A 56,803-nucleotide genomic window follows, 5' to 3' on the forward strand; every position below is an offset into this window, starting at 1 on the left:
ATGCGACCGACGACGAGGTGATCGCCGCGGCCAGGGCCGCCAACGCGCATGACTTCATCGTCGCGCAGGCGAAAGGCTACGAGACGGATGTCGGTGAGAATGGCGGCCTCTTGTCGGGCGGCCAGCGCCAGCGCATCTCGATCGCGCGCGCCATGCTGCGCAATGCCGAAATCCTGCTGCTGGACGAGGCAACCAGTGCGCTCGACGCCGAGTCGGAAGCGCTGTTCCGCGACGCGCTGCAACAGCTGACGGAAGGGCGCACCACAATCGTCATCGCACACCGCCTCTCGACCGTGCACCAGGCCGACACGATCGTGGTGCTGGAAGCCGGCAAGGTGGTGGAAAGCGGGCCGCACAAGATGCTGCTCGGGCAAGGCGGGCTTTACCAGAAGCTGTATGAATATCAGCTGATGCCTTAATGTGGAGCGGCGCAAGTCGAGGACAGGTAGTCCTGCGGAGTTTGTGCCGCAGCGCCTGCCTGACGAGATTCGAACTTTACTCCGGCACGTGCCTCACCGCCCCCTTGTCGGCGCTGGTGGCGAAGGCGGCGTAGGCGCGCAGCGCCGTCGTCACCTTGCGCTTGCGCTTTTCCTGCGGCTTCCAGGCGTCCGCGCCCCTGGCCTCCATCGCCGCCCGGCGCGCATCGAGTTCCGCGTCGTCGACGGCAAGGCGAATGGTGCGGTTCGGGATATCGATCTCGATCGTATCGCCCTCCTGCACCAGTCCGATCAGCCCGCCTTCCGCCGCTTCCGGCGAAGCATGACCGATGGACAGGCCCGAGGTGCCGCCGGAGAAGCGCCCATCGGTGACCAGCGCGCAGGCCTTGCCGAGGCCTTTCGACTTCAGATAACTGGTGGGATAGAGCATCTCCTGCATGCCGGGGCCGCCGCGCGGACCCTCATAGCGGATGACGACGACGTCACCAGCCTTGATCTCATTGGCAAGGATCGCCTTGACCGAAGCGTCCTGGCTTTCGAAGACACGAGCCGGTCCGGTGAATTTCAGGATCGACTCGTCGACGCCGGCTGTCTTCACGATACAGCCATCGAGCGCCAGATTGCCTTTCAGGACGGCAAGGCCGCCGTCTTTCGAGAAAGGCGTATTGGCCGAGCGGATGACGCCTGTCTCGCGGTTCATGTCGAGCTCGTCCCAGCGGCGGTCCTGGCTGAAGGCGACCTGCGTGGGCACGCCGCCGGGCGCGGCGAGGAAGAAGTCGCGCACATTCTGGCTCGAGGTGCGCGAAATATCCCAATGGTCGAGCGCTTCGCCGAGGCTCGCCGTATGCACGGTCGGCAGGTCGCGGTTGAGCAACCCGGCATTGTCGAGCTGGCCAAGGATGGCCATGATGCCGCCAGCGCGGTGGACGTCTTCCATGTGGACGTCGGACTTGGCCGGCGCCACCTTGCATAGCACCGGCACCCGCCGCGACAGCCGGTCGATGTCTTCCATGGTGAAATCGACCTCGCCCTCGTGCGCGGCGGCCAGAATGTGCAGCACGGTGTTGGTGGAACCGCCCATGGCGATATCGAGCGTCATGGCATTCTCGAAGGCGCCCTTCGAGGCAATGCTGCGCGGCAATGCACTCTCGTCATCCTGCTCGTAGTAGCGCTGGGCGAGATCGACGATGAGATGGCCGGCCTCGACGAACAGGCGCTTGCGGTCGGCATGCGTGGCCAGCGTCGAACCGTTGCCGGGCAGCGACAGGCCCAGCGCCTCGGTCAGGCAGTTCATGGAATTGGCGGTGAACATGCCCGAACAGGAACCGCAGGTCGGGCAGGCCGAGCGCTCGATGACCTTGACGTCCTCGTCGGAGATCTTGTCGTCGGCGGCCGCAACCATGGCATCGACGAGGTCGAGCGCCTGCGTCTTGCCGGCCAGCACAACCTTGCCGGCTTCCATCGGGCCGCCGGAGACGAAGACGGTCGGGATGTTGAGGCGCAATGAGGCCATCAGCATGCCGGGCGTGATCTTGTCGCAATTGGAAATGCAGACCATGGCGTCGGCACAGTGCGCATTGACCATGTATTCAACGGAATCGGCGATCAGCTCGCGCGACGGCAGCGAATAGAGCATGCCGTCATGGCCCATGGCGATGCCGTCGTCGACGGCGATGGTGTTGAATTCCTTGGCGACACCGCCGGCCTTCTCGATCTCGCGCGCGACGAGCTGGCCTAGGTCCTTCAGATGGACATGGCCCGGCACGAACTGGGTGAAGGAGTTAACCACCGCAATGATCGGCTTGCCGAAATCGCTGTCCTTCATGCCAGTAGCGCGCCACAGGCCGCGGGCGCCGGCCATGTTGCGGCCATGGGTGGTGGTGCGGGAGCGATAGGCGGGCATGAATTTTCCTTGGCTGTCTGGCTGCGCTCGATGCGGAGCGTGGCGGCGCTGAATTTTGATCGCAGGGTTTATAGACCGCCAAGTATGGTCTGGCCACATTTTTGCAATGCGCCAGGTTCTCCTGAAAAAACGAGCGTCTCAGAAAAATTCGATGTCTATGTCGGGTCGGGCGTATCAGGGCCGTCCTTGGGCAGACGGCAAGAAATGGCACCATTCTCGGAGTCAGCCGTTTCATTGTATCAGCAGGAAGCAACCTAGGAGCACGACATGCAAAAGATCACCACCTGCCTGTGGTTCGACGGCCGGGCAGAAGAGGCGATGAATTTCTACGTCTCCATCTTCAAGAATTCGAAGGTTACGAGCGTTCTGCGTTGGCCCGAGGGTCACGCCGATGCGGGCAAAGTGCTGATGACCACGTTCGAGCTCGACGGCGTGCCGTTCCAGGCGCTCAACGGCGGACCGCAATTCAAGTTTAACGAGGCGATGTCACAGTCGATCGACTGCAAGACGCAGGAAGAGGTCGATTACTTCTGGGAGAAGCTTATCGAAGGTGGCGGCGAACCTTCGCAATGCAGCTGGCTGAAGGACAAATTCGGTGTGTCTTGGCAGGTCGTGCCGGAGCAGCTGCCGCGCCTGCTTCTGGATCCGGACAGGGCCAAGGCCGGCCGGGTGATGTCGGCAATGATGCAGATGAGCAAGATCGATATCGCTGAGATCGAAGCGGCGGCCAAGGGGTGATCATAAGAGTAGAGTAGTGAGTAGTTGCTAGTGAGTAGTGCGATGGGAGAACGAGGCGTACCTACTCACTACTCACTACTCACTACTCACTAGAATCACGCCGCCTTGTCTCGCACCTGATAATCCTTGATCGTGGCGAAGCGGATCGCCTTCCAGCGTTCGGCTTCGTAGTTCAGCGAGAAGGCGTGCTGGGCCAGGAAGACCGGGTCGTTGTCGAGGTCGCGGGCGATGTCGCCGCGATGCGCCTCGATGAAGCGAAGCACCTCGGCCTTGTCGTCGGCCGATATCCAGCGGCAGATGGAAAAGCGCGACATCTCAAATTCGACCGGCAGCGTGTATTCGAAGTTCAGCCGCTCTTTCAGCACATCGAGCTGCAGCGCGCCGACGACACCGACGATGGCCGGCGAGCCGTCTTCCGGCGAGAACAGCTGGACGACGCCCTCCTCTGCCATCTGGTGCAGCGCTTCCTTGAGCTTTTTCGCCTTCATCGCGTCGCCGAGACGGACGCGACGCAGGATTTCCGGGGCGAAGTTGGGCACGCCGCGAAACAGAATTTCCTCGCCTTCGGTCAACGTGTCGCCGATGCGCAGCGTGCCGTGGTTCGGGATCCCAACGACATCGCCGGCAAACGCCTCGTCGGCGGTGACGCGGGTGCGGGCAAAGAAGAATTGCGGCGCCGAGAGTGACATCGGCTTGCCGGTGCGCACCAGCTTGGCCTTCATGCCGCGCTCGAGCTTGCCCGAGCAGACGCGCACGAAGGCGATGCGGTCGCGGTGATTGGGATCCATGTTGGCCTGGATCTTGAAGACGAAGGAGGTCATCTTTTCCTCCGTCGCCTCGATAGTGCGGGTGTCGGCCTCCTGGGCGCGCGGCGGCGGGCCAAAGGCGCCAAGCGCCTCGATCAGATCGCGCACGCCATAATTGCGCAGCGCCGAGCCGAAATAGACCGGCGTCAGATGGCCCTCGCGAAAGGCCTCGATGTCGAGCGGACGGCAGGCTTCTCGCGCGAGCTCGAGTTCCTCGATGAAGGCCTCGCGCTCGTTTTCCGGCAGAAGGCCGGCAACGCGGTTGGAATCGGGACCGTTGACGGGGGTGCGTTCCTTCTCGTCATCGCCCTTGCGCACGGCGTTCAGCGCCAGGTGATAGGTACCGGAGAAGGTCTTGCCACGGCCGATCGGCCAGGTGATGGGCGCGGTGTCCAGCGCCAGCTTCTGCTCGATTTCGTCCAAAATCTCGAACGGATCGCGGCTTTCACGGTCCATCTTGTTGACGAAGGTGATGATGGGGATGTCGCGCAGCCGGCAGACCTCGAACAATTTCAGCGTGCGCGGCTCGATGCCCTTGGCGGCGTCGATGACCATGACGGCCGAGTCGACCGCCGACAGCGTGCGATAGGTATCGTCGGCGAAATCCTCGTGGCCCGGCGTGTCGAGCAGGTTGAAGACGTTGTCCTCATATTCGAAGGTCATCACCGAGGTGACGACCGAAATGCCGCGCTCGCGCTCGATCTTCATCCAGTCGGACCGGGTCTGGATACGGTCCTTCTTGGCCTTCACCTCGCCGGCAAGCTGGATGGCGCCGCCGAACAAAAGCAGCTTTTCGGTCAGCGTCGTCTTGCCGGCGTCCGGGTGGGCAATGATCGCGAAGGTGCGGCGGCGCGATACCGCCTGTTCGATGTCTTCAGCCAATTTTTCGGATCCTGTCTGTGGCGCGGGCTTCTAGCAGCGCTTTCCCGGCCTGTCGACGGTTTTAGCCTGACCGGCCCTGTCCGCACTTGAGCTCCGGCAGCGGCAATGGCATCAGGGATGCCAGTCCGACGGAGATCAAGCATGAGCGAAACCAAGCAAATCATCGTCATCGGCGCCGGCATCATCGGTGCCTCCATCGCATGGCATCTGACCAAGGCCGAGGCGCGGGTGACGGTGATTGCCGACAGCAAAATCGGTGGTGTCGCAACGCCGAACTCGTTTGCCTGGATCAATGCAAGCTGGGGTAACCCGGAGCCGTATTTCCGGCTGCGCACCCGCGCCATGGCTGAGTGGGCTCGCCTAGCGCGGGACCTGCCCGGCCTGCCGCTCAATTGGTGCGGCGGCCTGTGCTGGGATCTGCCGGCGGCCGACATGGAGACCTATGCAGCGGAGCATTCTGAGTGGGGCTACGGAATCGAGCGCGTCGACCGCGGCGAGGTGGCGCTCATCGAACCCAATCTCACCGAGCTTCCCGATTTCGCCCTGCATGTCGCAGAAGAGGGTGTCGCCGAGCCTGTCGCGGCCACCAAGGCACTGCTGGCCGATGCCGAACGGCGCGGCGCGCGAATCCTCTTCAGCACGGTGACGGCGCTTGTCCAAAGCGTCGGCAAGGTCACCGGCGTGGACACATCGCATGGACTGTTTGCCGCCGACGAGGTGGTGATCGCGGCCGGCGTGGGTTCGCCAGACATTGCCGCGACCGCTGGCATCAACCTGCCGATCGAGACACCGCCCGGGTTGATCGTCCACTCGCGGCCTTACAAGAAACTGCTCAACGGGCTGGTGCTGGCCGAGCGCCTGCACATGCGTCAGACCGCCGAGGGTCGAATCATCGCCGGCTCGGATTTCGGCGGCGCCGATCCCGGCATGGACGCCGAAGCCACGGCGCGTGAATTGTTCGCGGCCATGAAGGCCATGCTGCGCGACAGCGACGGGCTGGAGCTGGATTTCCACACCGTTGGCTACCGGCCGACACCGATCGACGGCTTTCCGATCATCGGCCGCGCCAAAGGCAAGGAGGGTGTCTATATCGCGGTCATGCATTCCGGCATCACTCTGGCGCCAGCCATCGGTTTGTTCGCCACGCGCGAAATTCTTGATGGCAAGCGCGACACGCTGCTGGCGCCCTATGGATTGGATCGCTTCGCTCAATAGCCGGGCGGACGGCGAAAGCCGCTGGTCAAGGGCATCATCGCCCTGGCGATGCCGAGCAGCCGCGCCTCCGACCAGCGTTTGCCGACCATTGCAAGCCGATCATCACGCTGCACGCCATGATTGAGGTCGTCACTCTACGGCGCCCCCTTTGTCCTGCCGGACATCTCCCCCACGGGTGGGGAGATTGGCAGTTTTCGGCGCTTCGCTCTGTCCTGCAACGCTGGGGATTGGCGAAAGCCATTGAGGCATCCGATCTCCCCCCTTGTGGGGGAGATGTCCGGCAGGACAGAGGGGGGCGCTGTCCCGCGACGTTACTCAATGCGACGAAAGCCTATCCAACCAGCGCCAGTTTCGCCGCGACCGGAGCGAATGGATGTATGTCGATGCCATCCCTGGTCATGGTGACGAAGCTCGATGCCGGAATCGCCTGCCAGTCGCCGCCCTCGCGATCGAAGGGTTCGGAGACGATGCAGCGGCCGGCCCCTTTGCGGAAAATGGACGTGTAAAGCGTCGGAGCCAGGGCATCGGTGGCATAGCGCACCGCATACAATGCCTGTCCGTCGGAAAAGGCGGCGGTCAGTTTCAGCGCCGGCTCGAAACCGGCACGACGCGAGGCTTCCAGCACCCGGCGGGTGGCGCGCGAGACGGCGCCTTGCGGGTCGGCCGAAAGGCCCTCGTCGATCATGAGCAGAAAAAAGAGTTCGGAATCGGTGGTGCCTTCGCGCTGATCGAAAACGGCGTCGGACAGCGAGTTCTCCAGCGCGCGGCGGATTTTTTCGAAACCACCGATCTGGCCGTTATGCATGAACGACCAGCGTTCTGAGATGAACGGATGGCAGTTCATGCGGCTGGTCGCGCTGCCGGTCGAGGCCCTGACATGGGCGAGGAACAGGCTGGACTTGATCTGCCGGCACAGGCTTTTCAGATTGGGATCGGACCAGGCCGGCAGGATATCGCGGTAGAGGCCGGGTTCTGGCCTCTCGCCATACCAGGCAAGGCCGAAGCCGTCGCCATTGGTGGGCGACTTCGCTTCCTGGGCGCAATGGCTCTGGGCGATCAGCGAGTGACAGGGCGCCGTGAGGATGTCTTCGAGAAAGACCGCTTCACCGAGATAGGCCGCCCACCGGCACATCGCTTCTGTCTTCCTCTAGGCGCGATCCGGAAGAGCAGCGGGCTCGTTGATCGCGTGCGTGCCTCTGTTGTGCGTCCGCTCGTAGAGCTCGCGAATGATTCGGCTGGCGGTAGTCTCGAAGAGAAATGGCAAGAAAGCGTGAACAAAAGCTGCTCCCGCCGCCATCAGCAGGCGCGAGGAAAACCAGGCGGCGAAGGCCATATGGCTGAAATAGGTTTCGCCGACCTTGGCCGGATGAGAGGTGAAAATCCTTGCGACCGACATGCTGTTTCCCCTTCAGCGCTTTTCGTTTCGATATGAGTATCCTGGCACGCCTCACCGGTTCATTGGTCCCAAAATATCCTTGTATTTTGCTATTCCATGGGACAAATATCCCAATATGAGCTTTGACATCGACGAAATTGATCGAAAACTGCTCGCCGAATTGCAACGTGACGGCACGCTGTCGGTCGACCAGCTGTCGGAGCGCGTGGCCTTGTCGCGCAATGCCTGCTGGCGTCGCGTCAAGCGGCTGGAGGAAGATGGCGTCATCACCGGCCGCGTGGCGCTGGTCGATGCCGAGAAGCTCGGGCTGGGCCTTTCGGTGTTCATCCTGATCCGCACATCCAATCACGACCCCGACTGGCTGCAGAAATTCCGGGCGGCGGTGACCGGTCTTTCCGAGATCATCGGGGTCTACCGGATGTCCGGTGATCTCGACTATGTGCTGCGCGCCCGCGTCGCCGACGTGAAAGCCTATGACCGGCTCTACCAGCGGCTCATCGCCAAGGTGGCTTTATCCGATGTCTCCGCCTCCTTCGTGATGGAGGAGATCAAGGAGACGACGGTGGTTCCTGTGGAACTCCGCTAGGCCACAGTGATGCCTGAAAGAAAGCCGTTGATAGCGCCGCGGTCGAGTTGACCGAATCGACATTCGCGCCGATAGGATCGATTTTATGCGCGCAGCCCTTCAAACACCTTCCGTCATCGGTCCCACCGTCGGCTTCGTCAGGTTGCCGCATGGCGAGGGACTTCCGCTTCCCGCCTATGAAAGCGCCGGCGCCGCCGGCATGGATTTGCGCGCGGCGGTGCCTGAAGACCGGCCGCTTCTGATCCTGCCGGGCAAGCGCGCCTTGGTAGCGACGGGGCTGATCCTGGAAATTCCCGAAGGCATGGAAGGCCAGGTGCGGCCCCGCTCGGGCCTTGCCTTCAAACACGGCCTTACCGTCCTCAATTCACCGGGCACGGTCGACAGCGATTATCGCGGCGAGGTGAAGGTGCTGCTGGTCAATCTCGGCGACGAGGATTTCGCGGTGACGCGCGGGATGCGCATTGCCCAGATCGTTTTCGCCGCGGTGACGCAGGTGGCGGTTGAAGAGCGTTCGCTGGCCGGCGGCACGGCGCGTGGCTCGGGCGGATTCGGATCGACCGGCACCGCCTGATGCCTGGCTGTGTTTCGGCACAGTGAACCGTTTTGCCGGGTAGACTGATCCAACATGACTGGAACACGCCCCCTGCCAAAGCTCGTCATCTTCGACTGCGACGGGATCCTGGTCGATACCGAGAACCTCGCCAACCGGCGCCTGGCCGAATGGCTGAGCGACGCCGGTTTTCCAACGACCTTCGAATATTGCCGCAAGAACTTCTCCGGCCGCAGCATGGTCTCGGTGCAGAAGGAGATCGAAGAGACGACCAGCGTCAGGCTCGGCGCCGATTTCGTCGAGCGCTGGAATGCCGGCCTGCCGGATCTGTTCGCTCACGGTGTCGAGGCGATCCCTTATGTCCGGGAGTTCATCGAGGCGGTCCGCGCGGCCGGCATCGCTTATTGCGTCGCCACCTCGGCCAGGATCTCCAAGATGCACATAACGCTTGGCCAGACCGGTCTGTTGCCGCTGTTCGAACATGCCATGTTCAGCGCCACCATGGTGTCGCGCGGCAAGCCGTTCCCCGACCTGTTCCTGCATGCGGCCAAAACGATGGGCTTCCCGCCCGCCGACTGCATCGTCATCGAAGACAGCGTCGCCGGCACGCAGGCTGGCATCGCCGCCGGCATGCGTGTGTTCTCCTATCATGGCGACCCCTATTCCGACCGCGACGGCTTGATCCAGGCCGGCGGCATCCTGTTCGACGACATGCGCGAACTCGCCGGGCTGGTGCCGATCCACTGATCCGCTGCACTGGACGCCACGAAGCGCTGTGCTACCTTCCGCGCGCCCGACAATGGGGCGCCGCCATGCCAACGTACCTGCTTCGCTTCATCCTCACCTGGGGTGCTGCTGCGGCTTTGGATGGCGGCCTCTGCACAAGCCGTCAGTTTCCCTGACCTCGGCAGCGCGCTGCCCGTCACAAGGATGCCACCTCCGTGCCTGTCGAGATGCGCCACATCGACGCTTTCGAGAAATTGGCAGCAGAGAACGAGAAACGCTTCTGAACCAACCGCATTCGTTTGCCCGGCCGCAAACAGCGCGGTAGCATCCGCCCCAACACTCGTTATGGGGGAGCATTCATGGACAAGGGCAAGATTTTTCGCGACCTGCATGCCTCGACCTTCGTCATGCCCAATCCCTGGGATCCGGGCACGACGAAGCTGCTCGGATCCTTCGGCTTCAAGGCACTGGCCACCACCAGCGCCGGCTTTGCCTTTTCGCGCGGCCTGCCGGATGGGGCCGTGACCTTCGACCAGATGATCCATCATTGCCGCGAGGTGACGGGCGCGACCGACCTGCCGGTCTCGGCCGATCTCGAGAAGGGCAAGGGGGACAGCGCCGAGCAGGCCGCCGAAACCATTTTCGCGGCGGAAGCGGCCGGGCTTGCCGGCTGCTCGATCGAGGATCACACCGGCGATCCTGAAAAGCCCATCTACGAGTTTTCGCACGCGGTGGAGCGCGTCGCCGCAGCGGTGGAGGCGGCGCGGGCGCTGAAGCGCGACTTTGTCTTCACGGCGCGGGCCGAGAATTTCCTCTGGGGCAAGTCCGATCTCGACGACACGATCAAGCGGCTGCAGGCGTTCGAAAAAGCCGGCGCCGACGTGCTCTATGCACCTGGTATCGGCGATGTCGAGATGGTGCGGACCTTGTGTTCGTCGGTCGGCAAGCCGGTCAATGTCATGGCGAGGCCCGGCTTCACCATCGCCGACCTCGCCATGGCCGGTGCCAAGCGGATTTCGCTTGGGCCATGGCTGACCAATTTCGCCTACGGCATGCTGGAGACGGCGGCGCGCGAGATCCAGCAGGACGGCACGTTCGGCTTCACCCGCGCCGCCATGCCGTTCGGCAAGCTGCAGGCGCTGTTCGGCAAATCCCAGGGCTAGGATGGGTTCGGCCGCATGAACCTTACCGTTGTCGACATGCATACGGGTGGCGAGCCGCTACGGATCGTCACGGGCGGTTATCCCGCTATCCCCAAGGCCACCATTCTTGAGAAGCGCGCCTATGTGCGGGACAATCTCGACCATTTGCGCAAGTTGCTGATCTTCGAGCCGCGCGGCCACTATGACATGTATGGCGCTTTGCTGGTCGAGCCCGATTTGCCCGGCGCCGACCTCGCGGTGCTGTTCATGCACAATGAGGGCTATTCGACCATGTGCGGCCACGCCATCGTCGCGCTCGGCCGCTACGCCGTCGATCAAGGGCTGGTGGCGAAGCAGGAGCCGTTCACCACCGTGAACATCGAGGCGCCGTGCGGCCTGGTCGTCGCCTCGGTCGCGGTCAACGATGGCAAGGCCGGCGCGGTGTCGTTCGAGAGCGTGCCGGCGTTCCTGTTCGCCGGCGATCGACAGATCGAGCTGACAGGCTATGGCAAGGTCGGTTTCGATATCGCCTATGGCGGCGCCTTTTACGCGCTGGCCGACTGTCATCAATTCGGCTTGGAGTTCGGCCGCGACCGCGTGCGCGATTTCGTCGACGCGGCAACCACGCTGACGAACCGGCTGAAGGCCGAGTTTCCGCTGTCGCATCCCGATCATGATGACCTCGCCTTCCTCTATGGCACCATCCTGACCGATGGAAAGGACGCCTTTTCCGGAGAGGCCACCAGGAATGTCTGCGTCTTCGCCGAGGCGGAGGTCGACCGCTCGCCGACCGGTTCCGGCGTCACCGCCCGGCTGGCGGCCATGCATGCCAAGGGCGAGATCGCCGTGGGGCAGACGCGAACGTTCGAGAGCATCGCCGGCTCGCGCTTTTCCGGGGCGGTGGCGCGAGCAGCGCAGGCCGGCCCGCATGAAGCGATCGTCGCCCGCGTCGGCGGCCGTGCCTATTATTCCGGACGAGCCGAATTCATTGTCGAGCCGGACGACGAGTTGGGGCGGGGATTTCTGCTACGCTGAAGAGATTTAGCGCCGCGACGCGCGTGCGACTTCCCGCGCCGAGATCGCCTTGTGCAGATGCACCATCATGGCGGCGGCGAAGAGCGGCGTCAGCAGGTTGAGCAGCGGCACGGCGAGGAAGGCCGCGACAACCAGCCCGGAGAGAAACACCGTACCGGCATACCGCCTGCGCAGGGCCCGGGCCTCTTCTTCCCCGCGAAAGCGCATGGCGGCGAATTCGAAGAATTCGCGCCCGAGCAAATAGCCGTTGACGATGAAAAAGGCGGCGATGTTGATGCCCGGCACCAGCAGAAGCAGCAAGGCGACGACGTTGCCCAGGATGACGATGCCGAAGAATTTTATCGCCAGCACCAGCGAGCGCAGTGCCGGCATGGCGCGTCCGGCTGGGTCGCCGGGATAATCGGTGCGCTCGACCACTTCGGCCACATCGTCGAGGAACAGGCCGGCGATCACCGCCGTGACTGGCGCGATCAGAAGCGCCATGCCGAAGGCCAGTGCGATGGCCGCGACGATGCCGCCCAACCAGCCGGCCCAGGACGGCATGCCGGGCAACAGCGTCTGTAGCCACGGCAAGGCCAGCCATTCGACAAGGCTGGTCAGGCCGAACCACAGGGCGACCAGCGCCAGCAGGGTCAGCCCGAGCGTCTTGATGAACACGGCGCGAAACGGAGGCGAGAGCAGCTCAAGGGCCGCGATGCGGGCAGCGTCGAAAATCACCGTGCTTCACCCCCAGGTCAGCGGACACAGCCACAAGGCAGGACGCTTCCGAGATAGGCGGTGCGGCCCGAGAGCACAAGCGCCGGCCGTTGCTTGCCTTCGTATGCTCCCCAGATCTGCCTATCGGGCCAAGGCCGGCTTGCGAACCGGTATGGTCATGGCCGCCACCCCGGCGACGACAAACCCCATGCCGAGCCAGGCCGTGGGGCCCAGGCTTTCACCGAGGAAGACGGCGCCGATGCCGACGCCGATCGGCACCCGCAGATAGGCCTGAGACGTGGTGCCGACCGAACCCAGCGTGTGGATCAGGCGGAAATAGATGACGAAAGCCAGTGCCGTCGAAAACACGGACAGGCCGAGCAGGGCAAGGATGGAAGCCGCCGAGGGCTCCAGCGTCCATGGCTGGTCGACCGCCAGGCTGAGCGGTACCAGCATGACAGCGCCGCACAGCATCGAACCGGCGGCGGGAAGCATCGGATCGAGGCCCTTGAAGCCTCGGCCGAAAATGGCGGCGCCCGCATAGCACACGGTTGCCGCGACGATGGCGATCTGTGCCCAGAGCTGGTGGCCGATGCCGCCAAGCGCCTGCGTGCCGACGATGAGGCAGATGCCGGCGATGCCAGCGCCGACGCCGACCAGCTTGCGCGCGGTCACCGGCTCATGACGGGTGATGAGCGCCGTCAGCAGGAAGGTGAAGATCGGCGAGGTGGCGTTGAGGATGGTGGCAAGGCCGGCGTCGACCGAACGCTCGGCCGCGGCGATCAGCGTGAACGGGACGACGCTGTTGAGGCAGGCCTGGAAGGCGAAGCGGCGCCAGCTTGCCGCATCGCCCGGCATGGCAAGCCCGCGCCAGCGGATGATGGCGAACAGGATGGCGCCGGCGATCAGGGTGCGGGCCGCGATGAAGGTGATGGGCGGGATGGTCTCTACGCCGATCTTGATGAAGGTGTAGGAGGCTCCCCAAAGCACCGCCAGCACGCCGAGCAATGCCAGGTCGATGGTCGTGTCGTTTTTGGCAGGCATGGGCTCGCGCCTTCGGACCGTGATCGAACAGGCGCAGATGTAGGCGACATCGCGACGAAATGTTTCGGCCACGGTCGAATTGTCGTAGCGCCTGGCTGGCGCGGCAAGGACAGAAAATCGGTTGCCAGTTTTCAGGGTCATGCTGTAGACCCGCGCGGGCATGGCAAGAAGCCGGCCCGGGTTTTTGGCGGAGACATTGATGCCGGATTATGACGTGCTTTGCATCGGCAATGCGATTGTCGACATCATCGCCCAGTGCGAGGAGGAATTCCTCGAGACCAACGGCATCATCAAGGGCGCGATGAATCTCATCGACACGCAGCGCGCCGAATTGCTGTACAGCCGCATGGGCCCGGCTATCGAGGCCTCCGGCGGCAGCGCCGGCAACACGGCGGCCGGTGTTGCCTCGTTTGGCGGACGCGCCGCCTTCTTCGGCAAGGTCTCCAGCGATGCGCTGGGCGAAATCTACGCGCACGACATCCACGCGCAGGGTGTCGCCTTCGACACCAAGCCGCTCCAGGGCGAGCCGCCGACGGCGCGTTCGATGATCTTCGTCACCCCCGATGGCGAGCGCTCGATGAACACCTATCTCGGCGCCTGCGTCGAACTCGGCCCGGAAGATGTCGAAGCCGACAAGGCGTCCGGCGCCAAGGTGACCTATTTCGAGGGTTATCTGTGGGACCCCCCGCGCGCCAAGGAAGCGATCCGGCAGACGGCGAAACTGGCGCACGCTGCCGGTCGCGAAGTATCTATGACCTTATCGGATTCGTTCTGCGTCGACCGTTACCGCGACGAGTTCCTCGACCTGATGCGTTCGGGCACGGTCGATATCGTTTTTGCCAACAGCCACGAGATCAAGTCGCTTTACCAGACGTCATCGTTCGAGGAAGCGCTGGCGCGGATCCGCAAGGATTGCAAGATCGCGGCGGTTACCCGCTCCGAAAAGGGCTCGGTTATCGTGCGTGGCGACGAGACCGTGGTCATCCAGGCGACCGCCATCAAGGAACTGATCGACACGACGGGCGCCGGCGATCTCTACGCCGCCGGTTTCCTGCATGGCTACACACAGGGACGCGACCTCCAGACTTGCGGCGATCTTGGCTCACTGGCAGCCGGATTGGTGATCCAGCAAATCGGCCCCAGGCCAAGGCAGAACCTGCGCAAAGAGGCCGAGCAGGCGGGGCTGTTGTAACAACGCCTTTCTCCTCGCCCGCTGTGGGGAAAGGAGGCAAGCGCGGACCGCTTCTCATCGTCGCGCGGTTGTCACATGCCGCTCCTACACGGAAATGCGAGCGTGCCGTGACTGACGTTTCGACATGCTAATCGGGTGTGAAGCAATGCAGGACAGCAACCTGTCGGATCGCTGCATCTGTTGCCGTCGCACTTTCCACTTTCCGCCGTAACCGTTCAACAACCGGCCGCGGCCCAGGGAGGAGAGCGCGCGGCCCAGAAAACAGATGCATGACAAGATTTCAGACCAAGACGACATTTCAGACCAAGACGACCGGCCTCACGCAGGACGATTTCGCCGACATGGTGGCGGAAAAGGTCGAGCGTGCGCTTGCCCACTATGACGAGGCCATCAACGGCTCAACAATGGTCTCGGTCGGCAAGATCGCCGGCTCGATAGCGTCCGCCGTCACCTTGCTGTCGCCCAAGCACCAGCGCGCCATCGACGCCATCCATGCCGACCTTCCGGGCCTGGCTCAGAAATTCGTGCGCGCGCTGGCGGCGGAAGCCGCGCGCCGCGGCGAAGCCGGCACCCCTGGCGCGAAGAACCTGCCCTCGGCCCTTTTGGGCGGCGCCGAGACCCCGCTCCCGGCTCCCCATTCCGACGACCTCGAATCGATGCTGATCGAGGACTGGGCCGGCCGCGTCGCCGGCTCGACCTATCTGGAAGAGAATCTGCGCATCGCCCGCTCCACCTTGCACCGTTGGCAGAGACGCGGCGACGTCATCGCTCTGCGCAAGGGTGGCCGCAAGCACGTCTTCCCGCTGGCGCAGTTCGTCGATGGCAGGCCGGTCGCGGGCATAAGCGACGTGCTGGAGCTGATCGGCAATCCGAGACTCGCATGGCTGTGGCTGACCCGCCCAGCGGCACAGCTCGACGGCCGCATTCCGATCGACCTGCTGCGGCAGGACCAGGCGGAGGAAGTCGTGGAGGCGGCGCGGGCGTTCGCGCCGGGGTGAAGTCGGCGCTGTCAGCCCTTTCGTTCCGCGAGCAGGCCGAGATAGTGCTGCAGCACCGCCGCCCCGGCAAGCGACGTGACATCGGCGTGGTCATAGGCGGGCGCCACCTCGACAACGTCGGCGCCGACAATGTCGAGCGAACCGAGCCGGCGCAGGATCATCAGAGCCTCGCGAGAGGACAAGCCGCCCGCGACCGGAGTGCCCGTGCCAGGAGCATAGGCCGGGTCGAGGCAATCGATGTCGAAGGTCAGATAGGTCCTGGCATCGCCAACGCGGGCCTTGATGCGCTCGACGACACCCATGACACCAAGCTCGGCGACATCCTCACCGTAAAGGATCTCCAGACCGCAGGTTTCGGGAGCATGCGTGCGGATGCCGACCTGGATGGACCGGTCCGGCCTGACGATGCCTTCACGAACGGCTCTTGCGACAAACGAGCCGTGGTCGATGCGCCTGTCCTCGTCGAACCAGGTGTCCTGATGGGCATCGAACTGGACCAGCGCCATGGGGCCGTATCTCTTCGCGTGGGCCCGAAGCAGCGGCCACGTCACGTAATGGTCGCCGCCAATGGAAAGCAGCGTCACGCCGGCATCGACGACCTCGCTCGCTTGCGCCTCGATCTGCTGCGGCGTGTCGTCATGCCTGCCGAAATCGAGCCCGCAATCGCCGTAGTCGACGACCGCCAGCCTTTCGAACGGATCGGCCCGGAAGGGATATTGCGGATCGCCCTCGAGGATGGCTGAAGCACGCCGCACGCCTTGCGGTCCGAAACGGGCGCCCGGACGGTTGGACACGGCGGCATCAAAGGGAATTCCCCAGATGGCGACGTCGACGCCGGCGAGATCGCGGCTCAGCCGGCGGCGCATGAAGGAGAGCACGCCGCTGTAGACCGGCTCGTGCGAGCCACCATGGATATGCTTGCCGAAGACGGCGTCGTCCGTTTCGCGGGCACGAGGAAGGGGCTGCAACATTTGCCGAGGTCCATTTCTGGGAAATAAGGGGGGTGACAGGTACGGCTCAGTTCGTGCCGCTGACGAAACTCGTCCAGAGGCGGGTGACCAGACGCAGCGATTTCGGGTCGCGCGGCTGGGCGGCGAACAGCCGCTTCAGGATGTCTTTCGAGAAATAGATGTTCGGGTTGTCGCGCACGGTTTCATTGACCAAGGGCGTCGCTGCCTGCACGGCATTGGGGTAGAGCGTCGCGTTGGTGAAGCGAGCGCTGACTTGGGGTGCCATCAGGAAATTCATCAGGGCATGCGCATTTTCGGGATGCGGCGCATCGACCGGGACGGTCATCACGTCGAAGAATATCTCGGTGCCTTCCCTGGGCACGGAATAACGCACTTCGACGCCGTTCTTGGAGTCCGCCGCCCTGGCGTTGGCGCCGATCGCGTCGCCGCTCCAGCCGAGCGCCAGGCAGAGGTCGCCCGCTGCCAGTTCGCTCATGATCGAGCCGGATTTGAAATGCCTGATGTAAGGCTTGATGGCAGCCAGCAATGCGCCGGCTTTGCGCAGCTCGGCCTCGTCGGTGGAGAACGGATCGAAGCCGAGATAGTTCAGCGCCACCGACATCACGCCTTCCGGCGAATCGACCATGGCGATGCCGCAATCCTGGAATTTGGCCGCGATCTCCGGCTTGAAGATCATGTCGAGGCTGTCAACCGGCGCGTTCTTCATCCGCGCAGCAACCTTGGCCGGGTTATACATGATGCCCGTGGAGCCATAGGCGTAGGGGAGCGCGTAGACATTGCCTGGATCCTGCCTGGCGAGGAATGCCATGATGTCAGGGTTGAGGCCGCCGGCATTAGGGATTTTGGCCTTGTCGAGTTTCTGAATGGCGCCGGCCTTGGCATATTGTCCGACCAGCGCCGCGCCCGGCATGATGATGTCGTAGCCCGAGCCTCCGGTCAGCGCCTTGGTCGTCAGCATGTCGACGGAATCGAAAGTGTCGTAGACCACCTTGATACCGGTCTGTTTTTCGAATTCCGCGATCGTGTCGGCCGGCACGTAGTCGTACCAGAAGAAGATGTTGACGGTCTTGTCCTCGGTGGCGGCTGCACCGCAAAGCGAGGCGGCGGAGAGGCAAAGCATCGAAGCGGCAAGCAGGGCGAGGCGTCGCATGGCGGCTTTCCAGCAGAAGGGCTATGGCCACAAACTGAAGGATGCGGCATTTTCAAACAAACGGCTTTTCGGCCCGAGTCAGTTGACAAAAATTCACCTGATGCTGTCTCATCACCCCATGAAGCTCCCCTCACTGAATGCCATCAGGGCTTTCGAAGCGGCGGCACGGCTGCGCAGCTTCAAGGAAGCGGCGGACGAACTGCGGCTCACCCCTTCGGCGGTAAGCCGCCACATCCGGCTGCTGGAACAGGCGCTGGGCCTCGACCTGTTCGAGCGCGGCTTCCGGCAAGTGGCGCTGACGCCGAAGGCGACGCACTACGCCCGCCGGCTGTCGGCGGCTTTCCGCGAGATCGAGAATGCGACCGAGGAAACCGGCGAACAGGCAATAAGCCGCAAGGCCAGGCGCGCTTCGTTGTCGATCAACGCCACCTTCATGAACCTGTGGCTCGCCGATCGCTTGCCGCGCTTTCGCGACCGGCATCCCGACTGCGAACTCGACATCTCGATTCATGACGACGAGAACCGGGGCGGCAACCCGAGCGCCGACCTGCGGGTGCTGTTCACCGTCGAGACCGGCGATCCCTCGCTCCTTCCGCTCGTCTCGCTCGTCATCTTTCCGGTGTGCTCGCCCGCTTTCCTCGACAAAAAGAATGCGCCGAGAGAACCCGCCGATCTCGCAAGCTGCCGGCTGCTGCACGAAAACACCACGGTGTGGTGGGAGGAATGGTTCGAGAAGGAGGGGCTCGCCGGATTGGACGCGAAGCCTGGCCCGATCTTCCACGACCCGGCGCTTGCCGTCCGTGAGGCCGTGAATGGCGGCGGCGTGGCGCTGGCTGACAACATCATGGTCGAGGACCTGTTGGCCAGCGGCCAGCTGGTCGCGCCCTTCACGATCCGCCACGCAATCCCACAGAGCTACTGCCTGCGGCAGAAGCCGGGCAACCGCAATTCAACCAGCGTCAGGCTGTTCCGGGATTGGCTGCTGTTGGAGATCGCTAGCCACAAGCAGGTGATGCGGCTGGCATGAGGCGTCCAACACGGGGGAAGCCCCTCAAGCCCCCGCCGTATAGGCGGCGATCGCCGCCATGTTGACGATATCGCTGTCCTTGGCATTCAGCGACACGATCTGCACCGGCTTGTTCAGGCCGACCAGCAGCGGGCCGATGACGGTTGAGCCGCCCAGTTCCTGCAGCATCTTGGTCGAGATCGAGGCCGAGTGGAAAGCCGGCATGATCAGGACGTTGGCCGGACCGGTCAGCCTTATGAACGGGTATTGCGCCATGGCGCGGGCGTTGAGCGCAACGTCGGCGGCCATTTCGCCATCGTATTCGAAATCGACGCGGCGCTTGTCGAGGATGCGCACGGCTTCCTGGACGCGCTCGGAACGTTCGCCCTGTGGATGGCCGAAAGTGGAATAGGCAAGCATGGCGAGCCTTGGCTCGTAGCCCATGCGGCGCGCGAAGCCCGCCGCTTCCTCGGCGATGTCGGCGATCTGCTCGGCGTTGGGCATGTCGTGCACGGCGGTGTCGGCGACGAGCACCGTCTTGCCGCGCGCGAGCACGATCGAGACGCCGATGACGCGGTGGCCGGGCTTGGCGTCGATGACGCGCCTGATGTCGTCGAGCGCGGTCGAATAGTTGCGGGTCACGCCGGTGACGATGCCGTCGGCGTCACCCAGCGCCACCATGCAGGCGGCGAAATGGTTGCGGTCATTGTTGATCAGCCGCTGGCAGTCGCGGAACAGGAAGCCTTTGCGCTGCATGCGCTCGTAGAGATAGTCGGCGTAGATCGAATTGCGGCGCGACAGGCGCGCATTGATGATCTCGATGCCTTGCTTGTTCAAGTCGATGCCGGCGTGCCTGGCGTTCTCCTTGATGACGTCGTCGCGACCGAGCAGGATGGCGGTGCCGAGCCGCTGGTTCACGTAGGAGACGGCGGCGCGCATCACCTGCTCCTCCTCGCCCTCGGCGAAGACGATGCGCTTGGGCTGACGGCGCACGCGGTCGTAGATGCGCTGCAGGGTCGAGGCGATAGGGTCGCGGCGGGCGGAAAGCTCCTGCGCGTAACGGTCGAGATCGAGGATCGGCTTGCGGGCGACGCCCGAATCCATTGCCGCCTTGGCCACGGCGATCGGGATGGCCGAGATCAGGCGCGGGTCGAACGGCACCGGAATGATGTAGTTGGGGCCGAATTTCGGCCGGTTGCCCTGATAGGCCGCGGCGACGTCGTCGGGCACGTCCTGGCGCGCCAGTTCGGCCAGCGCGCGGGCGGCGGCGATCTTCATGTCGTCATTGATGGTGGTGGCCCTGACATCCAGCGCGCCGCGGAAGATGTAGGGAAAGCCGAGCACGTTGTTGACCTGATTGGCGTAATCCGACCGCCCGGTGGCCATGATGGCGTCGGTGCGGATCTCGGCAACTTCCTCCGGGGTGATCTCGGGATCGGGGTTGGCCATGGCGAAGATGATCGGGTTCTTGGCCATCGACTGCACCATGGCGGTGGTCAGCGCCCCCTTGGCCGAAAGGCCGAGGAAGACGTCGGCGCCGTCCAGCGCTTCGGCCAGGGAACGCGCCTCCGTCTTGACCGCATGCGCGGATTTCCACTGGTTCATGCCCTCGGTGCGGCCCTGGAAGACCACCCCCTTTGTGTCGCACAGGACGATGTTTTCGGGCGAAAAACCCATCGCCTTCATCAGCTCGATACAGGCGATGCCGGCCGCGCCCGCACCGTTGCAGACCAGCTTCGTGGTCTTCATGTCGCGGCCGGTTATTTCCAGCGCGTTGATCAGGCCGGCGGCCGAGATGATGGCGGTGCCATGCTGGTCGTCATGGAAGACCGGAATGTCCATCAGTTCGCGCAGGCGCTGTTCGATGATGAAGCACTCCGGCGCCTTGATGTCCTCCAGGTTGATGCCGCCGAAGGACGGACCGAGGAAGCGCACGCAGTTGATGAACTCGTCGGCATCCTCGGTGTCGACCTCGAGGTCGATGGAATCGACATCGGCGAAGCGCTTGAACAGCACCGCCTTGCCTTCCATCACCGGCTTGGAGGCCAGCGCGCCGAGATTGCCGAGGCCAAGAATGGCGGTGCCGTTTGAGATGACGGCGACCATGTTGCCGCGCGTCGTGTAATCGAAGGCCCTGGATGGGTCCTCGGCGATGGCGCGCACGGGCACTGCCACGCCTGGCGAATAGGCGAGGCTGAGATCGCGCTGCGTCGTCATCGGCTTGGTGGCGACGATCTCCAGCTTGCCGGGCCGGCCCATGGCGTGGAATTCGAGCGCTTCCTGCGCGCTGACGGACGGACCGTTGTTCTCGGTTTTCCTGGCCATGGTGCTTTTGATTTCCTCGCCGGTGCGGCACCTCCTTGAAGCGGGTACCTGTGTGCTTGCGAATTAAGACCACGGGCCGCCGCGTGTAAACCACGAAGCTGGGCAAAGCTGCTTCAAAGCGGATACGGCCGGTCAGAAGCCTTTCCGCGCCGTTGTCGTGATTTCATCCGCATGCTGGCGGGCCGTTGCCCAGCGCCGCAGCGTCCTGGTTCCGGGAAACGGCCATTGCGTCAGCGGCGGTTGGCTGCTTCCCATCCTCTTCAACAGGTCGGACAGGAACACTGTGAGTTCCTCCCGTTGAGCCCGCACCTTGGCCAGCGTGCGGTTGCGAATCTCATCGCGGGGAATGGCGCGGTCGCGCAACGTCTCGACCGCGCGCCGGATCGCCGCCGGATCGGGCTCGGCGATGATGCAATAGTCCGGATCGAAAAAGACGTCCCGGCCGCCAAGACTGGGCGTGCTCACCACCGGCAACCCCGCCATCAGATATTCCATGCTGGAGCACATCGCCCCTTCCGCCGCCGACAGACAGAGCCCAACCGCGGCCTGGTTGTAGACGCGGTTGACCTCCTGCGGCGCCAGCCAGCCAGTTAGGCCATTGACGATCGGGTTGGCGATACGATGCAGCGGCGATTGCGCCTGCAAGCGACGGATGAAGGCACGGTCGCCGGCCCGCGGCAGCTCGCCGATCGAAAAGGTAATGTGGGCGAGCCTTTCGATATCGAAGGCGAGGTGGTGGCGCTTGGTGTGCGAAATGCGGCCGTTATAGACCGCATCAAACTCGACAGAAATGTCCGGCAGTGGTCGAAATATGTCCTCGCTGACCATCAGATTGTGGTTGGAGAAGATCGCGGTTCCTCCGGCAGCAGTGACCAGACGACGCTCCTCTTGCGTGTTGCAAAGAAAGATCAGTTCGTGAAGCGAGAAGCTCTCACGGTACCAGGCGAGATCCCTGCCAAGCTTCGCGACGACATGGGGCCGCTCAAGCGTCCAACTCGGCATCAGCAGGAACACGGCGCGGCGCGAGGCCAGGCGACGGCCGATTGCCACCACTGAGTTGAGGGGGCGCTCGCCGCCGATCGGCGTGTAGATCAGCAGCGGATCGTGGCTGAGCACGTAAGCTGCAAGCCGAATGCCGCTATCCAGGTGGGACAACGGACCGCTGAGCGGCAGCGCGAAAGGAAGGCGCTTGGCTGCTACAAACTTAAGCCTGCCCAACCGTTGGCTGGCGTGCCGAGCTGTCATGAGCCAGAAGCGCTCGAGCGCCGAGTCGATCGGTCCCACCATCTCCTCGAACGTTTCGTGCCCGTCTTTGTCCATGACATCCCCGCCATTATTGCCCAAGATGACAGATATTCGCGATCGCCGCGTCGGGCAATGCAGCTGAACAGCCGTTCCATGAAGACGGCTCGCGGTCTTCCCCTGCTTTTCGATGGCCTGGCATTAAACCCCGCCATCACATCTGCTAGCGTGCCGCGCCATGAACATGCACAGCCCGAACGAGCCCGACGCCGCCCCCGAGGCGATGACGCCGCCGCAGCCCGGCGTTGCCGCCGTCACACCGATGATGGAGCAGTTCATCGAGATCAAGGCGGCTAACCCGGATTCGTTGCTGTTCTACCGCATGGGCGATTTCTACGAGCTGTTCTTCGACGATGCCGAGAAGGCGAGCCGGGCGCTGGGCATCGTGCTCACCAAACGCGGCAAGCATCAGGGCCACGACATTCCAATGTGCGGCGTGCCGGTGCATGCGGCCGACGACTATTTGCAGAAGCTGATCAGCCAGGGCTTCCGCGTTGCCGTCTGCGAGCAGATCGAGGATCCGGCCGAGGCCAAGAAGCGCGGCTCCAAATCGGTCGTGCGCCGCGACGTGGTGCGGCTGGTGACGCCGGGAACCATCACCGAGGACAAACTGCTGGCGCCGTCGGAATCGAGTTATCTGATGGCGTTGGGTCGGGTGAAGGGCGGCAGCGAGCACAGCTTTGCAATTGCCTGGATCGACATCTCGACTGGTGCTTTCCGCGTCGCCGAGACCACCGCCGACCGGCTGCTGGCCGACATCTTCCGTGTCGATCCGCGCGAACTCATCGTCGCCGAGCCGGTGTTCCATGATCCCGACCTGAAGCCGGTGTTCGACGTGCTCGGCCGTGTCGCCAGCCCACAGCCGCCGAGCCTGTTCGATTCGGCCTCGGCCACGGGGCGGATTGCGCGTTTCTTCGAGGTGGCGACACCGGACAGTTTCGGCACGTTTTCGCGCGCCGAATTATCGGCGATCTCGGGCGCCATCGCCTACGTCGAGAAAACGCAAAAGGCCGAGCGGCCGCCGCTGTCGCGGCCCGAGCGCGAGGAGCAGGGTTCGACCCTGTTCATCGATCCGGCGACGCGCGGCAATCTCGAACTGTTGCGTACGCTGTCCGGCAGCCGCGAGGGTTCGCTGTTCAAGGCGATCGACCGCACGGTGACCGGTGGCGGCGCAAGGTTGCTCGCCGACCGGCTGATGGCGCCGCTGACCGACCCGGCGGCCATCGGCGCGCGGCTGGACTCCGTCTCGTTCTTCCGCTCCGAGGTCAGGCTTTGCCAGGCGGTGCGGATGAGCCTGAAGAGCGTCGCCGACATGCCGCGCGCCCTGTCCAGGCTGGCGCTCAACCGGGGCGGGCCACGCGATCTCGGCGCGCTTCGCGCTGGTTTCGAGGCGGCCGGTGCCATCGCCGAAACCTTTGCCGCGATCGCCCTGCCCCAGGAGTTGGCCGGCGCGATGGCCGCGATCAAGGCGCTGCCCAAGGCGCTTGCCCAACATCTCACCCAGGCGCTCGGCGACGAGCTGCCGCTGCTCAAACGCGACGGCGGCTTCGTTCGCGGCGGCTACCACCCGGACCTCGACGAGATGCGGGCGTTGCGCGACGAGTCGCGAAAAGTGATTGCCGGACTGGAGCGCTCGCTGATCGAGGAAACCGGCATCCGCTCCCTGAAGATCCGGCACAACAATGTGCTGGGTTACTACATCGAGGTGACGGCCAATCATCACGCCGTCATGACTGGCAGCGATGGCGCCAAGGCGCGCTTCATCCACCGCCAGACCATGGCCAACGCCATGCGTTTCACCACGACCGAACTCGCCGAACTCGAGACCAAGATCGCCAATGCCGCCGACCGGGCACTGAGCATCGAACTGGCCGCCTTCGATGCGCTGACGGCGGAGGCGGTCGGCGCGGCCGAGGCGATCCGCGCCGGCGCCGACGCGCTCGCCGTGCTCGACGTGTCGGCAGCGCTTGCGCTTCTGTCGGAAAGCGAGGCCTGGTGCCGGCCGGTGGTGGATTCCAGCCTCGCCTTCGAGATTTCAGGCGGGCGGCATCCGGTGGTCGAACAGGCGCTGCGCCGTTCGGGCGAAGGCCCATTCGTCGCCAACGATTGCGACCTCTCGCCGGAGGGCAATGCCAAGAACGGCGCGATCTGGCTGCTGACCGGCCCCAACATGGGTGGCAAATCGACGTTCCTGCGGCAGAACGCGCTGATCGCCATCCTGGCCCAGACCGGCTCCTTCGTGCCGGCGACATCGGCCCATATCGGCGTCGTCGACCGGCTGTTCTCACGCGTCGGCGCCTCGGACGACCTGGCGCGCGGCCGCTCGACCTTCATGGTCGAGATGGTGGAGACGGCGGCGATCCTCAACCAGGCCGGCGAACGGGCGCTGGTGATCCTCGACGAGATCGGCCGCGGCACCGCCACCTTCGACGGGCTGTCGATTGCCTGGGCGGCGGTGGAGTATCTGCACGAGAAGAACCGCTGCCGGGCGATCTTCGCCACCCACTTCCACGAAATGACGTCGCTCGCCGGCAAGCTGGCGCGGCTTTCCAACGTCACCATGCGGGTCAAGGAGTGGGAAGGCGACGTCGTTTTCCTGCACGAGGTCGGCAAGGGTGCCGCCGACCGCTCCTACGGCGTCCAGGTAGCCCGCCTTGCGGGCCTGCCGGAAGCGGTGGTCGACCGCGCCAAGGCGGTGCTGCACCAATTGGAGCAAGGCGAGGTCTCCGGCAAGACCAACCGGCTGGTCGATGACCTGCCGCTGTTTTCGGTGGCGATGAAGCGGGAAGCGCCAAAGCTGGTGAAGAGCGACGCTGTGGGCGCGGCACTCGATGAGATCAATCCCGACGAGATGACCCCCAAGGAAGCGCTGGAGGCGCTTTACCGGCTGAAGGGGCTGGCGGAGAAATAGTCAGATCATTTCCAGTCCGCGCTTGCGCGTCGGTGGGGGGAATGCACGGTCGAGATCGGCGAGGTCATCGGCCGTAAGCTTTATGTCCAGCGCGGCAAAATTCTGGCGGACGTGCTCCTGGCTGCTGGCCTTGGGAATGGCGATAACGCCGTCCTGATGCATCACCCAGGCCAAGGCGATTTGCGCAGGGGTCGCATTGTGACGGGCGGCGATGGCGTCAAGCCTGCTGTTGCGCGCCAAAGCACCCTGCTCCACCGGCGAATAGGCCATCAGCGGAATGCCGCGCTGGCGGCCCCATGGTGCAAGGTCGAATTCGGGGCCGCGCCGGATCAGATTGTAGAGCACCTGATTGGTCTGGACATTGCCGCCCGAGCGCAAACCGGTGAGCTCTTCCATTTCATCGGTATCGAAATTGCTGACGCCCCAGTGGCGGATCTTGCCGGCCTTCTTCAACGCCTCGAAGGCCTCGACCGTCTCGCCCAAAGGCACGCTGCCCGGCCAGTGCAGGAGATAGAGATCGATGCGGTCGGTGCGCAGCCGCTTCAGGCTTTTCTCGCAAGCCGCCGGCACGCCGGTGCGCGAAGCATTGGACGGCAGCACCTTGGAGACGAGAAAGAGTTCTTCGCGCCGGCCGGCGATGGCTTCGGCCACCACCTCCTCGGCGCCGCCGCTGGCATACATTTCGGCGGTGTCGATCAGCGTCATGCCGAGGTCCAGCCCAAGCTTCAAGGCATTGACCTCCCCGGCTCGACGGCGGGCATCCTCGCCCATTTTCCAGGTGCCCTGTCCCAGCACCTGGACGGCTTCGCCCGAAGGCAGCTTGGTGGTTCTTGTCGTCGTGGGCATGGGGGCTCCTGGGTAAGCGATCGAGGCGCATGGCATCACAAGCATACGGAGAAATCCAGGATGGAGCTCGGGTTCTCCGGTCGCCGCCGTTGATGCCTTACTTCACCGGATGGGCGGCGAGCCAGTCCTGCATCTGCTTGATTTCGGCTTCCTGCGCGGCGATGACGTTTTCGGCGAGTTTGCGGATTTCCGGATCCTTGCCGTTGGCCAGTTCGACCTTGGCCATGTCGATCGCCCCCTGATGATGCGGGATCATGCCGCGGACGAAATCGACATCGGCGTTGCCGGTATATTGGGAGGCCATCATGTCGGTATGCATCTTGTCCATCGCCGCCTTGTAGCCCGCCGTGGAAGGGCTTTCCGCCCCCATGGCCATGGCACCCATGTCGTGCTTCATCTCCTCGCTCTGCGCCGGCACGCTTTCGAGGAAAACGGCAAGCAGCATTCCGGCGGCCATCAGCAGCAGCACGAGTTTTTTAGCCAAGGTCATTCATGGTCTCCTGTCGGTTGGGTTTCGTATCTGGGGGTTAATCTCAGAGTTTCAACGTTCTCAGGCGCAATGCGTTTGCGATCACCGAGACCGAGGACAGGCTCATCGCCGCCGCCGCCAGCATCGGCGACAGTAGCGTGCCGGTGAGCGGATAAAGCACGCCGGCCGCGACCGGCACACCAAGCACATTGTAGAGGAAGGCGAAGAACAGGTTCTGCCGGATATTACCGATGGTCGCCTGGGCCAGGGTTCGGGCGCGGACGATGCCGTTGAGGTCGCCCTTGACCAAGGTGATGCCGGCGCTTTCGACCGCGACATCGGCGCCCGTTCCCATGGCGATGCCGACATCGGCGGCGGCAAGCGCGGGCGCATCGTTGACGCCGTCGCCGGCCATGGCGACGGCGGCACCCTTGCCGCGCAGTTCCTCGACCAGCGCTGCCTTCTGTTCCGGCAACAGACCTGCCCGAACCTCGTCTATGCCGAGATGTCCAGCGATCGCCCTGGCCGTGCGCTCATTGTCGCCGGTCGCCATGATGATCCGCAGCCCGCTGCCATGCAGCGCCTTGATCGCCTCGGCCGTGGTCGCCTTGACCGGATCGGCGACGGCGACGATGCCGGCCAGCTTGCCGTCGACAGCGACGAACATCACCGTCTTGCCATCGCCCTGCAAGGCTTCCACGCTGGCCAGGACCCCGGAAACGTCGATGGCGAGATCGGCCATCATCGCGGTATTGCCGAGCGCGACCTTCTTGTCCGACACCGTGCCGGAAACGCCTTTGCCGGTAACCGCCTCGAAGCTGCCGGCCTCGGCGATCTTCACGCCGCGCTGGCCGGCTCCGTCGACGATGGCCTCGGCCAGCGGATGCTCCGACCCTTTTTCCAGGGTCGCGGCGCATCTCAGCAATTCGTCCTCGGAAAAGCCGCTGACAGCCACGACATCGGTCAATTTCGGCCGGCCCTCGGTCAGCGTGCCGGTCTTGTCGACGATCAGCGTGTCGACGGAGGCGAAGCGCTCGAGCGCGGCGGCTTCCTTGATCAGCACGCCGGCATGCGCGCCGCGCCCGGTGGCGGTCATGATGGACATCGGTGTGGCGAGACCCAGCGCACAGGGACAGGCGATGATCAGCACCGAAACCGCCGAGACGATGGCGAAGATCAGGCTGGGCTCGGGGCCGAAGATCGCCCAGGCGACGAATGCGGCGATCGCGACCAGGACGACGGTCGGGACAAAGTAGAAGGAAACGCGGTCGGCCAGGCCTTGGATCGGGGCGCGCGAGCGCTGTGCCTTGGCGACGAGTTCGACGATGCGCGACAGCGTCGTCTCGGCGCCAATCCGTTCGGCGCGCATGATCAGCGAGCCATTCTTGTTGAGCGTGCCGCCGGTCAAGGCGTCGCCTTCGGCCTTCTCGACCGGCAAGGGCTCGCCCGTGATCATCGATTCATCGATGGAGGAGCGGCCTTCGAGCACCGTGCCGTCGACCGGGACGGCATCGCCGGGACGGATGCGCAGGCGATCGCCGGTCTTGACCTCGTCCAGCCCGACATCGATCTCGGCGCCGTCCTCGGCGACCCGCCGCGCGGTCTTCGGCGCGAGGTCGAGCAAAGCTCGGATCGCCGATCCGGTCTTCTCGCGGGCGCGCAGTTCCAGCACCTGGCCGAGGAAGACCAGCGCGACGATGACGGCGGCCGCCTCGAAATAAACCGGCACCGCACCGCCATGGCCGCGAAACTGATGCGGAAAGATGTCCGGGAAGAGCGTGGCGACGACGCTGTAGAGATAGGCGGCGCCGACACCCAGCGAAATCAGCGTCCACATGTTGGGGCTGCGGTTGAGCATCGAGTCCCAGCCGCGATGGAAAAACGGGAAAGCGGCCCACAGCACCACCGGGCTCGCCAGCACCAGTTCGATCCAGACCTTCGCGCGATCCTCGACCAGGCCCTCAAGCGGCAGGCCTACCATCGGCGCCATGGCTACGATCAGCAGCGGGACCGACAGCACCGCGCTCACCCAGAGGCGTCTGGTGAAGTCGACCAGTTCGGGATTTGGCCCTTCATCGCCCGTCGGCACGCCCATGGGCTCGAGCGCCATGCCGCAGATCGGGCAGGAGCCGGGCTTGTCGCGGAGAATCTGCGGATGCATGGGGCAAGTGTATTGCGTGCCCTTGGGCATCGGCGCCGGCGCCGGCCTGTCGCCGAGATAAGTTTGCGGCGCCGCCTCGAACTTCGCCTTGCAGCCGGCCGAACAGAAATAGAAGCCCTGGCCTTCATGGCGGACAAAATACCTGGCGTCGGCGCGGTCGACGATCATGCCGCAGACAGGGTCGACGGCGGTCAGATAGCTTTCCGGCTCGGCCTGGAACCTCGAACGGCATCGCTCGCTGCAAAAATGATAGAGGCGGCCGCCATGCTCGGATGTCGGCTTGCCGGCGGCCGACTCCACCGTCATGCCGCAGACCGGATCGCGCAGAACCGCATCCGAATCTCCGCCCGTGCCCTTTGCCGCGCAGCAGCCGCCATGAGCGCCATGCGTGTGATGATCGTGATCTGAATGCGTCATTTCTAATGCCTCGATGCACTGCTTCGAAGCAGAGGTAGTGCTTCCAGTAACTGGAAGGTCAAGGGCTGTTTTGAATTCGGTTCTCCGAACCCAGCGGATTGACCAAATGGCGAAAACTGTACACAACCGCGCGCCCACACTAAAAAGCGCGCCGCTTCTACTATATCGTTCGCCGCCCATCCCGCTGGACCTTTGTCGACAATGAAGTGCCTGGTCATAAACCTAGATCGGTCCCCGGACCGACTTGCACACATAAGTGCAGAGTTCGCCCGGATCGGCGTCGCGTTCCAACGCGTTGCGGCGGTCGATGCACGTAGCCACCCTGAATTCGGGCAGCAACCGCAACATCCGATTTATGCGTCCCGGCGTTTGTTGGGCAGCGAAGTCGCCTGCCTGCACAGCCACCGCGTCTGCTGGACGATGCTGGCGCAGGACGAGGCTCGCTACGGCGCCATCTTCGAGGACGACGTGGTTTTTTCAGCAAAGGCCGGTCCGTTGCTTGCTGACGACGGCTGGATTCCGCCAGATGCCGACATTGTCAAATTGGAAACGTACTTCAAGAAGACCCTCATTCACCGACGAAGGATCGCCACCGGTCATGGTTTTTCCGCGTTCAGGCTCTACAAGAACCATCCGGGGACCGGGGGTTACATCATCTCCAGACAGGCCGCGCGCGATCTCCTCGAAGCGACCGAAACGATCAATATCACCGCCGACGATCTACTTTTCACCCCGGCGTTCGGAGTCTCGTCCAGCAAGACGATCTACCAGCTCGTCCCTGCGCTGTGTGTGCAGGACCAGTTCGTCAGCGACCGACTGCCAAGCCTGCTTGGGGAGGAGCGGGATGCCGCAAGAACCGGCAATGAGCTTGTCGCGAAACGCAGAAGGCCGGCGGCTGAAAGAATTATGAGCGAAGGCGGACGGACAGTGCGGTGGGTTCTCGGCTTCTGCAGAGGCCGGCGACACATCGTTGTCCCCTTCGAGACGACTGGGAAGCCGACTAATCTTGCCTGACGGCCGCCAAGTCCATATCCGGCGCCGCAGGAATGCGCTTGAGCTCCGCCCGAAGGCAAGCCCGACCGACATCTATGGCAGGAAGCTCCAAAGCCTGCCAAGATAAATATAAAGCTTCGCGTTGCTTCCACCTTGCCGTGTGGCGAGCGGACACAGAAATTGAATCCTGCTCTATCCAAAATATCGATAGTGATTCCAGCCAGGCGATGGTAAACATCCGTGTTTCCCTGTTTATTGACAAAAAACCAAGTCCTTCTCATAAATAAAAGACTCTGGTTCCGCATGTGCTATAGAGCGCCATAAGAAAAAAGCTTTGTTGAAGAAATGAAGTGTCTGGTCATCAACCTCGATAGATCCCCCGACCGGCTTCCCCATATGACGGCGGAGTTTGCGCGCATCGGCCTCGGATTCGAGCGGGTTGCCGCAATCGATGCAAGGGGCCGGCCAGACCTCGCGCTGCAGCGCCAGCATGCACGATATGCGGTGCGACGTCTGTCCGGCAGCGAGATCGCATGCTTGCACAGCCATCGCGCCTGCTGGGCCATCATCGCGCAAGATGAAGCGCCCTACGGCGCCGTCTTCGAGGACGACATGGTGTTTTCCGCGAAAGCCGGTACGTTGCTTGCCGATACGAGCTGGATTCCCGCCGACGCCGATGTCGTCAAGCTCGAGACATTCTTCCACACAACCGTGATCCAGCGGGAGAGGTTTCCCGTCGGCGGCGGCTTTTCCCTGTTCAGGCTCCGCAAGAACCATATAGGGACGGGCGGATACCTGCTCTCCCGGCAGACGGCACGCGCCCTTCTCGAGACAACCGCCGATGTCAATATGGCGGTGGACAATCTCATCTTCGATCCCACATTCGCGATCTCGACCGGCAAGACGATCTACCAGCTTGTTCCGGCGCTCTGTGCGCAGGACCAGTTCGTGGGCAACAGGTTGCCGAGCCTGCTCGAACAGGGTCGGGAGGCCGAGTGGGTCGCAAGCGGGCTCGCCAATGGACACAGGATACGGGTACTCGCGCGTATCCGCAGGGAGGCCAGCCGGGCAGCGCGGCAGATCACCGATCTCTGCAGGCTACGGCGGCAGATTGTCGTCCCGCTCGCTCCAGTCGAGGCAAACGACTAGAGCGTTTGCGGGATTGACAGCAGGCCCATACCCAGCGCCGCGAAAACACGCTATAGACGCCGCCCAAAAGGCAAGGCCGACCGGTATCTATGGCAAAAATCTCCCTGAAGCTCGATGAACTGATCAACGGCGAAGCCTTGCGCAGCGAGATGACCGCGCTGACCACGGCCAGCGCCGGCGACGGTTCCAGCAAGGGCATCCGCACGGCCGTCCTTCAGCTTCTCAAGGGGCGTCTCGCCGAGGGCCGCAAGACAGCCGAGGCCATGCTGAGACAAGATGGCGGCGGCAATGCCTGCGCCGAACGGCTGTCGCACCTGATGGACGAGCTGATCCGCTCGCTCTACGATTTTGCCGCAACCCATGTCTACCGGGTGAAGAACCGATCCTCGGCCGAACGCATGGCGGTCGTTGCCGTCGGCGGCTATGGCCGCGGCACGCTGGCGCCGGGATCCGACATCGACCTTCTGTTCCTGCTGCCTTACAAGCAGACGCCATGGGGCGAACAGACGGTCGAATATATGCTCTACATGCTGTGGGACATGGGGCTGAAGGTCGGCCATGCCACCCGCAACATCGATGAGTGCCTCAGGCTGTCGCGCTCCGACATCACCATCCGCACCTCGATCCTGGAAGCCCGTTTCCTGTGGGGCGAACGCAAGCTCTATGACGAGTTGATGCTGCGCTTCGACCATGAGGTGGTACGCACGACCGGCCCGGAATATGTGCAGGCCAAGCTTGCCGAACGCGACGAGCGCCATGCCAAGGCCGGCGAAAGCCGCTATCTGGTCGAGCCCAACGTCAAGGACGGCAAGGGCGGCCTGCGCGACCTGCAGACGCTGTTCTGGATCGGCAAGTATTTTTACCGGGTGCGCACCGGCGAGGAACTGGTCGAAAAAGGCGTCTTCACCGAAGCCGAGTACCGCGAGTTCCAGAAGGCCGAGGATTTCCTGTGGGCGGTGCGCTGCCACATGCACTTCCTCACCGGCAAGGCCGAGGAGCGGCTGCATTTCGACATTCAGCGCGAGATCGCCGAACGGCTCGGCTATACGACCCATCCCGGCCTGTCGGCGGTCGAACGCTTCATGAAGCACTATTTCCTCGTCGCCAAGGATGTCGGCGACCTGACCCGCATCTTCTGCGCCGCGCTGGAGGAGGAGCAGGCCAAGCATGTTCCCGGCTTCAACCGCATCTTCCTCACCTTCCAGCGCCGCAAGCGCAAGCTTGCCGGCACGTCGGACTTCATCGTCGACAACCATCGCATCAACATCGCCGACGACGGCGTCTTCGAGCGCGACCCGGTCAATCTTCTCAGGCTGTTCTGGTTTGCCGACAAGCACGGGCTGGAATTCCATCCCGATGCGCTGAAACTGCTCACCCGTTCGCTCGGCCTGGTCAACAAGTCGCTCAGGCGCGACGAGGAAGCCAACCGGCTGTTCCTCGACATATTGACCTCGGACCGCAACGCCGAGCTCAACCTGCGGCGGATGAACGAGGCGGGATTGCTGGGCCGGCTGATCCCGGATTTCGGCAAGATCGTCGCCATGATGCAGTTCTCGATGTACCACCACTACACGGTCGACGAGCACCTGATCCGCTGCATCGGCGTGCTGGCCGAGATCGAGCGCGGCGACGGCGAGAAGGTGCATCCGCTGTCGCATGCGCTGATGCCCGGGCTGAAGAAAAGCCGCGAGGCGCTCTATGTCGCCGTCCTGCTGCACGACATCGCCAAGGGCAGACCAGAGGACCATTCCGAGGCCGGCGCCAGGATCGCAAGGCGGATCTGCCCGCATATGGGGCTTTCGCCGGCCGATACGGAAACCGTCGCCTGGCTGGTCGAGAACCACCTCGTCATGTCGATGACGGCGCAGACCCGGGACCTCAACGACCGCAAGACGATCGAGGACTTCGCCTCGATCGTGCAATCGGTCGAGCGGTTGAAGATGCTGTTGATCCTCACCGTTTGCGACATCAGGGGCGTCGGACCGGGCGTGTGGAACGGCTGGAAGGGCCAGTTGCTGCGTACGCTCTACTACGAAACAGAACTGCTGCTGACCGGCGGCTTTTCGGAAGTCTCGCGCGCCCAACGCACGGCGGCGGCGCGCGAACGCCTGGCCGAGGCGCTCGCCGACTGGCCCGACAAGGCGCGCAAGCGCTATGTCGGGCTGCATTATGAAAACTACCTCCTGACGGTGGACCTGCCGGACCAGCTTCGCCACGCCGAATTCATCCGCGAGGCGGACGCGGCGGGCAACAAGCTCGCCACCATGGTCAAGACCCACCAATTCGAGGCGGTGACCGAAATCACCGTGCTGGCGCAGGACCACCCCCGTCTTCTCTCGGTCATCGCCGGGGCATGCGCCGGCGCCGGCGGCAACATCGTCGACGCGCAGATCTTCACCACGTCGGACGGCCGCGCGCTGGACACGATCCTGATCTCGAGGGAATTCGACCGCGACGAGGACGAACGCCGGCGGGCCGAGCGTGTCGGCCGGCTGATCGAGGACGTGCTGTCGGGCAAGAGCTGGCTGCCGGAGATGATCGAGAAACGCACCAAGCCAAGGCGCGGATCCAAGGTCTTCAAGATCCCGCCACGCGCCGAAATCCGCAACGCGCTATCGAACCGGTTTTCGGTGATCGAGGTCGAGGGGCTCGACCGCCCCGGCCTGCTGTCGGAAATCACCGGAACACTGTCCGACCTGTCGCTCGACATCGCATCGGCGCATATCACCACCTTCGGCGAGAAGGTCATCGACACTTTCTATGTCACCGACCTGACCGGCCAGAAGATCGACAACCCGGCCCGCATCGCCACCATCCGCAACCGGCTGATTGCGACGCTTGAGGGTGTAGCGCTCGAACGCGGCGGCAAGGCCAAGGCAGCCGCCGAGTGACGGCAATCATCCCCTTCTTCCGATCCCACAAGCAGTTTGCGAACGCATGAGTCTCGTCAAGAAATTCGCTACCGTCGCGTCCGGCACTCTGATGAGCCGTGCGCTCGGTTTCGGCCGCGAGATGCTGATGGCGGCCGCACTCGGCACCGGACCGGTCGCGGACGCCTTCAATGCCGCCTTCCAGTTCCCCAACACCTTTCGCCGGCTGTTCGCCGAGGGCGCGTTCAATGCCGCCTTCGTGCCGCTGTTCGCCAAGGAGATCGAGACGCACGGCACCGATGGTGCCAAGCGTTTTTCCGAAGAGGTGTTCGGGGTGCTGTTCACCGCGCTCCTGGCGCTGACCATCGCCATGGAACTGGCGATGCCGCTGATCGTGCGCTACCTGGTGGCGCCGGGCTTTGCCGACACGCCGGGCAAGTTCGAGACGACCGTCACGCTTGCGACGATCATGTTCCCTTATCTGATCTGCATGTCGCTCGCCGCCATGATGGCGGGCATGCTGAACTCCTTGCGGCGCTATTTCGCCGCGGCAATCGCGCCGGCGTTCCTCAACATCATCCTCATCAGCGTGCTTGGCTATGCCTGGTACCACGGACTGGATGCACACGCTGTCGGCTTCGGCCTGTCCTGGGGCGTGCTGGCGGCCGGCGTCGTGCAACTCGCCATCGTCTGGGTGGCGGTGCGCAATGCGGGCATCTCGATCGGCTTCCGCCGGCCTCGGATGACGCCGAACGTGAAGCGGCTCCTGATCCTGGCGCTGCCGGCGGCGATCACCGGTGGCATCACCCAGATCAACCAGCTGATCGGAACGGCCATCGCCTCGGCGCAGGACAGTGCCGTGTCCTCGCTGGCTTATGCCGACCGCGTCTACCAGTTGCCGCTCGGTGTCGTCGGCGTCGCGGTGGCGATCGTGCTGTTGCCCGAACTGTCGCGGGCGCTGAAGTCAGGCAATCTGATCGAGGCAGCCAATCTGCAGAACCGCTCCGTCGAATTCACCCTGTTCATGACCTTGCCGGCGGCGGCGGCGCTCTGGGTAATGGCGGAGCCGATCGTGCGGCTGGTCTATGAGCGCGGCGCGTTCGCCGCCAACCATTCGACACCTGTCGTGGCGGCGATCCTGGCGATCTTCGGTCTCGGCCTGCCGGCCTTCGTGCTGATCAAGGCCTTCACCCCAGGCTATTTCGCCCGCGAGGATACGCGCACGCCGATGATCTTCGCCGCAATCTCCGTGGCGGTGAACGTCGCCACCGCGCTGACGCTGTTCCCGAGGATGGGTGCACCCGGCATCGCCGTGGCCTCCGCCGTCGCCGGCTGGGTCAACGCGCTGATGCTGCTTGCCGTGCTGATCCGGCGCGGCCATTGGGGCCGCGACGTGCCGCTGTTGAGGCGCATCCCACGGCTGGTGCTGTCGGCGGTGGTCATGGGTGTCGCCCTCTATTTCGCCGAACATTGGTTGGCCACAAGGATCGGCCCCGGCTCGCCGCTGGTCGTCAAGGCGACGACGGTGCTGGCGCTGGTGGCCGGCGGGGCGCTGCTCTATTTCGCCACCGCTTTCGCCACCGGCGGCGCCGATTTCAGCATGATCCGGCGCAATGTGGGGCGCCGGAGGACAGAAGCCGGCCCGTCCGTGGCAAAATCAGAACTCGACGAATAGATCGGCCGAGCATCCCGCCTGGCCGGTCTTGATCCCGCCCGCGCTCTCGTCCATAAGCGCGCCGTCGCAGACTTTCGCCTCGCGCGGTTTCCAGCCGCACGATTGGCTCCGAAAAGTCCGCAACTTTTCGGAATCACGCTTATACGGCCCTCCACAAGCCATGAGGAAAACCATGTCCGCCTTCAAGCCACTCGTCTTCTCCGGTGTTCAGCCGACCGGCAATCTGCATCTCGGCAACTATCTCGGCGCTATCAAGAAATTCGTCGCCCTGCAGGATACGTCCGACTGCATCTATTGCGTTGTCGACCTGCATTCGCTGACCGCCCAGCTTGTCCATGACGACCTTGCCGACCAGACGCGGTCGATCACCGCGGCGTTCCTCGCCTCCGGCATCGACCCGAAGAAGCACATCGTCTTCAACCAGTCGCGGGTGATGCAGCACGCGGAGCTCGCCTGGATCTTCAATTGCGTGGCGCGCATAGGCTGGATGAACAAGATGACGCAGTTCAAGGACAAGGCCGGCAAGGACCGCGAGAACGCCTCGCTGGGCCTGCTTGCCTATCCCTCGCTGATGGCGGCCGACATCCTGCTTTATCGCGCCACCCATGTGCCGGTGGGCGAGGACCAGAAGCAGCACCTGGAACTGACACGCGACATCGCGCAGAAATTCAACAACGATTTCTCCGACCGCATCGCCGGTCTTGGCGTCGGCGTCGAGATGAGGATAGGCGAGGAGACGGTGAACGGCTATTTCCCGCTGACCGAGCCGGTCATCGGCGGGCCGGCAGCGCGCATCATGTCGCTGCGTGACGGCTCCAAGAAGATGTCGAAGTCGGACCCGTCGGACCTGTCGCGCATCAACCTGACCGACGATGCCGACGCCATCTCGAAGAAGATCCGCAAGGCCAAGACCGACCCGGAGGCCTTGCCGAGCGAGGTCGACGGGCTGGAAAGCCGGCCCGAGGCGGAGAACCTGGTCGGCATCTATGCCGGTCTCGCCGAGATGTCGAAGGCCGATGTGCTTAAGGAATTCGGCGGCCAGCAGTTCTCTGTGTTCAAGCCGGCGCTGGCCGATCTCGCGGTGGAGAGGCTGGCGCCGATCGCCACCGAGATGCGCCGCATCCAGGGCGACCGCGCCTATGTCGACGCCGTGCTGCGGGATGGCGGCGAACGCGCCGGCGTGCTCGCCGAAACGACGATGAAGACGGTGCGCGACATTATCGGGCTGCTGCAGGGCTGATCGCGGCGCCGTGCACTGCACAACACTGGCACAAGGCCGGCGGCTTGCCGCCGGTCAGCGGCGGTGGCAGATTGCGGCCGAAAAGACACCGAGTAGATAGACATGGTCTCCAAACGCCTCAGCCGCGAAGCCGGTCACCGCAGGAAATTCCTGACGATCATCGACGACACGCCGGAATGCGAGCGCGCCGTCGCCTACGCCTCGAAGCGGGCGCAGAGCACCAGCGGCACGCTGGTGCTGCTCTATGTCATCGTACCGGACGACTTCCAGCACTGGCTGGGGGTCGAGAAGATCATGCGCGAGGAGGCGAACGCCACGGCGCGCGCGGCGCTGGACGGCTACGCCAACAAGGTGCGGCAGAAGCTCGGCATCGAACCGGAGATGGTGGTGCGTGAGGGCAAACCGACGGAAGAGATCCACAAGCTGATCGAGGAAGACCAGGACATCGCCATCCTCGTGCTGGCGGCCGGCGCCGGCAAGGAAGGTCCAGGACCGCTGGTCGGCGCCGTGGCCGGCAAAGGCGCTGCCTTTCCGATCCCGGTGACCGTGGTGCCACAGAATTTGTCGGATGAGGAGATCGACAGCCTCGCCTGAAATGTATCGAGATTCGGGTGATGCCGGCCTGCAAATGGCGGCTTCCGGTGCTTCCGGTGCTCACGTACTTCAAGTACGCTCCGCTCCGGTTCTCGGAAACCATCATTTTCGACTCGGCCTGACCCGAATCTCGACGCACTTCACAGTGCTTGGCATGAGTCGCAAAAACATTCCGCCAGCCAGCCGTTCCGGCGATGCGTTTCGCTTGAATGTCCCGCCGATAGAGCCTATTTAGAACTATTCCAAACTAGTTGCCCAAACGGGCATGGAGACGGCCATGTTCATCCAGACCGAGTCGACGCCCAATCCGGCGACGCTGAAATTCCTGCCCGGCAAGGAAGTGCTCCTAGAAGGCACCGCCGATTTCCGCGATGCCGACAGTGCGGCCATTGCCTCGCCGCTGGCTGGGCGGCTGTTCGAAATTCCCGGCGTCACCGGCGTGTTCTTCGGCTACGATTTCATCACCGTGTCCAAGGACGGCCCGGACTGGCAGCATCTGAAGCCGGCGATCCTCGGTGCGATCATGGAGCATTTCATGTCCGGTGCGCCTGTCATGGCCAAGGCCGGCCCCGCCGCCGAGACCAGCCAGACCGGCGAATTCTACGACAAGGCCGACGAGGAACTTGTCATCACCATCAAGGAGCTGCTCGACACGCGGGTGCGCCCGGCGGTGGCGCAGGACGGCGGCGACATCACCTTCCGCGGCTTCGAGAACGGCACCGTGTTCCTGCACATGAAAGGCGCCTGCGCCGGTTGCCCGTCTTCGACGGCGACGCTGAAGCACGGCATCCAGAACCTGCTTCGCCATTTCGTGCCGGAAGTGCAGCAGGTCGAGCAGGTCTCTTAGACGGCAATTTCCCACCCATGGACAACAAAAAACCGGGCCGAATTGCCCGGTTTTCTGTTTGGGACGTCCGTTGTTGCCTAGACGGTCCGCGTATGAAAGGCGACTTCCAGTTTAACCACGATCTGCCGGAAAAGCGGACAGGCTTTCCGGGATCATGGTCTAAAGAACGATGACCTTGGCGCCGACCTCGGCGCGATTGTAGAGGTCGATGACGTCCTGGTTCATCAGCCGGATGCAGCCCGACGACATGGCCTTGCCGATCGAGTTCCATTCCGGGCTGCCGTGCAGGCGGTAGCCCATGTCACCGCCCTTGTTGAACAGGTACATAGCGCGCGCGCCGAGCGGGTTCTTCAGGCCCGGATCCATGCCGCCGGCGAACTTGGCGAGTTCGGGCTGGCGCTTGATCATCTGCGAAGGCGGCGTCCAGGTCGGCCATTCGCGCTTGATGGCGATATGGGCGGTGCCGTGCCATTCGAAGCCCTCGCGGCCGACGCCGATACCGTAGCGGATTGCCCGGCCATCGCCCTCGATGAAGTACAGGAACTTGTTCTGCGTATCGACGATGATGGTGCCGGGCTTTTCCTTGGAGTCGTAACTCACTTCCTGGCGATGGTACTTCGAGGGCACCTTCTCGATCGGGATACGTGGCAGCTGGTAACCGGCATCGGTCACCGCGCCATAGTCGTTGGAGAACATCTGCCCGCCGATGGTGCTGCAACCGGCAATAGCAGTGGACAGCGCCAATGCGGCGATTATTGCAAGCGACTTCATGCGCATGTGGTGATCCGGTGCCCCGCCCAAACTAGAGCGGCACGAGTCGGCCGCTTTCTCGCCATCATTCATGCTGGCATTTGCTTTGCTTGCCAAGCACACGATGCCTATATGCGGGGACTTACGTGCTGGTATGCGTATCACTATGGCATTTCGGCAACATACTTCACCGGATTGTGAAGGAAATTCAATGGGCCTGAATCGCAGGCCCGCGAAACTCGAGGATCCGTCATGAATGTCGGCGACGCCGCTCACCGCTCAGGCCTGCCGGCCAAGACCATCCGCTACTATGAGGAGATCGGCCTGATCGCGCCCGCGCGCGCCGCCAATGGCTATCGCGATTATTCGGGCGACGATATCCACCGGCTGGCCTTCCTGCGCCGCGCGCGCAATCTCGGCTTTTCGATAGACGATTGTCGCCAGCTGATGGCGCTCTACAAGGATCGCGGTCGCGCCAGCCACGACGTGCGCGCAATCGCCGCCGCCCACGTCACCGCCATCGAGGAGAAGGTGCGCGAGCTGCAATCGATGCGCTCGACGCTGCAGAAGCTCGTTCACGCCTGCCATGGCGACGAGCGGCCGGACTGCCCGATTCTGGATGACATGGCGGGGGCGGCGTTGGCCGGCGGCAAACCCAACCGCGGGAGCGATAGACCACCTGTTGAAGACGGTGGCCTGGGCGAAGGCGGCGTTAGCCGCCTTGCCACGCGTTCGTGAAAGCCGCCAGCGTTGGTTCGTGTGGTATATTGCACGCTCTGATATGAGCGTAGGGTAAAAGCACTGCCGCTGGTCGCCGGCCGGCGACCCCAATGACCGGAGAGAGCGCATGACTCGCGACCAGATGCTCGCCCACCTTCGCGCCGCCGATGCGGTCGCCCGCGAGGCTGCCGCGCACGGCCACCATCCGTTCGGCGCGGTGCTGGTCGGCCCCGACGACGCAATCCTCATGCGCCAAGGCAATATCGACACCATGCATCACGCCGAGACCGAACTTGCTCGGCGCGCGGCGGCAGCCTATCCGCCGGAGTTTCTCTGGACATGCACGCTGGTTTCGACCGGCGAGCCCTGCGCGATGTGCACCGGAACGCTCTACTGGGCGAATATCGGCCAGCTGGTCTATGGCTTCGAGGAGACCGAGCTTCTCGCGCTGACCGGCGACCATCCCGAAAATCCGACGATGAGCCTTTCCGCGCGAATTGTGCTCGGCTCTGGACAGAAGAAGATCGAGGTCCACGGCCCCTTCCCCGAAATTGAGGATGAACTTGTATCGGTGCACCGGGGGTTCTGGCAGCGGTAATGGTTCCCCACGTCCCGCGAAAGGTCAGAAAGAGCGAACCGAACACAGGCGCAATGTGGCCACTGCTACATGGACTCGAGCGGAAACGCCGCCCTTCGTTCGAATGACGCCAACCGGTCAACCCTGCGATATCCTGGTCAAAGCTGACGGCGAACTCCCAAATCCCCAAATTTGCCGCCGCCAGTCAGGCTCGGCGGTTTTGCCCGTATTGATGTCCCCCCAAACCGCCGAGCCGCCCCGGTCAGCCGGCAAACTCCCTCGGGTAAGGTCTATCAAATACATAATCGCCCCCTAAAGGCGATTATCTGGTTGACAAACCCAACCTGATTACGTAGGGTAAGGACATAGGAGATTTCCATGTCCGTTCTGTCTCGCCCCGAGTTCCATGACGAAGCCAAGGCTTTCGAGCATGTGGAATCGATACTGTGGCCCAACGGTCCGGTTTGCCCGAAGTGCGGTAGCGTTGATCGCCACTACGCCTTGAAGGGCGTTCGCACCAAGCCTTCCAAGAAGAACCCCCACGGCGTCGAGCGTCATGGCCTGTACAAGTGCAGCGCTTGCCGTTCGCAGTTCACGGTTCGCATGGGTTCGATCTTCGAGGAAAGCCATTTGCCGCTCACCAAGTGGCTTCAGGCTATCCACCTCATGTGCGCCTCCAAGAAGGGCATTAGCGCCCACCAGATGCACCGCATACTCGAATGCACCTATGAGGCTGCATGGTTCCTGTGCCACCGCATTCGTCTTGCAATGGCGTCTGGCGACCTGTCGCCGCTTGGTGGCAATGGCAAGACCGTTGAAGCCGACGAGACGTATATCGGTCGCTTGAAGGATACCCCGGTAAAGGCCGGCACTTCTCACAAGAACACTGTCGTTACGTTGGCAGAGCGTGGTGGCCGCGCCCGTTTCTTCCACGTCGATACCGCCCGCATTGGCACCGTCATGCCTATCGTTCGCGCCAACATCGCCAAGGAAAGCGCGTTGATGACGGATGAGGCTGGCATGTATCGCCGCGTGGGTCAGGAATTTGCCTCTCACGATGTCGTCACGCATTCCAAGGACGAGTATGTCCGCTACGAAGGCGCTAAGACCATCCATACAAACACCGTGGAAGGCTTCTATTCGATCTTCAAGCGCGGCATGAAGGGGCGTCTACCAGCATTGCGGCGAACAGCACCTGCACCGCTACCTTGCTGAATTCGACTTCCGCTACTCGAACCGTATCGCCATGGGCGTTGATGACGGCACCCGCGCTTTCATCGCCTTGAAGGGTGCTGCCGGTAAGCGCCTCACCTATCATAGACCTGCTTGACGAGAAGCGGACGCACTTCCGAAAACCAGTCCAGCTGGAATTGCCGCTCTGGCGCTATGCGAGGCACCGCAAGAAAAAGCCGGGGATATAGTCCCCGGCAATTGCGTTGATCGGACGGCTAGGCGGCTACGCCGCTGGCGCCGGTCTTATCGGCTGCGATAATGGCCGCACACAGATTCCGTGCGGCCAAAGCGGAAACGTAGGTAGGGGCTAACCCAAACCATGACGGACCTCTTTCAGAGCGAGGGGTCTTGAAAAGAGGCGGCAGAGGTGCGAATCTAGGCTGTGACGCTCTAGTGGTCGCGAGGCTACCACCTCTTTCCGACTGCTGGTCATCTAGGGCCGCCTTACCGCTGCAAACGGTTCGGCGGCCTTTTCGTTAGTCTCCCCTCAGGCGCCGATGACCGGAACGCGAGGGGCTACCGGCTCTCTTCATTCCCTATCCTCTCAGAATCATGTTGGCGGCGAATCCCGCACGCTGTTTATGAGGCCGAAGCAATTGACCGTCAAGGTGTTTGCTTCGCCGCGAGCAAGACCTTAGCTCGTCATTGCTTCGCACCATGCAAAAGCGTATAAGGCGGCTCCATTACGAAAGGAGCCAAAAATGTCACGGTTGCGAAGCCCTGGTTATCCTAACTTCTCCCTTCCAGCTGCGTTAAAGCAAGCAGAGAAAGTGTTCTCCACAAATAGGCGCAATCCTATGGATCGAAATTCTGCTGCAATTGCAATGGGATATAGCGGGAGTAGCGGTGCAGCAGACAAGGCAATTGCTACGCTAACTCACTACGGGCTACTGGACAAAGTCGGAAAGGGTGAGGTCCGCATCTCTCAGCTGGCCCTGGACATCTTGCACCCCAGCCCCGATTCGAATCGCGGGAATGCACTCTTAATCGCAGCGTTCAAGCCGCAGTTATTCACAGTTCTAAAGAACCGTTTCCCGGACGGCCACGTCTCGGATACGACGCTGCGCAGTTTCCTCATCCGTGAGGAATTTCAAAACCGTGCCATTGACCCGGTGATAAAGGCATATACGGAAACAAGCGCGTTTCTCAGGCAAGAGAACGCATACGAAAGTTATGACAGCGCCCCGGCAAACACCGTAGAATCGCATGGTGAAGCAAACGGAGGATCTGACATGACCGAATATATGAGCGCAGGAGTGCAGCCCACGGCGCGCGCGCCGGCAGCCCAAACCGTGGTTGCTGCACCCAACGAACGCGTAGTGTTTACAGAGGAAGGATCGCCCGGTCAGTCTCTTCGATTGGTCGCAACCGGTGAGGTCGATGACTATCTTTTGGAGGCGCTAGAGGATTACGTTAAGCGGCAGCGGAAGCGGCTGACCCCCAAGGGGCAATAGGTACAGCGATGAAAGAAAAGACCCAAAAAGAGAAATTCGAAGAGGCGGCGCGCGCGCTCAAGACAGACCAGTCCGACGCCGCTTTTGAAGAGGTAGTGACGAAGATTGCGAAGGCGCCGAAACTTACCTCCGAACAGATAAAAGAGTTTGTACGCCGCCAAAGCGGCAAGTCATCGAAATAAGGCTCCATGCCGGTAACGCTGAATTTGTACTTGGACGACTCCGGTACCAGACATCCCACTCGTGACCCAGGCAAGAAGGCCGAACACGGCTATGATTGGTTTGCGCTAGGCGGCGTGCTTGTCCGTAGTGATGAGGAAGCAGAAGCCCGCGAACTCCACCGCAGTTTCTGCGAAAAGTGGGGCGTTGAAGCCCCTCTGCATTCCTCAGAAATCAGATCCCAAAACCTCAATTTCGATTGGCTTCGCGGTCTGGACGAAGCCGAGCAAAAGCAATTTTACGAAGAGCTTTACGTCATGATGCGCGATGCGCCCGTAACCGGGATTGCGTGCACGATCGATCGACCCGGCTACAACGCCCGTTACCTAGAGATGTACCAGAAGCAGCCTTGGCAGCTTTGCAAGACCGCCTTTAGCGTCGTTGTGGAACGTTCGGTTAAATTCGCCCGGAGCAAGGAGTTGCGACTTAGGGTCCATCCCGAGCGCTGCAACAAGCCGGAAGACGCGCGCTTAAAATCCTACTACGACACCCTAAAGGCTGAGGGCATGCCGTTCGCTAAGGACAACTCCGGCAAATACGCGCCGCTCACGCCCGAGGAATTCAACGGAACCCTATACGAATTTCAGACCAAGGAAAAATCGTCGCCAATGGCGCAATTCGCTGACCTTTTTCTGTGGCCGATTTGTATGGGCGGCTATCATGCGAAGAACCGGCCCTACAAGCGGCTTATGGACGACAAAAAGCTAATCGAATGCCACCTGAAAGAGGAGGATTGGCCGATGCTGGCGTCAAAATACAGCTGCTTTGAAAACGTTGAACGCAAAGGCTAAATACTCAAAAAGCCCCAGCGTTTCCGCAGAGGCTTTTGGGCGACCGCAAAGGCGATCTCGTGGGCCAGGCCCATGTACATAACTAAACTAATTCGCTTTGGTTCACAAGATTCTCAGCGAAATTAAAGTTGACAAATCCGCAATCTCTGCCGCTACCCCACATATTGCGACCATCGCAACCGCTAGAGCGAACACGCGAACGGCCCACCTTTTGGAAGGGCAGGCCGTTCTGTCTCGCGAGTTGTAATTGTGAACATGAAAGGTTGGGTTTGTCAACCAGATAATCGCATCCTAAAAGGCGATTGTATATTTGACAGACCCATCTTCCCCGATGGCGCGCCAACCTATTTACATCGAGTGGCCATCAAACTGCATGAGAATGGAAATCATGTAGAGAAAACCGAACACAATCGGGCTCAAAACAGCTACGGCAACGAGCGCGACAACGCGCTGGCCTGGATTCATATTGCGCGTCAGGAAAAAGGCACAGGCGACTGTCGCGAAAGTTAGCGCGGTGAGTGCCAAGCGGCTTCCCTCACCGCTCATCGGATGGCTCCTTGTCGTCCTTCGGCGGCGGCGATTTCGCTACCTTCCTAAGCGCTTCGTTCAAAGGCTCTTCGGAATCGACGGTTTCAATCTCCCGCGCCAATTCGCGGAACTTCTCAACTTGACTCTTTTCCTTGTCGGTCTTCTTCATGTCGAATGGCCTCTGAGGGGAGTTTACCAGACCCGTACTTCATCGCCTATTTTGATGAAGCTGGCGATCCTGGTATCAAAACTGTAGCACCTATAGATCCGAATGGCGCTAGTGAGTGGTTCACGGTCGGTTGCGTGGTCGTGCGCGCCGCCAATGAACCAGAGTTGGTGCCACTCATCCAGACAATCAAGAAATCGGTCTTTTCGACCCAAAGCCCTGACCTACATTTTCGCAATCTGGTGGAGCACAAGAAGCTACCGGTCTGCCAAGCCCTAGCGGCCGAAAACCTGCGTTTTTTTGTCGTAGCCTCAAACAAAAAGAACATGCGAGGTTATCGAAATCCCCAAGCCGAGGCGGTCTCTTTGCACAAGCACAATTTCTTCTACAATTATTGCATTCGGGTTCTACTCGAACGCGTTAGCCAGTGGTGCGCGCGCCGTTCAATCGCTGAGACAGGGGAACCGAAGCACGTAAAGCTGGTGTTTTCGAAGCGTGGTGGGCACTCGTATCGACACGTCGAGACTTACATACATCTGCTCGCGAACCAATCTGAGACCGGACGGATATATCAGACCGCCAACGCCCCTGATTTTAGGGTCATCGACCGTCGCTTGATCGAAGTTATTGAGCACAACAAAAACGCAGGCTGTCAGGTTGCCGATGTGGTCGCCAGCGCCTTCTATCAAGCCGCAAACGCCGGAACCAAGAAGTGGAACACAGAATACGCGGAAGCTCTAAGGGACCGCGTGGCATCCCGAGGCGATGGCCACTACGCGGGATGGGGGGTCACGCTTCTACCGTGGAAGAACTGGACGCTGAGACTCACCGACGCACAGAAGAAAGTCTTCCGGTTCTATGGCTATGAGATATGAAAGCGGCGGGTCCCGGCCTCGTTGCCATCGGGGGCTTGTAGGCCACCATCCAAAGTGGGCGACCGTCCGTCCGACTGCGGCATCTACGATGCCGCCCAAGGGGGTTCCGGCGTACCCCGCCGACAAAGACACTATTCCGATTTGCGGGAAAAATCAAGCCGAATCAAAACGTTACTGACATTTTGGCGTAACCCATTGATCGGGATTCACTTTTTCCTTCGCTTCTCGTATCGCCAGAGCGGCAATGTCAGCTGGACGGGCTTTCGGTAGTGGTCCCGCTTAGACCTCAACAGGTCTCCGATAAGTCAGGCGCTTGCCCTTGGCACCCCTCAAAGCGATGAGCGAGCGCACGTTGTCATCGATGCCCAAGGCGACGCGGTTCGAATAGCGGAAGTCGAACTCTGCTAGGTAGCGGTGCAGATGGTGTTCCGCACAATGCTGGTAAACACCCTTCATGCCGCGTTTGAAGATCGAATAGTAGCCTTCGACGGTGTTGGTGTGGATGGTCTTTTCGCCTTCGTAGCGCACGTATTCATCCTTGGAATGCGTGACGACATCGTGCGAGGCAAATTCCTGGCCCACGCGGCGATACATGGCAGCCTCATCCGTCATCAACGCGCTTTCCTTGGCGATATTGGCACGGACAATCGGCATGATCGTGCCAATGCGGGCGGTATCGACGTGGAAGGAACGGGCACGGCCACCGCGCTCGACCAGCGTGACGACAGTGTTCTTGTGAGCGCCGCCGCCGGTCTTAACCGGAGTACCGGCTAGGCGACCGATGTAGGTCTCGTCGGCCTCGACGGTCTTGCCGTTGCCGCCCATGGGCGTGAAGTCGCCAGAGCGCATGGCCTCGCGAATGCGATGGCACATGAACCAAGCGGTCTTGTAGGTGATTTCCAGAGCGCGGTGCAGCTGGTGAGCCGAAACGCCCTTCTTGCTCGCGCACATGGCATGTAAAGCCTGAAGCCAAATGTGCAGCGGAAGCTTGGACTCCTCGAAGATCGTGCCCATACGAACGGTGAACTTCTTGCGACAATCCGAGCACTTGTAGAGGCCATGGATTTCCAAGCCATGCGGGTTCTTCTTGGAAGGCTTGGTGCGGCCACCCTTCAATGCGTAGTGCTTCTCCATGGAGCCGCAATGATGGCAGACCGGACCCTGCGGCCACAGCATACCTTCGACATGCTCGAATGCGGCGGCTTCGTCGTGGAAGTAGGGGCGGGACAGAACGGACATAGCGATAACTCCTTGGATTCGTTATCGCATAGTCAGTTGGGTCTGTCAAATATATAATCGCCTCCTAAAACCGGGTTCAAACCGTGAACAAAGTCTGGCATGGTGCCTGCCATGCCGATCATCTCCCCGATTCTCCTGAACCCTCTGATCGACGGTCGCCAGTCCGAGCGCGCCATGCTGGTGCGGCGGGGCGTGCAGCGGTTGCTGATGCAGATGGGCGCGCATGTGCTGCCCGAGTTGTCGTTGGCCACCGGCCGGCGCGCCGATCTCGTGGCGCTGACGCGGCAGGGCGATATCTGGATTATCGAGATCAAATCCTCGATCGAGGATTTTCGCGTCGACCGCAAATGGCCCGATTACCGGCTGCATTCCGACCGCTTTTTTTTCGCCACACATCCCGGCGTGCCGGCCGAAATCTTTCCCGAGGAATGCGGCTTCATTCTCTCCGACGGCTATGGCGCCGAGATCTTGCGTGATGCGCCCGAGCACCGCATGGCGGCGGCGACGCGCAAGGCGCTGATGCTGCGCATCGCGCGCGCCGGCGCGGCGCGGCTGCTGGCGGCGGAACTGGCGGGTGTCGCGGTGCCTGCGCTGGAGGGGGAGAGCGAGTAATCGCGGCCCTGAAATTGACGCCGCAACTGTCAGATGCTGGCGCCGCCCCTCATCTGCCTGCCGGCATCTTCTCCCCGTATAGAGACGGGGAGAAGGGCGCTCATCATGGATTTCGCCGATCGCCGGCGTTGCAGAAAAAGGCGGCTGCGTTGCGGCCCACCCTTTCGACCCGTTTACGGGGAGATGGCGGCAACCAGGTGAGAGGCGGCGCGGCGTTGCCCGCCAGATGCTCCAGCCCGGAACGGCTACTCCGTCTCTTCCTCGCCACCCACAGCCGGGGCCATCAGCAGCACCGCGGCACCAAGCAGCGCGGCGATGAAGGAACCGGCAAGGATGCCGACCTTGACCGCGTCCTGCAGCGCCACGTCGTTGGCGAAGGCGAGCAGGCCGATGAACAGGCTCATGGTGAAGCCGATGCCGCACAGGAGCGAAATGCCGATCATGTGCGGCCAGCCGGCGTTGGCCGGCAGGTCGGCGAGGCCGAAGCGGATGGCGAGCGCGGAGGAGCCGAAGACGCCGACCAGCTTGCCGACGACGAGACCGGCTGCGACGCCCAGCGTGAGCGGCTCGATCAGGGCGCTAAAACTCAGGCCGGTGAGCGAAACGCCGGCATTGGCAAAGCCGAAGATAGGGATGACGATAAACGCCACCAGCTTGTGCAGGCCGTGCTCGAGCCGGTGCAGCGGCGAATGGTCAAGGTCGTGGCCGATGCCGGCCGAGCGTTCGAGCGGAATGGTCAGCGCAAGTGCCACGCCGGCCAGCGTGGCATGGACGCCGGACTTCAGCACCAGTACCCACAGGATGGCGCCAAGCACGAGATAGGGCACAAGGTTCATCACCCGCATACGGTTGAGCAGGACGAGCACGGCAATCACGGCGAAGGCCGCGCCGAGATAGGCCAGCGACAGGCCGCTGGTGTAGAATATGGCGATGATGATGACGGCGCCGAGGTCGTCGATGATGGCAAGCGCGGTCAGGAAGACCTTCAGCGAGGCCGGCACGCGGCTGCCGAGCAGCGACAGGACGCCGAGCGCGAAGGCGATGTCGGTGGCGGTCGGGATCGCCCAGCCGGACAGTGCGGCCGAATTGTTGCTGTTGATGGCGACATAGACCAGCGCCGGCACCACCATGCCGCCGGCCGCCGCGATGCCGGGCAGCACCCGGCGCGGCCAGGTCGAGAGCTGGCCGTCCAGCATCTCGCGCTTGATCTCCAGCCCGACGAGCAGGAAGAACACCGCCATCAGCCCGTCATTGACCCAGTGCGAGACGCTGAGCGGGCCGAGATAGGCGTGGAGAACCGAGAAGTAGGTCCCGGCGAGCGGCGAATTGGCGACGATCAGGGCAAGGGCGGCGGCCACCATCAGGATGATGCCGCCGGCCGCCTCGCTGTCGAGGAACTCGCGGAAGACGGAAACCGGCCGTCGCTTCAAATCCTGCATGTCGCCTCCGTCATGCCGCCTGCCGGCGTGCGTCATTTGCAATGATGCGCAAAGTCCGGCCGCCGGGCAAGCATGGGACCCTTTTCAGCGCCTCGGAGACTGTTTCGAATTCGCTCTGACTGGTCATATGGTGGTTGAGAACCGCAGCGCAGCGGACATTCGTCCGTGAGCAAGGGAAGCGCAGAAAACGCCGCCAGATGGCCGCCAGAGCAGAATTTCCAAACAGTCTCTCAGCGCGGCGCGCGCTTGGCCAGGATCCGCTGCAGCGTGCGGCGATGCATGTTGAGCCGGCGTGCGGTCTCTGAAACGTTGCGCTCGCACATTTCGTAGACGCGCTGGATATGCTCCCAGCGCACGCGGTCGGCCGACATCGGGTTTTCCGGCGGCGCGGCGCGCTCGCCGGTGGTGCGGGTCAATGCCGCAAAGATATCGTCGGCGTCGGCGGGTTTCGACAGATAGTCGACGGCGCCGAGCTTCACCGCCGTCACCGCGGTGGCTATGTTGCCGTAACCGGTCAGGATGATGGTGCGGGAGTCCTCACGCTTCTCGCGGATGGCGGCGACGACATCGAGGCCGTTGCCGTCGCCCAGCCGCATGTCGACCACCGCATAGGCGGGCGGATTGGCGCGCGCCTTGCCCACGGCCTCCTCGACGCTCTCCGCCGTCTCGACCACGAAACCCCTGGTTTCCATGGCACGGGCCAGACGGGTCAGGAACGGCTTGTCGTCATCGACGATCAGAAGCGAGGTGTCCTCGCCTTCAACCATAGGCCCACTGTTCTCATCGCCTGTCATCGTCTCGAAAATTCCTGCTGCCTTATTTTTACGCAGATATAGTTTTGCGGGGCCATTGTCCAATTTACGCAGTGTCAAACATGGTGGCTGGGGCCGATTCCGGGTTCAGGAAGACGCTTCTCGGCCACGAAATCCGCACCACGGCCCCTTCGCCGAGGCCGCTCGAATTGCGAAAGTCGAGCGTGGCGCCCGAACGTTCGAGCAATGTCTTGGCGATAAACAGGCCGAGCCCGAGGCCGCCTCCGGCTTCCGTGCCCTGGCGTGTCGACATGTAGGGTTCACCGATGCGGTCGATGATCTCGGGCGGGAAACCCGGGCCGTCATCGGTGATCGAGAAGGAGACCGTCGCCTCGTCCCAGCTCCAGCGCACGGTGACGCTCTTGCGGGCGAAATCGACCGCGTTCTCGACCAGATTGCCGAGACCATAGATGACGCCGGGATTGCGGCGCCCGACCGGCTCCGGCCCGGTCCGCTCGCCAGGGCGAAGCTTGATCGAGATGCCGAAGTCGCGATGCGGCGCCGTCACCTCCTCGACCAGCGAGGTCAGTGGCAGGCGGGACAGATGTGCCTCGCCCTCCGACGACAGGCTGGTCAGGCGCTTGAGGATTTCACGGCAACGCTCGCTCTGAGAGCGCAGCAGCTTCACGTCTTCCCCGTATTTCGGATCGCTGCCGAGCGCCTTTTCCATCTCCTTGGCGACGAGCGTGATCGTGGCGAGCGGGGTGCCGAGTTCGTGCGCCGCCGCCGCCGCCAGCCCGTCGAGCGCGGAAAGGTGCTGCTCGCGCTGCAGCACCAGTTCCGTGGCGGCGAGCGCGTTGGCCAATAGCCGCGCTTCGGCGGCCACCCGGAAGGCGTACATGGCGGTGAAGGCAATGGAGGACAGCACCGCCATCCACATGCCGGCGACATAGATGAAGGGCATCACCAGGGGCGCGCCTTCGTACCAGGGCAGCGGGAGATGGCGAAAGACCAGCAAGGTCGCCGCGATCATCACCAGCCCGCCGAGGATGGCGGTGAGGCGAAGGGGCAGCGACGTCGCCGAAATGACGACGGGTACGGTCATCAGCAGCGAGAACGGATTGGTCAGGCCGCCGGTCATGTAGAGCAGGCCGGCAAGCTGCAGGCTGTCGAAGACCAGGATGCCGAAGGCGGCGAACGGGGTGAGCCGGTGCGCGGCCGGAAAGCGAAAGGCCAGAAACAGGTTCATCCAGGCCGAACAGGCGATGAGGGCAAAACACAGACTGACCGGCAGCGGAAACTTCAGGCCGTAGGCGACGACGAGCACGGTCACGCTCTGGCCGACAATGGCCAGCCAGCGCAGCCGGATCAGCGTGTTGAGGCGCAGTCGCTGGCTTTGCTGGAAGTCGGGCGTGTTCAGGATGTTGATCATGGCCATGGATTACAGCCGCAAACCAGCAAAGGCTAGGTCCCGCGCGGCTTGGCGCGGGCGGTGGCGGCGGCGAGCAATGGGTTTTCCGGCCAGACATGCTTGGGATAGCGGCCGCGCATGTCGGCGCGCACATCGGTCCAGGAGCCGCGCCAGAAGCCAGGCAGGTCTCGCGTCGTCTGGATCGGCCGGTGCGCCGGCGACAACAGTTCAAGCGTCAAGGGGACGGTGCCGTTGGCGATCGACGGATGGCGGTCGAGGCCGAACAATTCTTGCACGCGCACCGCCAGAACCGGCCATTCGCCGTCATAGCGGATCGGCACATGGCTGCCCGACGGGGCATCGAAATGAGTCGGCGCCAGTGCTTCGATCTTGCGTTGCAGGTCATGTGGCACGAGCGACGCCAGCCCGGCCGCGACAGTTCCGGGATCGATGGCGGCCAGGGAGGCCGCACCGGACAGAAAAGGCAGCAGCCAGTCGTCGAGGCGCGCGATGAGCGCTTCATCCGACATGTCGGGCCAGGGCTCGCCCAAGCCCTTGTGCAGCCAGGACAGCCGGTGGCGCAGCGTCTGCGCCTCCTTGCTCCAGGTCAGAAGGGAAAGCCCATGCTCGCGCAGGGCCTCGATGATGGCGCGGTCGGCGTCGGCGCCGGCCGGCGGCGGCAACATGCGTTCGGCGAGCGTGATGGCGTCAAGCCGCACGGTTTCGCGCACCCGCACGGCGCGCCTGTCGCGATCGAAACTCGTCTGCCGGCGCGTTTCGATCCTGCCGCCAAGTGCTGCCCGGATGTCCTCCTCACTGCTTGCCGCAGCCGCCGTAATGCGGGCATTCTGCGCCTTGCCTTGCACGTCCGCGACGACCAGAAACGGCTCGCCCGCCAGCGGGTCGCCGGCGTCGAGCATGGCGCCGGAACCATTGGCCAGCACGAAACGGCCGCGCTCGCCGCGCGCCTTGGCGACGCGGTCCGGCCAGGCGTGGATGAGCAGGGTTCCGGCTGGAACAGCTCCGTTGGTCTTCGCACCGCCTACCTGCCTGGCCAGGCGCTCGGCAAGCTGGCGCGCCGACGTGGCACGCGGCGATCTTTCCGCGCGAAAGCGCATCAATCGCCGTTCGAGGTCGGCACCGTCACCGCCAAGGCCACGCTCGGTCAGCAGCACGGCAAGCATGGCCGCCTCACCACCATGACCGCTGCTGGCCGCCTCGGCGACCATATGCGCCAGCCGCACCGGCAGAGCGAGCTTGCGCATCGCAGCGCCCGCGTCCGTCAACCGCCCTGCCTCATCAATCGCATCGAGCGCGCGCAACAGCGCCCGTGCTTCATTGAGCGCGGGAGCCGGCGGCGGATCGAGGAAAGCAAGACTGGCTGGATCAGCGACACCGAAGGCGGCGCAGTCGAGCAGCAGGCCCGACAGGTCCGCCTCAAGGATTTCCGGGGGGGTGAAGGCGGGAAGTGCGGCCGTCTGCTCTGCACGCCACAGCCGGATGGCGACGCCGGCCTGCGTGCGGCCGGCGCGGCCGGCGCGCTGGTCGGCTGAGGCCTTGCTGACACGCACGGTTTCCAATCTGGTCAGTCCGCTGGCCGGCTCATAGCGCGGCAGCCGCGACAGGCCGGAATCGATGACGACGCGCACGCCGTCGATGGTGATGGAGGTCTCGGCGATGGAGGTCGCCAGCACCACCTTGCGGCGGCCCGTCGGTGCCGGCTTGATCGCCGCGTCCTGCGCCTTGCCGTCGAGCAGGCCATAGAGCGGGACGATATCGGTGGCGGCGCCGACCTTGCCGGCCAGCCGCTCGGCGGTGCGCTCGATCTCGCGCTGGCCGGGCAAGAAGGCAAGCACGCTGCCGCTCTCCTCGGCAAGGGCGGCGCGGATCGCCTTGGCCATGGCGTCCTCGATCGGCACACCGGCCGGCCGCTCGTCGTATCTGACATCGACGGGAAAGGCGCGGCCCTCGCTTTCGATCACCGGCGCGCCCGACAGGAGTTTCGCGACCCGTGCGCCGTCGAGCGTTGCCGACATCACCAGCAGACGCAGATCCGGCCGCAGCGCGCCTTGCACATCGAGGGCGAGAGCGAGACCGAAATCGCCGTCGAGCGAGCGCTCGTGGAATTCGTCGAAAATGACGGCCGAAACGCCGGGCAGTTCAGGGTCGTCGAGGATCATGCGCGCCAGCACGCCCTCGGTGACGACCAGGATTTTCGTCCGCGCCGAGGTGCGGTTTTCCATGCGCATGGCGTAGCCGATGGTGGCGCCGGGCTCTTCCCCCAGCAACTCGGCCATGCGGCGCGCGGCGGCGCGGGCGGCGAGCCGTCGCGGTTCGAGCAAGACGATCTTGCTCGTGCCCAGCCAGGGCGCATCGAGCAGCGCCAACGGCACCAGCGTGGTCTTGCCAGCGCCGGGCGGCGCGACCAGCACGGCGCTGTTGCCAGAGCCGAGCGCCTCTCTCAGCGCCGGCAGCACGGCGGATACCGGAAGTTCCGGCAAGGGTTTGGTCGTCATTACGCCCGCATATCAGCGGTCGCGGGCGCCGTGCAACTTTATCGCACCAGGCCTGGTTAGAGCCGTGCGCGGGAAAACGGATTCCAGCGCACCGTGCCCAGCCGCACTTCCTCGCGCACCATGGTCAGCAGGCCCGATCCGCCGACGACGGCGAGGCCGACAAGCGACAGCCAGTCCGGATATTCCCGGAAGAACAGCGCGCCGAGGATGACCGCCCAGACGATCTGCGAATAATGCGTCGGCGCAATCCGGTTGGCCGGAGCGTATTTGGCGGCCAGCAACTGCAGCAATTGTCCACAGGCGGTGAAGGCGCCCGCCATCACCAGCCATGCCAGCTGTTTTCCATCCGGGACGGTGAAGGAGGTCGCGGCGGCACCGATGCCGTTGAACAGCAGCCCATAGCCGATCAGCACGCCGAGCATGGTCGTGCGTTTTTCCTGCTGCGCCAGCGACCGCATCAGGATGACGTTGGTGGCGGCGAGGAAAGCGATGGTGAAAGCAGCAAGGTGACCAAGGTGCAGCTCGCGAAAGCCCGGCCTGACAACCAGCATGACGCCGGCAAAGCCGGCGACCACCGCCAGCCAGCGCCAGGGCCCGACCTTTTCCTTGAGGATCACGGTGGACAGAATGGTGACGCAGAGCGGCGCCAGAAAGATGAGCGCATAGGTCTCGGCCAGCGGAATGGTGGTGAAAGCATAGACGCTGAGCACGCCCGACGCGATGCCGGCCCAGGCCCGCGCCTGCACCGCCCAGGGACGTTTGGCGCGCCAGAAATCACGCCAGCGCTCGTTGGCCGGCCGGCTGAAGAAGAGGAAGCAGCCGGCAAACAATGTCGAGAAGAAGCCGATCTCGAACACCGTGAATTGGCCGCCCAGGCTCTTGATAACGGCATCGCTGCCCGAATAGCTTGCATAGGCGATCAGGGCGAGCAGGATTCCGTTCGGCACGTTTTTCATTTCCGGGGAGAGAGAGTTGAAAATACTGGCACTCGGTGCTCATCCAGACGACATCGAGATCTTCATGTTCGGTACGATGGCCGCCTATGCCGCGCAAGGCGCAGAACTCACTTTTGCCGTGGCTACCGATGGTGCCAGGGGCGGCAAGAGCGATCCCGCTTTTCTGGCTCGTTTCCGGCGCGAGGAGGCAATGGCCGCGGCCGCGCTGCTCGGGGCGGCAGCCCGCTTCCTCGACTTTCCCGATGGCGGGCTGGTGGCCGACGCCGCGCTGATCGATGCACTGAAAACACTGATCAGCGAGATCGGGCCGGACCTGGCGATCACGCACGCGCCCAACGACTATCATGCCGACCACCGCGCGCTGTCGGACGGCGTGCGCATCGCTGCTTCGTTCGGGGTTCCGGTGCTGCATGCCGATACGATGGGCGGCACCGGATTCTCGCCGACGCACTATGTCGATATTTCCGCCCATGCCGACATCAAGGCCAAGGCGATCCGCATGCACCAGTCGCAGGACCCGGACCGCTTCGTTGACATTGCACTGACGCAAAACCTTTTTCGCTCGGGCCAATGCAACGGCGCGCAAGGTTCGCTGGCCGAAGCCTTCCGCTTCGAGCCGACGTTTCCCTTCGGCGACATCCGCGCGCTGCTGCCGCCGGCGCCACCGATCCGGACGGTGATGGTGAGCACCAAGCGGGTCGACTGAACCCGCGGACGATCGGCCAGGGGTATCCCGTTCCGCGCTCGTCCGCCTGATGCGGCGCTTTTCTCAACTTTTCAGAGACCGGCTTCAGCATGTTGCGGCGCAGCAACGAATTCGCTTGCCTTGTTTAGTAAAAATTGCATCACTAAACAAATTACTAAACATCCGCGGCGCGACGACGCCGCCATGTTTGGGCCTCTGAGGAGAGAGGTTGAGGGATCTTGAGACCGTCATCCGGACGTGTTTCGCAAATGGGAGGAAGGCATGAAATCGAGCTTGAAACTGGCGTTGGGACTGACCTCGGCGATCGCAGCGTCGACAGCTATCTCGAGCGCCGCGCACGCTGAAGACCTGACGCTGTGCTGGGCCGCCTGGGACCCGGCCAACGCGCTGGTCGAACTGTCCAAGGATTTCACCAAGGAAACCGGCATCGGCATGAAATTCGAGTTCGTGCCGTGGACCAACTACGCCGACCGTTTCCTCAATGAGCTGAACTCGCACGGCAAGCTCTGCGACCTGATCATCGGCGACAGCCAGTGGATCGGCGGTGCCGCCGAGAATGGCCATTACGTCAAGCTGAACGACTTCTTCGACAAGGAGAAGATCAGCATGGACGACTTCGTGCCGGCGACCGTCGTCGGCTATTCGGAATGGCCGAAGAACACGCCCAACTACTGGGCGCTGCCGGCCATGGGCGACGTCGTCGGCTGGACCTACCGCAAGGACTGGTTCTCCAAGCCCGAACTGCAGAAGGAATTCAAGGAGAAGTATGGCTGGGACCTCGGCCCGCCGGCCACTTTCGACCAGCTGAAGCAGATCGCCGAATTTTTCCAGAAGCGGCAGGTCGACGGCAAGACGGTCTATGGCGCCTCGATCTACACCGAGCGCGGCTCGGAAGGCATCACCATGGGCGCCATGGACGTGCTCTACAGCTACGGCTTCCAATACGAGAACCCGAAGAAGCCTTACGAGATGGAAGGCTTCGTCAATTCGCCAGACGCCGTCAAAGGCCTGGAATTCTACAAGGCGCTCTACGATTGCTGCACCCCTCCGGGCGCCTCGAACAGCTACATGGGCGAAGGCGTCGATGCCTTCAAATCCGGCCAGGTGGCGATGCACATGAACTTCGCCTTCACATGGCCGGGCCTGCAGAAGGACGAGAATGTCGGCGGCGACAAGATCGGCTATTTCGTCAATCCAAAGGGTCCCGGCGGCGCCCAATTCGCCCAGCTCGGCGGCCAGGGTATTTCGGTGGTCTCCTATTCCGACAAGCAGGAATCGGCGCTGAAATACATCAAGTGGTTCGCCAACAAGGACGTCCAGGCCAAATGGTGGTCGCTCGGCGGTTATTCCTGCCTCAACGCGGTGGTCAAGGACCCGAAATTCCCGGCCAGCCAGCCCTATGCGCAAACCTTCCTCGACTCGATGGCGATCGTGAAGGACTTCTGGGCCGAGCCGAGCTACGCACCACTGCTGCAAGCCTCGCAGAAGCGCTTCCATGACTATGTCGTCGCCGGCCAGGGTTCGGCCAAGGATGCGCTCGACGGCCTGGTCAAGGACTGGACGCAGGTCTTCCAGGACGACGGCAAG

The 56,803-nt window shown here is 63.0% G+C and carries 51 protein-coding genes and 1 pseudogene (2 of these 52 running past the window's edge); 29 read left to right on the forward strand and 23 right to left on the reverse strand.

Features of this window, described 5'->3' with window-relative positions:
- Window positions 1-419: the 3' end of an ABC transporter ATP-binding protein gene (locus tag LB554_RS09740; protein WP_224584278.1), read on the forward strand. 1,336 nt of this gene lie to the left of the window's left edge; only the last 419 of its 1,755 coding nucleotides appear in the window; its start codon lies beyond the left edge, outside the window; its stop codon occupies window positions 417-419.
- A gap of 76 nt (window positions 420-495) precedes the next feature.
- Here LB554_RS09740 and ilvD read toward each other — a convergent pair whose 3' ends face one another.
- On the reverse strand, window positions 496-2,340 hold the full coding sequence (ilvD, locus tag LB554_RS09745; protein WP_140723177.1) for a dihydroxy-acid dehydratase: 1,845 nt from the start codon (window positions 2,338-2,340) through the stop codon (window positions 496-498).
- 267 nt (window positions 2,341-2,607) lie between these two features.
- Between ilvD and LB554_RS09750 the strand changes: the two genes are divergently transcribed.
- Complete coding sequence (locus LB554_RS09750) at window positions 2,608-3,078, forward strand: VOC family protein (protein WP_015314150.1); 471 nt, start codon at window positions 2,608-2,610, stop codon at window positions 3,076-3,078.
- Window positions 3,079-3,173: 95 nt separating this feature from the next.
- Here LB554_RS09750 and LB554_RS09755 read toward each other — a convergent pair whose 3' ends face one another.
- A complete protein-coding gene (locus tag LB554_RS09755) occupies window positions 3,174-4,766 on the reverse strand; it encodes a peptide chain release factor 3 (protein WP_140660553.1) in 1,593 nt (530 codons plus the stop codon).
- Between the two features lie 141 nt (window positions 4,767-4,907).
- Here LB554_RS09755 and LB554_RS09760 point away from each other — a divergent pair, with 141 nt between their 5' ends.
- A complete protein-coding gene (locus LB554_RS09760; protein WP_224584279.1) occupies window positions 4,908-5,981 on the forward strand; it encodes an NAD(P)/FAD-dependent oxidoreductase in 1,074 nt (357 codons plus the stop codon).
- 331 nt (window positions 5,982-6,312) lie between these two features.
- On the opposite strand, the gene LB554_RS09765 is transcribed toward LB554_RS09760, so the two are convergent.
- Both LB554_RS09765 and LB554_RS09770 read right to left on the reverse strand, forming a co-directional pair.
- The gene (locus tag LB554_RS09765; protein WP_224584280.1) at window positions 6,313-7,113 is read right to left on the reverse strand and encodes a class II glutamine amidotransferase; all 801 of its coding nucleotides are present in this window, start codon (window positions 7,111-7,113) and stop codon (window positions 6,313-6,315) included.
- 15 nt (window positions 7,114-7,128) lie between these two features.
- Complete coding sequence (locus LB554_RS09770) at window positions 7,129-7,377, reverse strand: DUF6356 family protein (RefSeq protein ID WP_015314154.1); 249 nt, start codon at window positions 7,375-7,377, stop codon at window positions 7,129-7,131.
- A gap of 115 nt (window positions 7,378-7,492) precedes the next feature.
- Here LB554_RS09770 and LB554_RS09775 point away from each other — a divergent pair, with 115 nt between their 5' ends.
- From LB554_RS09775 to LB554_RS09795, 5 genes are all read left to right on the forward strand, one after another.
- The gene (locus LB554_RS09775) at window positions 7,493-7,963 is read left to right on the forward strand and encodes an Lrp/AsnC family transcriptional regulator (protein ID WP_224584281.1); all 471 of its coding nucleotides are present in this window, start codon (window positions 7,493-7,495) and stop codon (window positions 7,961-7,963) included.
- 85 nt (window positions 7,964-8,048) lie between these two features.
- Complete coding sequence (gene dut, locus LB554_RS09780) at window positions 8,049-8,534, forward strand: dUTP diphosphatase (RefSeq protein WP_140723192.1); 486 nt, start codon at window positions 8,049-8,051, stop codon at window positions 8,532-8,534.
- A 54-nt stretch (window positions 8,535-8,588) separates the two neighbouring features.
- Window positions 8,589-9,260, forward strand: a complete 672-nt coding sequence (locus LB554_RS09785) for an HAD family hydrolase (protein ID WP_140875631.1) — start codon at window positions 8,589-8,591, stop codon at window positions 9,258-9,260.
- 338 nt (window positions 9,261-9,598) lie between these two features.
- The gene (locus tag LB554_RS09790) at window positions 9,599-10,402 is read left to right on the forward strand and encodes an isocitrate lyase/phosphoenolpyruvate mutase family protein (RefSeq protein WP_140614891.1); all 804 of its coding nucleotides are present in this window, start codon (window positions 9,599-9,601) and stop codon (window positions 10,400-10,402) included.
- Between the two features lie 15 nt (window positions 10,403-10,417).
- Window positions 10,418-11,416, forward strand: a complete 999-nt coding sequence (locus LB554_RS09795) for a proline racemase family protein (RefSeq protein WP_224584282.1) — start codon at window positions 10,418-10,420, stop codon at window positions 11,414-11,416.
- A 6-nt stretch (window positions 11,417-11,422) separates the two neighbouring features.
- Here LB554_RS09795 and LB554_RS09800 read toward each other — a convergent pair whose 3' ends face one another.
- Both LB554_RS09800 and LB554_RS09805 read right to left on the reverse strand, forming a co-directional pair.
- Entirely contained in the window at window positions 11,423-12,133 is a 711-nt protein-coding gene (locus LB554_RS09800) for a sulfate transporter family protein (RefSeq protein WP_224584283.1), read from the reverse strand.
- Window positions 12,134-12,253: 120 nt separating this feature from the next.
- The gene (locus tag LB554_RS09805) at window positions 12,254-13,156 is read right to left on the reverse strand and encodes a DMT family transporter (RefSeq protein ID WP_224584441.1); all 903 of its coding nucleotides are present in this window, start codon (window positions 13,154-13,156) and stop codon (window positions 12,254-12,256) included.
- A 199-nt stretch (window positions 13,157-13,355) separates the two neighbouring features.
- Between LB554_RS09805 and LB554_RS09810 the strand changes: the two genes are divergently transcribed.
- Window positions 13,356-14,348 (forward strand): adenosine kinase, encoded by a 993-nt coding sequence (locus tag LB554_RS09810; protein WP_224584284.1) that lies wholly within the window; start codon window positions 13,356-13,358, stop codon window positions 14,346-14,348.
- 269 nt (window positions 14,349-14,617) lie between these two features.
- Window positions 14,618-15,346 carry an antitoxin Xre/MbcA/ParS toxin-binding domain-containing protein gene (locus LB554_RS09815; RefSeq protein WP_224584285.1) on the forward strand — a complete coding sequence of 243 codons (729 nt, stop codon included), beginning with the start codon at window positions 14,618-14,620 and terminating at the stop codon, window positions 15,344-15,346.
- Window positions 15,347-15,357: 11 nt separating this feature from the next.
- On the opposite strand, the gene speB is transcribed toward LB554_RS09815, so the two are convergent.
- Window positions 15,358-16,317 carry an agmatinase gene (gene speB, locus LB554_RS09820; RefSeq protein ID WP_224584286.1) on the reverse strand — a complete coding sequence of 320 codons (960 nt, stop codon included), beginning with the start codon at window positions 16,315-16,317 and terminating at the stop codon, window positions 15,358-15,360.
- Window positions 16,318-16,363: 46 nt separating this feature from the next.
- Window positions 16,364-17,467, reverse strand: coding sequence for a polyamine ABC transporter substrate-binding protein (locus tag LB554_RS09825; RefSeq protein ID WP_224584287.1), 1,104 nt, complete (start codon window positions 17,465-17,467; stop codon window positions 16,364-16,366).
- 118 nt (window positions 17,468-17,585) lie between these two features.
- Here LB554_RS09825 and LB554_RS09830 point away from each other — a divergent pair, with 118 nt between their 5' ends.
- Entirely contained in the window at window positions 17,586-18,494 is a 909-nt protein-coding gene (locus LB554_RS09830; RefSeq protein ID WP_224584288.1) for a LysR substrate-binding domain-containing protein, read from the forward strand.
- A gap of 24 nt (window positions 18,495-18,518) precedes the next feature.
- Here the strand turns inward: LB554_RS09830 and LB554_RS09835 are convergent, their stop codons facing one another.
- Window positions 18,519-20,798, reverse strand: coding sequence for an NADP-dependent malic enzyme (locus tag LB554_RS09835; RefSeq protein WP_224584289.1), 2,280 nt, complete (start codon window positions 20,796-20,798; stop codon window positions 18,519-18,521).
- 132 nt (window positions 20,799-20,930) lie between these two features.
- On the reverse strand, window positions 20,931-22,118 hold the full coding sequence (locus LB554_RS09840; RefSeq protein WP_224584290.1) for a glycosyltransferase: 1,188 nt from the start codon (window positions 22,116-22,118) through the stop codon (window positions 20,931-20,933).
- Between the two features lie 160 nt (window positions 22,119-22,278).
- Between LB554_RS09840 and mutS the strand changes: the two genes are divergently transcribed.
- The gene (gene mutS, locus LB554_RS09845; protein WP_224584291.1) at window positions 22,279-25,011 is read left to right on the forward strand and encodes a DNA mismatch repair protein MutS; all 2,733 of its coding nucleotides are present in this window, start codon (window positions 22,279-22,281) and stop codon (window positions 25,009-25,011) included.
- Here the strand turns inward: mutS and LB554_RS09850 are convergent, their stop codons facing one another.
- From LB554_RS09850 to LB554_RS09860, 3 genes are all read right to left on the reverse strand, one after another.
- On the reverse strand, window positions 25,012-25,857 hold the full coding sequence (locus tag LB554_RS09850) for an aldo/keto reductase (RefSeq protein ID WP_224584292.1): 846 nt from the start codon (window positions 25,855-25,857) through the stop codon (window positions 25,012-25,014). It abuts the gene before it with no gap.
- Between the two features lie 97 nt (window positions 25,858-25,954).
- Window positions 25,955-26,347 carry a DUF305 domain-containing protein gene (locus LB554_RS09855; RefSeq protein ID WP_140614900.1) on the reverse strand — a complete coding sequence of 131 codons (393 nt, stop codon included), beginning with the start codon at window positions 26,345-26,347 and terminating at the stop codon, window positions 25,955-25,957.
- Between the two features lie 43 nt (window positions 26,348-26,390).
- On the reverse strand, window positions 26,391-28,904 hold the full coding sequence (locus LB554_RS09860) for a heavy metal translocating P-type ATPase (RefSeq protein WP_140875646.1): 2,514 nt from the start codon (window positions 28,902-28,904) through the stop codon (window positions 26,391-26,393).
- Window positions 28,905-29,105: 201 nt separating this feature from the next.
- Here LB554_RS09860 and LB554_RS09865 point away from each other — a divergent pair, with 201 nt between their 5' ends.
- On the forward strand, window positions 29,106-29,918 hold the full coding sequence (locus LB554_RS09865) for a glycosyltransferase family 25 protein (protein WP_224584293.1): 813 nt from the start codon (window positions 29,106-29,108) through the stop codon (window positions 29,916-29,918).
- Window positions 29,919-30,149: 231 nt separating this feature from the next.
- Here the strand turns inward: LB554_RS09865 and LB554_RS09870 are convergent, their stop codons facing one another.
- On the reverse strand, window positions 30,150-30,389 hold the full coding sequence (locus LB554_RS09870; RefSeq protein WP_224584448.1) for a hypothetical protein: 240 nt from the start codon (window positions 30,387-30,389) through the stop codon (window positions 30,150-30,152).
- On the opposite strand from LB554_RS09870, the gene LB554_RS09875 reads away from it, so the two are divergent.
- From LB554_RS09875 to LB554_RS09900, 6 genes are all read left to right on the forward strand, one after another.
- On the forward strand, window positions 30,294-31,046 hold the full coding sequence (locus LB554_RS09875) for a glycosyltransferase family 25 protein (protein WP_224584294.1): 753 nt from the start codon (window positions 30,294-30,296) through the stop codon (window positions 31,044-31,046). The genes LB554_RS09870 and LB554_RS09875 overlap by 96 nt on opposite strands.
- 89 nt (window positions 31,047-31,135) lie before the next feature.
- Complete coding sequence (locus LB554_RS09880) at window positions 31,136-33,937, forward strand: [protein-PII] uridylyltransferase (RefSeq protein ID WP_224584295.1); 2,802 nt, start codon at window positions 31,136-31,138, stop codon at window positions 33,935-33,937.
- Between the two features lie 46 nt (window positions 33,938-33,983).
- Window positions 33,984-35,591 (forward strand): murein biosynthesis integral membrane protein MurJ, encoded by a 1,608-nt coding sequence (murJ, locus tag LB554_RS09885; RefSeq protein WP_140821558.1) that lies wholly within the window; start codon window positions 33,984-33,986, stop codon window positions 35,589-35,591.
- Window positions 35,592-35,763: 172 nt separating this feature from the next.
- Window positions 35,764-36,831, forward strand: a complete 1,068-nt coding sequence (trpS, locus tag LB554_RS09890; protein ID WP_015314174.1) for a tryptophan--tRNA ligase — start codon at window positions 35,764-35,766, stop codon at window positions 36,829-36,831.
- A gap of 102 nt (window positions 36,832-36,933) precedes the next feature.
- Window positions 36,934-37,425, forward strand: a complete 492-nt coding sequence (locus LB554_RS09895) for a universal stress protein (protein WP_010913128.1) — start codon at window positions 36,934-36,936, stop codon at window positions 37,423-37,425.
- Window positions 37,426-37,702: 277 nt separating this feature from the next.
- A complete protein-coding gene (locus tag LB554_RS09900) occupies window positions 37,703-38,272 on the forward strand; it encodes a NifU family protein (protein WP_015314175.1) in 570 nt (189 codons plus the stop codon).
- Window positions 38,273-38,431: 159 nt separating this feature from the next.
- On the opposite strand, the gene LB554_RS09905 is transcribed toward LB554_RS09900, so the two are convergent.
- Entirely contained in the window at window positions 38,432-39,049 is a 618-nt protein-coding gene (locus LB554_RS09905; RefSeq protein WP_224524262.1) for a L,D-transpeptidase, read from the reverse strand.
- A 225-nt stretch (window positions 39,050-39,274) separates the two neighbouring features.
- On the opposite strand from LB554_RS09905, the gene cueR reads away from it, so the two are divergent.
- The 6 genes and pseudogenes from cueR to LB554_RS09935 all read left to right on the forward strand — a co-directional run bounded on the left by cueR (window position 39,275) and on the right by LB554_RS09935 (window position 44,016).
- The gene (gene cueR / locus LB554_RS09910) at window positions 39,275-39,760 is read left to right on the forward strand and encodes a Cu(I)-responsive transcriptional regulator (RefSeq protein ID WP_224584296.1); all 486 of its coding nucleotides are present in this window, start codon (window positions 39,275-39,277) and stop codon (window positions 39,758-39,760) included.
- Between the two features lie 109 nt (window positions 39,761-39,869).
- Entirely contained in the window at window positions 39,870-40,340 is a 471-nt protein-coding gene (locus LB554_RS09915) for a nucleoside deaminase (RefSeq protein WP_224584298.1), read from the forward strand.
- A gap of 357 nt (window positions 40,341-40,697) precedes the next feature.
- A pseudogene (locus LB554_RS09920) lies at window positions 40,698-41,649 on the forward strand (IS1595 family transposase).
- A 604-nt stretch (window positions 41,650-42,253) separates the two neighbouring features.
- The gene (locus tag LB554_RS09925) at window positions 42,254-43,006 is read left to right on the forward strand and encodes a hypothetical protein (protein WP_224584300.1); all 753 of its coding nucleotides are present in this window, start codon (window positions 42,254-42,256) and stop codon (window positions 43,004-43,006) included.
- A gap of 8 nt (window positions 43,007-43,014) precedes the next feature.
- Complete coding sequence (locus tag LB554_RS09930; protein ID WP_224584302.1) at window positions 43,015-43,188, forward strand: hypothetical protein; 174 nt, start codon at window positions 43,015-43,017, stop codon at window positions 43,186-43,188.
- Window positions 43,189-43,194: 6 nt separating this feature from the next.
- The gene (locus LB554_RS09935) at window positions 43,195-44,016 is read left to right on the forward strand and encodes a DUF3800 domain-containing protein (protein ID WP_224584304.1); all 822 of its coding nucleotides are present in this window, start codon (window positions 43,195-43,197) and stop codon (window positions 44,014-44,016) included.
- A gap of 348 nt (window positions 44,017-44,364) precedes the next feature.
- Here LB554_RS09935 and LB554_RS09940 read toward each other — a convergent pair whose 3' ends face one another.
- A complete protein-coding gene (locus tag LB554_RS09940) occupies window positions 44,365-44,562 on the reverse strand; it encodes a hypothetical protein (protein ID WP_224584307.1) in 198 nt (65 codons plus the stop codon).
- Window positions 44,552-44,713, reverse strand: a complete 162-nt coding sequence (locus tag LB554_RS09945) for a DNA-binding protein (protein WP_224584309.1) — start codon at window positions 44,711-44,713, stop codon at window positions 44,552-44,554. The genes LB554_RS09940 and LB554_RS09945 overlap by 11 nt, the downstream gene beginning before the upstream one ends.
- A 5-nt stretch (window positions 44,714-44,718) precedes the next feature.
- On the opposite strand from LB554_RS09945, the gene LB554_RS09950 reads away from it, so the two are divergent.
- On the forward strand, window positions 44,719-45,585 hold the full coding sequence (locus tag LB554_RS09950; protein ID WP_224584310.1) for a DUF3800 domain-containing protein: 867 nt from the start codon (window positions 44,719-44,721) through the stop codon (window positions 45,583-45,585).
- Between the two features lie 279 nt (window positions 45,586-45,864).
- Here the strand turns inward: LB554_RS09950 and LB554_RS09955 are convergent, their stop codons facing one another.
- Window positions 45,865-46,824: an IS1595 family transposase gene (locus LB554_RS09955; protein WP_224584312.1), complete on the reverse strand. Its 960-nt coding sequence runs from the start codon at window positions 46,822-46,824 to the stop codon at window positions 45,865-45,867.
- A gap of 111 nt (window positions 46,825-46,935) precedes the next feature.
- Here LB554_RS09955 and LB554_RS09960 point away from each other — a divergent pair, with 111 nt between their 5' ends.
- Window positions 46,936-47,436: an MmcB family DNA repair protein gene (locus LB554_RS09960; protein ID WP_181171036.1), complete on the forward strand. Its 501-nt coding sequence runs from the start codon at window positions 46,936-46,938 to the stop codon at window positions 47,434-47,436.
- Window positions 47,437-47,681: 245 nt separating this feature from the next.
- Here the strand turns inward: LB554_RS09960 and nhaA are convergent, their stop codons facing one another.
- The 5 genes from nhaA to LB554_RS09985 all read right to left on the reverse strand — a co-directional run bounded on the left by nhaA (window position 47,682) and on the right by LB554_RS09985 (window position 54,501).
- Window positions 47,682-48,875 carry a Na+/H+ antiporter NhaA gene (gene nhaA, locus LB554_RS09965; RefSeq protein ID WP_224584314.1) on the reverse strand — a complete coding sequence of 398 codons (1,194 nt, stop codon included), beginning with the start codon at window positions 48,873-48,875 and terminating at the stop codon, window positions 47,682-47,684.
- 230 nt (window positions 48,876-49,105) lie between these two features.
- The gene (locus LB554_RS09970) at window positions 49,106-49,669 is read right to left on the reverse strand and encodes an ActR/PrrA/RegA family redox response regulator transcription factor (RefSeq protein WP_224524251.1); all 564 of its coding nucleotides are present in this window, start codon (window positions 49,667-49,669) and stop codon (window positions 49,106-49,108) included.
- A gap of 64 nt (window positions 49,670-49,733) precedes the next feature.
- Window positions 49,734-51,065, reverse strand: a complete 1,332-nt coding sequence (locus LB554_RS09975) for an ActS/PrrB/RegB family redox-sensitive histidine kinase (RefSeq protein ID WP_140614913.1) — start codon at window positions 51,063-51,065, stop codon at window positions 49,734-49,736.
- Between the two features lie 26 nt (window positions 51,066-51,091).
- Complete coding sequence (gene hrpB, locus LB554_RS09980) at window positions 51,092-53,554, reverse strand: ATP-dependent helicase HrpB (RefSeq protein ID WP_224524249.1); 2,463 nt, start codon at window positions 53,552-53,554, stop codon at window positions 51,092-51,094.
- 56 nt (window positions 53,555-53,610) lie between these two features.
- Entirely contained in the window at window positions 53,611-54,501 is an 891-nt protein-coding gene (locus LB554_RS09985; RefSeq protein WP_023772505.1) for a DMT family transporter, read from the reverse strand.
- A gap of 25 nt (window positions 54,502-54,526) precedes the next feature.
- Here LB554_RS09985 and LB554_RS09990 point away from each other — a divergent pair, with 25 nt between their 5' ends.
- Together LB554_RS09990 and LB554_RS09995 are read left to right on the forward strand one after the other, a co-directional pair.
- Window positions 54,527-55,216: a PIG-L deacetylase family protein gene (locus tag LB554_RS09990; protein ID WP_224524243.1), complete on the forward strand. Its 690-nt coding sequence runs from the start codon at window positions 54,527-54,529 to the stop codon at window positions 55,214-55,216.
- 261 nt (window positions 55,217-55,477) lie between these two features.
- Window positions 55,478-56,803, forward strand: partial view of an ABC transporter substrate-binding protein gene (locus LB554_RS09995; RefSeq protein ID WP_224524241.1) — the 5' portion only. The gene runs 6 nt beyond the window's last position; the window shows 1,326 of its 1,332 coding nt (coding positions 1-1,326); its start codon is at window positions 55,478-55,480; its stop codon lies beyond the right edge, outside the window.

The organism is Mesorhizobium sp. CO1-1-11, assembly GCF_020164995.1.
GTDB lineage: Bacteria > Pseudomonadota > Alphaproteobacteria > Rhizobiales > Rhizobiaceae > Mesorhizobium > Mesorhizobium australicum.

What these genes read in the sequence shown, in the direction of transcription:
- ilvD (WP_140723177.1), bottom strand. Translation starts at nt 2,340, where the DNA reads ATGCCCGCCTATCGCTCCCGCACCACCACCCATGGCCGCAACATGGCC.
- LB554_RS09750 (WP_015314150.1), top strand. Translation starts at nt 2,608, where the DNA reads ATGCAAAAGATCACCACCTGCCTGTGGTTCGACGGCCGGGCAGAAGAG.
- LB554_RS09760 (WP_224584279.1), top strand. Translation starts at nt 4,908, where the DNA reads ATGAGCGAAACCAAGCAAATCATCGTCATCGGCGCCGGCATCATCGGT.
- LB554_RS09765 (WP_224584280.1), bottom strand. Translation starts at nt 7,113, where the DNA reads ATGTGCCGGTGGGCGGCCTATCTCGGTGAAGCGGTCTTTCTCGAAGAC.
- LB554_RS09770 (WP_015314154.1), bottom strand. Translation starts at nt 7,377, where the DNA reads ATGTCGGTCGCAAGGATTTTCACCTCTCATCCGGCCAAGGTCGGCGAA.
- LB554_RS09775 (WP_224584281.1), top strand. Translation starts at nt 7,493, where the DNA reads ATGAGCTTTGACATCGACGAAATTGATCGAAAACTGCTCGCCGAATTG.
- dut (WP_140723192.1), top strand. Translation starts at nt 8,049, where the DNA reads ATGCGCGCAGCCCTTCAAACACCTTCCGTCATCGGTCCCACCGTCGGC.
- LB554_RS09785 (WP_140875631.1), top strand. Translation starts at nt 8,589, where the DNA reads ATGACTGGAACACGCCCCCTGCCAAAGCTCGTCATCTTCGACTGCGAC.
- LB554_RS09790 (WP_140614891.1), top strand. Translation starts at nt 9,599, where the DNA reads ATGGACAAGGGCAAGATTTTTCGCGACCTGCATGCCTCGACCTTCGTC.
- LB554_RS09795 (WP_224584282.1), top strand. Translation starts at nt 10,418, where the DNA reads ATGAACCTTACCGTTGTCGACATGCATACGGGTGGCGAGCCGCTACGG.
- LB554_RS09805 (WP_224584441.1), bottom strand. Translation starts at nt 13,156, where the DNA reads ATGCCTGCCAAAAACGACACGACCATCGACCTGGCATTGCTCGGCGTG.
- LB554_RS09810 (WP_224584284.1), top strand. Translation starts at nt 13,356, where the DNA reads ATGCCGGATTATGACGTGCTTTGCATCGGCAATGCGATTGTCGACATC.
- LB554_RS09815 (WP_224584285.1), top strand. Translation starts at nt 14,618, where the DNA reads ATGACAAGATTTCAGACCAAGACGACATTTCAGACCAAGACGACCGGC.
- speB (WP_224584286.1), bottom strand. Translation starts at nt 16,317, where the DNA reads ATGTTGCAGCCCCTTCCTCGTGCCCGCGAAACGGACGACGCCGTCTTC.
- LB554_RS09825 (WP_224584287.1), bottom strand. Translation starts at nt 17,467, where the DNA reads ATGCGACGCCTCGCCCTGCTTGCCGCTTCGATGCTTTGCCTCTCCGCC.
- LB554_RS09830 (WP_224584288.1), top strand. Translation starts at nt 17,586, where the DNA reads ATGAAGCTCCCCTCACTGAATGCCATCAGGGCTTTCGAAGCGGCGGCA.
- LB554_RS09835 (WP_224584289.1), bottom strand. Translation starts at nt 20,798, where the DNA reads ATGGCCAGGAAAACCGAGAACAACGGTCCGTCCGTCAGCGCGCAGGAA.
- LB554_RS09840 (WP_224584290.1), bottom strand. Translation starts at nt 22,118, where the DNA reads ATGGACAAAGACGGGCACGAAACGTTCGAGGAGATGGTGGGACCGATC.
- mutS (WP_224584291.1), top strand. Translation starts at nt 22,279, where the DNA reads ATGAACATGCACAGCCCGAACGAGCCCGACGCCGCCCCCGAGGCGATG.
- LB554_RS09850 (WP_224584292.1), bottom strand. Translation starts at nt 25,857, where the DNA reads ATGCCCACGACGACAAGAACCACCAAGCTGCCTTCGGGCGAAGCCGTC.
- LB554_RS09855 (WP_140614900.1), bottom strand. Translation starts at nt 26,347, where the DNA reads ATGACCTTGGCTAAAAAACTCGTGCTGCTGCTGATGGCCGCCGGAATG.
- LB554_RS09860 (WP_140875646.1), bottom strand. Translation starts at nt 28,904, where the DNA reads ATGACGCATTCAGATCACGATCATCACACGCATGGCGCTCATGGCGGC.
- LB554_RS09865 (WP_224584293.1), top strand. Translation starts at nt 29,106, where the DNA reads ATGAAGTGCCTGGTCATAAACCTAGATCGGTCCCCGGACCGACTTGCA.
- LB554_RS09875 (WP_224584294.1), top strand. Translation starts at nt 30,294, where the DNA reads ATGACGGCGGAGTTTGCGCGCATCGGCCTCGGATTCGAGCGGGTTGCC.
- LB554_RS09870 (WP_224584448.1), bottom strand. Translation starts at nt 30,389, where the DNA reads ATGCTGGCGCTGCAGCGCGAGGTCTGGCCGGCCCCTTGCATCGATTGC.
- LB554_RS09880 (WP_224584295.1), top strand. Translation starts at nt 31,136, where the DNA reads ATGGCAAAAATCTCCCTGAAGCTCGATGAACTGATCAACGGCGAAGCC.
- murJ (WP_140821558.1), top strand. Translation starts at nt 33,984, where the DNA reads ATGAGTCTCGTCAAGAAATTCGCTACCGTCGCGTCCGGCACTCTGATG.
- trpS (WP_015314174.1), top strand. Translation starts at nt 35,764, where the DNA reads ATGTCCGCCTTCAAGCCACTCGTCTTCTCCGGTGTTCAGCCGACCGGC.
- LB554_RS09895 (WP_010913128.1), top strand. Translation starts at nt 36,934, where the DNA reads ATGGTCTCCAAACGCCTCAGCCGCGAAGCCGGTCACCGCAGGAAATTC.
- LB554_RS09900 (WP_015314175.1), top strand. Translation starts at nt 37,703, where the DNA reads ATGTTCATCCAGACCGAGTCGACGCCCAATCCGGCGACGCTGAAATTC.
- LB554_RS09905 (WP_224524262.1), bottom strand. Translation starts at nt 39,049, where the DNA reads ATGCGCATGAAGTCGCTTGCAATAATCGCCGCATTGGCGCTGTCCACT.
- cueR (WP_224584296.1), top strand. Translation starts at nt 39,275, where the DNA reads ATGAATGTCGGCGACGCCGCTCACCGCTCAGGCCTGCCGGCCAAGACC.
- LB554_RS09915 (WP_224584298.1), top strand. Translation starts at nt 39,870, where the DNA reads ATGACTCGCGACCAGATGCTCGCCCACCTTCGCGCCGCCGATGCGGTC.
- LB554_RS09925 (WP_224584300.1), top strand. Translation starts at nt 42,254, where the DNA reads ATGTCACGGTTGCGAAGCCCTGGTTATCCTAACTTCTCCCTTCCAGCT.
- LB554_RS09930 (WP_224584302.1), top strand. Translation starts at nt 43,015, where the DNA reads ATGAAAGAAAAGACCCAAAAAGAGAAATTCGAAGAGGCGGCGCGCGCG.
- LB554_RS09935 (WP_224584304.1), top strand. Translation starts at nt 43,195, where the DNA reads ATGCCGGTAACGCTGAATTTGTACTTGGACGACTCCGGTACCAGACAT.
- LB554_RS09940 (WP_224584307.1), bottom strand. Translation starts at nt 44,562, where the DNA reads ATGAGCGGTGAGGGAAGCCGCTTGGCACTCACCGCGCTAACTTTCGCG.
- LB554_RS09945 (WP_224584309.1), bottom strand. Translation starts at nt 44,713, where the DNA reads ATGAAGAAGACCGACAAGGAAAAGAGTCAAGTTGAGAAGTTCCGCGAA.
- LB554_RS09950 (WP_224584310.1), top strand. Translation starts at nt 44,719, where the DNA reads ATGGCCTCTGAGGGGAGTTTACCAGACCCGTACTTCATCGCCTATTTT.
- LB554_RS09955 (WP_224584312.1), bottom strand. Translation starts at nt 46,824, where the DNA reads ATGTCCGTTCTGTCCCGCCCCTACTTCCACGACGAAGCCGCCGCATTC.
- LB554_RS09960 (WP_181171036.1), top strand. Translation starts at nt 46,936, where the DNA reads ATGCCGATCATCTCCCCGATTCTCCTGAACCCTCTGATCGACGGTCGC.
- nhaA (WP_224584314.1), bottom strand. Translation starts at nt 48,875, where the DNA reads ATGCAGGATTTGAAGCGACGGCCGGTTTCCGTCTTCCGCGAGTTCCTC.
- LB554_RS09970 (WP_224524251.1), bottom strand. Translation starts at nt 49,669, where the DNA reads ATGACAGGCGATGAGAACAGTGGGCCTATGGTTGAAGGCGAGGACACC.
- LB554_RS09975 (WP_140614913.1), bottom strand. Translation starts at nt 51,065, where the DNA reads ATGGCCATGATCAACATCCTGAACACGCCCGACTTCCAGCAAAGCCAG.
- hrpB (WP_224524249.1), bottom strand. Translation starts at nt 53,554, where the DNA reads ATGACGACCAAACCCTTGCCGGAACTTCCGGTATCCGCCGTGCTGCCG.